Genomic DNA, 56,259 nt, shown 5'->3' with positions numbered 1-56,259 from the left:
CCGTCTGTCCCTGATCGACTCGAGACTCACCTCCATGCCGAACAAGAAAAAAACCCCGTTCCCGACCCTGTGGAACAACACCCGCGCCGCCTTTGCCTTTCTTGCGCCGGCCACCGTTGCTTTAGCGCTGATCGGCATCTTTCCGACGGTGTTCGCGCTGGTCAACTCGTTCCGCCAGTACAACCTCGCCCGGCCAAAAGACGCGACGCCTTTCATCGGCTTCGACAACTACCTCAACGTGCTCAATGACGCTTCGTTCTGGGCCGCGCTGGGGCGAACCGGGCTGTTTCTCATCACGGTGGTGCCGATCCAGCTGGCGCTGGGGCTGATCATCGCGTTGATGCTGCACAAGCCCGGTCTGTCCGGTTTCAAGCTGCTGGCGCGCATGAGCCTGGTCATCCCGCTGGCCACCGCGCCCGCCGTGGCCGGGCTGATTGGCCGGCTGATCTTCAATCGCGATTTCGGTGTGGCCAACGCCCTGCTCTCACTGGTCAATGCCGGGCCGGTCGAATGGCTGGGCGACACCACCAACGCGTTTATTGCCGTGGCGCTGATGGACATCTGGCAATGGACGCCCTTCTGCGCGCTGGTGCTGCTGGCCGGGCTGACCATGGTGCCCAATGAAATCGAAGAGGCCGCGCGCCTCGAAACCCGCAGCCGCTGGCAGATCGTGCGTTACGTGCAGCTGCCGTTTCTGCTGCCCAGCGCGACGGTGATTTTGATTCTGCGCACCGCTGACATCCTCAAGATGTTCGACACCGTGTTCACCATGACCCGCGGCGGGCCGGGTGCGGCGACCGAACTGGTCAGCGTGTACATCCAGCGCATCGGCTTTCGTGTGTTCGATCAGGGCGTCGCGTCGGCGCAGGCGATCCTCATGCTGATCCTGACCATCGTGCTGGCCCGGCTGTACATCAAATTCGTTTATCGGGAGATCTGACATGGCCATCGTTGCAGCTGCACAAAACCCGGCCACCCCCGCCCTCGTTGGCCCGCGGGCGAGAGTCAATGGCTGGCATCTGGTCGGCCTGCTGGCGATCTTCCTGTTCGCGGTGTTTCCGTTCTACTGGATGGTCGCCACCAGCCTCAAGACCCAGGCCGAAGCCCTCGCCTCGCCGCCGATCTGGGCGTTCACGCCGCACCTGGATAACTACGTAAAAGTGCTGTTCGAGCGCGACGTGCTGCACAGCCTCGGCAACTCGCTGATCGTCGCGGTCTGCACCACCGTGCTCGCGGTTGGCCTCGGCACACCGGCGGCTTATGCGCTGGCGCGGTTTGAATTCAAGGGCAAGGAGGACCTGTGGTTCTGGTTCATCACCAACCGCATGCTCAGCCCGATCGTCGTGGCGCTGCCGATCTTTCTGATGGCGCGCAACATGGGCCTGATCGACACCCATCTGGTGCTGATCCTGATCTACCTGACCTTCAACCTGCCCATCGTGGTGTGGATCTGCACCGACCAGTTTCGCGGCGTGCCGAAGGACCTGGACGAAGCCGCGCGGCTGTCGGGCGCGTCCCGTTTCACCATCTTCTGGCGCATCGCCTTGCCGCTGGCGATGCCGGGGGTGGCGGTGTCGGCGATCTTTTCGTTCATCTTTTCCTGGAACGAGCTGCTCTATGCGCTGGTGCTGACGCGCAACATCGCCCGCACCGCGCCCGTGACCGCCACCAGTTTCATGAGCGGCTACGACTTGCCCTGGGGCGAGATCATGGCCACCGGCACACTGATCGTGTTCCCGGTGATTATCTTCGCGTTGATGGTTTCCAAGCATCTGGTACAAGGGCTGACCATGGGCGCCGTGAAATAGACGCCCCGCTTTACCGGCCACAGTAAGGACACCGCCGTGCAAAACCTTTACCCGGAAACCCCCGTCAACACCGAACCGGTGAACGCCGAGGACCAGCTCAATATTCGCATCGCCTGGTCCTATTACGTCAACAACATGACCCAGCAGCAGATTGCCGACCGATTGGGCATCACCCGTGTGCGGGTCAACAAGGCCCTGGCGACGTGCCGCGAAACCGGCGTGGTGCAGATTCGCATCACTTCGCCGCTGGCCGCCTGCATCGAACTGGAAGACCGCCTGCAAACGCGTTTCGGCCTGCGTCGCGTGACCGTCGTGCCCTCGCCGGATGACCCGTCGAGCATCTTTCGTGTGCTCGGCGTCGGCATCGCGCCGAGCATCGAGCAATACCTCGTCGACGGCAGCATCGTCGCCGTGGGCTGGGGCCGCACGCTGCGCCAGGCGGTGCGCGAACTTTCCGCGCGGGCGCTGCCGAACCTGACCGTGCTGTCGCTGCTCGGTGGTCTGCATTACGGCTCGGCCAACAACACGGTGGAGATCGCCTCAAGCTTCGCCGGGCTGTTCGGCGGCTCCTGGTACTACCTCGCCGCGCCGGTGTTCGCGCCGTCGGAGCGCTACCGCGACATGTACCTCGAAGAGGCCTCGGTGCAGGCCGTGCTCGGTAAGGCGCGGCAGGCCGACCTTGCATTGCTCACCGTCGGTGATTTGAGCGAGCGCTCACTCATGCTGGAACTGGGGCTGGTCAATGATGAGGACGCGTCCTCGCTGCGTGCCGCCGGTGCCGTGGGCGATCTCCTCGGCCGCTGGCTGGACCGTAACGGCATCGAAGTCGATCACCCGCTGAACCGGCGCGCCGTCTCGCTGGACCTCGAAGACCTGCAGCGGATCAAGAAGGTCGTGCTGGTCTCCGGCGGGCCGTACAAGGCGGACATCATTCGCGCGGTGCTGCTGCGCAATTTCGTCCATGAGCTGGTCATCGACGAAAGCGCGGCCCGGCAACTCCTCGATGACAACTCATTATGACGACTGCCGCCTTCCCGGCTAAAGCCGGTCCTACCTTCCCTTCTGGAGCGATCGCGATGGCCCATCATGACTTTGGCGGCAAGCGGATTCTGGTCACCGGCGCGGGCAAGGGCATTGGCCGGGAAACCGTGCAGTGGCTGGAGCAGTGCGGCGCCGAGGTCATCGCCATGGGACGCAATCCGGAGGATCTGGCGTATTGCGCGCAAACGCTGGTGGCGGACCTGGCCGACGTCGACGCCACCCGCACGGCCGTGAGGTCGGTGCTGCCCATCGATCTGTTGGTCAACTGTGCGGGAGTGGTCGAGCTGGAGTCGTTTCTCGACACCTCGATCGAGACCTTCGATCACTTGATGGCGGTGAACACCCGGGCACCGATGGTCGTGGCGCAAATCGTCGCCCGCGACCTGATCGCTCGCGGTGTGCCGGGCGCCATCGTCAACGTCTCAAGCCTGGCTGCAGCGGTCGGCACCCGGGATCATCTGGCCTACTGTGCGTCGAAAGCCGCGCTGGATGCGATGACCCGGGTGATGGCCGTCGAGCTTGGCCCCCATGGCATTCGCGTCAACAGCGTCAACCCGGTGGTGACGTTGACGCCGATGGCAGACAAGGCCTGGAGCGACCCGGTCAAGGCCGGCGCGATGCTGTCGCGGATTCCCCTGGGCCGTTTCGTACAGCCCAGGGAAATCGCCGCGACCATCGCCTTCTTGCTCAGCGACGACGCCGGGATGATCAACGGCGTGACGCTGACCGTGGACGGCGGTTTCAGCGCGGGTTGAGCCGCACGACTCAGCCCTCGCTCAGCCCCACAAGGTGCGGCCGAAGAAGGTCAGCGTGCGGTCCATGGCCAGTTGCGCCCAGACCGGGTCGTATTGCGTGCCCGGGATCCGGCCAGGGCCGACGGCGGTTTCGTTGGCAAAGGCGTGGTGCGCCAGGTAGCGGTGGAATTCCACGTCGACGCCGCCTTCGCTGAGTTTGGCTTCGAGCTGATCGACGCCATCCGCCGGGAAGAATTCATCCTGCGTGCCCCAGTGCGCCAGCACCGGCACCTTGATCGCCGCAGGGTCGAGGAATTCCAGCGGCGGCATGCCGTAGAACACCACGCCGGCGGACAGCTCGGGGATGAAGTTGAGTGCCAGCAGGGTCAGCGCGCCGCCCATGCAAAAGCCGGTGACACCGACTTTCTGGCTGTGGCCCTTGAGGTACTGCACGGCGCCGCGAATGTCCTGGGTGGCGGCATCGGCGAAGTCGAGTTTGTCCATCAGGTGATGGGCTTCTTCTTCCTCAACCGTCATTTCGCCACGGTAAAGATCGGGCACCAAGGCCAGATAACCGGAGGCTGCAAGCCGGTCGGCCACGCCACGGATCTGGTCGTTGAGGCCCCACCATTCCTGAATCACCACCACGGCGGGTGCGCCTTCGGTCTTGGCCGGGCTGGCCAGATAGCCACTCAATTCTTTGCCGTCCGGGCGTTTGAACGTGATGGTCTTGCCCGTTGCCTGTGTCGATGCTTGAGTCATGGGATTCTCCGGATAGGAAATTCGGTTTGATTAACAGCGTGAGACGACTGACCGTCAGTTCTACGACAGCAACGCTACGCTGAACAGCGTGACGCACATGAAATTAATGACAGGTTCGGCGTGGAATCCGTTCAGCCGTTCTGCAGATCCGTGCCCATGGCCGTGCCACTGAGGTCCCGGCAGGGGTCCCCGCTGTAGCCGGACCGATGATCGCGCAGCTGATTTTTCAGGGTGGCCGCCGAGGGCGCATAAAGGAAGCCGAACGACACGCTGTTGTGACGACCTTTCACCGCGTGGTGCATCAAATGCCCGTGATAGAGGCGTTTGAGGTAGCGACTGCGCGGCCGTGGTCGCGCAGGCCAGTGGCGATGGACCATCCCGTCGTGAACAAACACGTAGATCAGGCCGAACGCCGCAACGCCGGCGCCCACCCATTGCAGCGGGTCATGGCCGCTGTTGCCCGCGACGATCAGCGCGATCGCCACCAGGCCCAGCGCCAGCAGATAAACGTCATTGGTTTCGAACGCGCCGAGCTGTTCTTCGTGGTGGGACTTGTGCAGGAACCAGCCCCAGCCGTGCATGAGGTACTTGTGGGCGAGAAAGCCGACCCCTTCCATGGCGACAAGGGTGAGGAGAAAAATCGTGAAGTTGAAGATCATAGCGTCGGGAAGGCCGATGGGTCTGGGCGTCGACGTGCAGCATACCGGGGTCAGGGGAAATTTCCAGATTCGCGCTCACAACGTTTGCTTTCCTGACCAACCGATGTAAAAAATGGCCCCATGGGTGAGCGTCTCGGACGTTCACTGTATTCGTGCCCTGCCCCCTCGCGGCGCCCGGCACCGCTTTCAAGGAATCAAGCATGGCTCCAAGACACGTCATCAACGCTTCGGTCAGCCCAAAGGGCAGCCTGGAAACACTGTCGCAACGTGAAGTCCAACAGCTCAGCGCCGCAGGCTCTGGCAGCATTTACACCCTGTTCCGCCAGTGCGCCCTGGCCATCCTCAACACCGGCGCCCATGTTGATAACGCCAAAACCATCCTCGAGGCCTACCAGGACTTCGAAGTGCGCATCCATCAGCAAGACCGTGGCGTGCGCCTTGAATTGGTCAACGCTCCGGCCGACGCCTTCGTCGACGGCGAGATGATTGCCAGCACCCGGGAAATGCTCTTCAGCGCCCTGCGCGACATCGTCTACACCGAGAGCGAGCTCGACAGCCAGCGCATCGACCTGAGCAGCTCCCAGGGCATCACCGATTACGTTTTCCACCTGCTGCGCAACGCCCGCACCCTGCGCCCCGGCGTCGAACCGAAGATGGTGGTGTGCTGGGGCGGCCACTCGATCAACACCGAAGAATACAAATACACCAAGAAAGTCGGCCATGAACTGGGCCTGCGCAAGCTGGACATCTGCACCGGTTGCGGCCCTGGCGTGATGAAGGGCCCAATGAAGGGCGCAACCATTGCCCACGCCAAGCAGCGCATCACGGGCGGCCGTTACCTGGGCCTGACCGAGCCGGGCATCATCGCGGCCGAAGCGCCGAACCCGATCGTCAACGAACTGGTGATCCTGCCGGACATCGAAAAGCGTCTGGAAGCCTTCGTGCGCGTCGGCCACGGCATCATCATTTTCCCGGGTGGCGCGGGCACGGCGGAGGAGTTCCTCTACCTGCTCGGTATCCTCATGCACCCGGACAACCAGGAGCTGCCGTTCCCGGTCATTCTCACGGGTCCGAAAAGCACCGCGCCGTATCTGGAGCAATTGCACGCGTTCGTCAGCACGACCCTGGGCGAAGAAGCGCACAAGCATTACCAGATCATCATCGACAACCCGTCGGAAGTGGCGCGGCAGATGACCCTGGGCCTTGCTTCGGTGCGCCAGTTCCGCCGCGACCGCGCCGACGCATTCCACTTCAACTGGCTGCTGAAGATCGAAGAGAGCTTCCAGCGTCCGTTCGACCCGACCCACGCCAACATGGCCAGCCTGCAACTGCGCCGCGACCTGCCGCCCCACGAACTGGCGGCCAACCTGCGCCGGGCGTTTTCCGGGATTGTGGCGGGCAACGTCAAGGACAAGGGTATTCGCCTGATCGAGGAACATGGCCCGTATGAAATCCACGGTGACGCCGAAGTGATGAAGCCGCTGGACAAGCTGTTGCAGGCCTTCGTCGAGCAGCACCGGATGAAGCTGCCGGGTGGCGCGGCGTATGTGCCGTGTTATCGGGTGGTGTCCTGACTGACCTGATGTAGCGCTACCTGACATCCGGCGGCTTCCCACGCTGTCCGGAATAAACGCAGTTCCTGTAGGAGCCGGCTCGCAGCAAGCCGGTTCCTACTGGTGATGTTCGCCACTCCATGGAATGCCCATGATCCACATCCGCCCCATGACCGCCGACGACTTTACGGTCTTCTGGCCCACCTTTCAGGCCGTGGTTCTGGCGCAGGAAACCTATGCCTACGCCCCCGACCTGACCCATGAAAACGCCCGGCACCTGTGGCTGGAATACCCACTGCACACGCTGATCGCCGAAGAAGACGGCGTGCTGCTCGGCAGCTATTACCTCAAGGCCAACGCTGCCGGCCCTGGCAGTCATGTCAGCAACTGCGGCTACATGGTCACCCCGGCCGCGCGGGGTCGCGGCGTCGCGCGCCTGATGTGCGAGCACTCCCAGCAACTGGCGCTGGACAGCGGCTTCTCGGCCATGCAGTTCAACTCCGTGGTGGCCACCAACGAAGTCGCCGTCGCGCTCTGGCAGAAACTCGGTTTTGAGGTCGTCGGCCGTCTGCCTCGCGCTTACCGCCACGCCCGGCTCGGGCTGGTGGATTGCCTTGTCATGTACAAATGGCTGGCCGATATGCCGGCCTCGCGCAAAGCCAAAAGCCCGCTGCTGATCGGCCGCAAGAATATCGAGTCGGTGATCTCCCGCCCCCGGCGCAAGCCCTCTGCCGGACCTGCCTGATCTTTTCAGAAAATCGGGAACCACCCGCCGCCTGACGCCACTCACCTGCAAAGCACTCACTTGCATGGACGGCGTCAGCATGGCTTTACCTCCAGTCTTACGTGGCCAGACCACAAATGTCGGCACCACCCACCTGAACTCTGGCGCGGCAACCGGGCCCGGACCCGCGCAGCGCAAAAATGTGCTGTCGCGCATGGCCACTGCCAGCCGTTCAACGCTGCAGAAAAGCCGTAACTTCGCAGGCGGTCTGTTCAAGGCCCGGCCAGGCGACGCCTCGTCCATCCCTCGCGCCTCTGGGGCTGGGAACACCACGCACACTGCGCTGGCACCCAATGCCGCAACTGCTTCCGCCACGGCACAGGGACACGCGCCTGTGCCGCCAACCGGTCCCGCACCCACCGGCCCGACGACAGGCCAGCACCCAGCCGTCCCGCTGACACCCCGGCTGAGCATGGCGCTGCACAATCAAAAACTGGCCTTTGGCGCCCCTGGCCAGACCAATCGCACCGAGCGCCTGCTCGAAGGCATTCTGAGCAAACACGACCAGCGCTATCAGGGCCTGGCGGAGCTCAATCAGAGCGCAGAAAAAACCGAATACCTGCTGGTCGATACGCAGCACCGGTTGCTGCACGCCCATGCCAGTGATGCGGCCATTTCCCTGTTCAAAAGCAGTGAAAACCGGCCCTACAATGCCTCTCATGTGGCGATGCCTACCGACGCCCATCGCGCGCAGATCACCGGCGTGCACAAAGACGCCGGCAACACAGCCTGGCGGATTCACGAAAATAAGCTGTACGCGTTGCAAGGGGGTCAATGGCAGGAGAACACCCAGGGCGCAACCCTAAAGAGCCTGCACAACGGGGGTGCCGGCGACCTGTTCGGGCTCAACGACCAGGGCAAGGTGTACTCGCTGAATGACCTGACGACGCCGCTGAGTTTCGAGCACAAGGTCACGGCGCTGGGACGCTCGCCGGACGGTGAGCTGATGGCGCTCAGCGAAGATCCCCAGGCCCGGCAGTTGCTCGAACAACGCAACAGATTTGGCCCGGACGATCATGACGTGCATCACCTGATCACGCCCACCGGTACGGACAACGACGAGGCCATGAAACCCAAGTCGGTGGCCATCGCGGGGCAGCGTCTGCTGGCGACGACGGCATCGGGCAAACTGCTGCAGGCGACGATGCCGACCGTCGACGAGCGGCAGCAAACGAGGTTCGTCGCAGGCGAACTCACGCTGCAGGAGGCGCCACCCTCGCGCGCCCTGCAGGCGGCCTTCGGCAACCATACCGTCAGCGACTTCTTTCACGATGAAGCAAATGTCCTGCACGCCCGGGTCAAGGATCAGCAAGGCCTGGAGCACAGCGCTGCATGGGATGACAAAAGACAGGACTTCGTCCCCGGCTGGTCCATGGCGCCACTGGTCATGGATCGCCAGCGCGGCTTGCCCGTCCTGAACCCTGGCGCCGCCACACAGATCCAGCTGCCCCGCGGCAAAATCGCCAGCCATGACAACACGCTTCTGGTGCAAGACCCGCGCACCGAGGAATGGAAGAAGACCACCGAAAAGGACATCAAAGCGCTGCAGGCAGGCCAGGACGGGTTCGCTTACATCATCGACAAGGACGGCAAGCTCAAGCAGTTGAAAGTGGCCCCCCAGGCCGCCGCCCACGACATGGGTCGCGGCGCCGACCTGGCCCTGCAAGGTCGCGGGACCGAAGCCAAAGGCACTGCCCTGCGCGGGGCCGAGCATCTGGTGGCCGACAAACTGGCGGTGCAGAACGACCAGAATTTCATGACCCTGAGCGACGGTGAGCTGCGCCTGCACGACCAGAACGGCGAGCGCGCGCTGCTGCCAAAGCCGCCCGGCGATGGCGATATCCAGGCGATCAGCACGGGGGGCAAGCACTGGTTTGCCCTGCGAGATGGCACCCTGTTTCAACTGACCGGCGATGACGCCAATGCTCGAAAACTGAATCCTCAACGCACCTGGCACGCGGTTCTGGGCCCGGACACCCCACTGGACGCCACGCTTGAGGACCTGCGCCCGAATCACGACGGACGCCTGCTGGCCACCACCAGCGCCGGTGAATTCGTCAAAACCGCCACCGGATGGGAAGCCGCAGCACCGGCACCGGCAGCCCCGCGCAATGATCACGCGGCGTTCAACCGGCTCGCCGCAGCCGAGCCGGAGACCCTGCGCAGAGGCACGGCCAAGGTCACTGTCAACGTGATGGGCAGCAACAATGTCGAGAGCATGAAGGTGAAGCAATATGCCCCCGCCACCCTCAGGCAGAACTATCTGACTGCTCATCTTTCGCTGACCGGTGCCGCAAAAGTGCCGGCCGACAGCATTCAGCATGCCTGGAAAGGCCGTGAAGGCCTGAGGCCGATCTACACCGAAGAAACCGCGCTGCTGCGCGAACTGGACACGCGTGCCACCGCCGCGACTGGCGCTCCAGCGCGACCCATGGCCGAGCGCATCAATGACCTGGCGCCCCGCTTGACCTCACCTGAATCGGGCGAGCTGGCTGACCTGTTCAACTGGTTTCAGACCAGCGTCACCGAGGACCTGCAGAAAACCCTCCGCGAACTGGCCCAGGACGAGGGCGCCCTGCTGAAGAATGGTGCGCTCAACCCGGCCTTTCATGGCAAGCCTCAGGCTAATGACATGCTGCCGCAAGTGGCCAGCGTCCTGCGCCACAGCGGCCTCGACAACGCCCATGAGCTGGGACAGATGCTCACCTCGCTGCAGAATGCGCATTTTACGCTGGAGCGTCGCAACACTCAGAATCCGCTGGATGGTTCTCGCACCCAAGGCGATAACCAGGCGCTGCTGCGCGCCCGCCTGGCGCTGGACGTCAAGGTGCTCAACGACATCAGCGCCGCCCTCGACGGGTTTGCCGATGAAGTGAACAAGCCGGGCGCCAAGGATTTCGGCACGATCGCCACCGCGTTGGCGACCTTGCACAACGAGGCCTACGAAGGCAGCCCGGTCAAGCGCTACACCGACGCGGGCTTCCGTGACCACGCCTCCCTCGAAGCCAGTTACGACGCCACCAAGAACCTGCTCAAGCACTTGCGCAAGGACAATCACCCGCTCAAGCGCAACGTGCTGCAGGGGCTGCAAACCCCTGCCGGCCCAAATAACGCCGACGTCACGCGCAGCCTGACCCAGGCGCTTCGCGATCTCGAACCCCGGGAAAGCGTCAAGCTCAACCGCAATTACGGCGGCGGCATCGTCGGCGGTATTGCAGGCCCGGCGGAACCCGCGTTCCTCGGCTTTCGCGGCAATATCGATCCGGAGCGCAACTACGGCCTCACCTTCACCCGCTTCGACCGCGGACTCAAAGTATCCATGAGCCGCGAAGGCGCCATCAGCGGCACGGGAAGCTTCGGTTTTGGCGGCGGGAAAAGCGACACTAAAACGACGCCGGGAGACAGTCACGCCAACCTCCAGACCAACGGAGGCTGGTTCGGCGGCAGCCTGGACGCCAAGTACAAATACGCCAACAGTACGGCGCTGAGCTTTTTTATCCGTGACGACGAAATCGATGATTTCATGGCCGACCTGATGCAGACACCGCTGGCCAGCAGCAAGCGCCCGACCCAGGCTGGCCTCAAACCCATGGAGCTGATGGATCGCGGCGTCGAGAAGGAAGTGCGCACCACCGGCAAGCACTCGTTCGACCTGGATGCGGGGGTCAACCTGGAGTCCCGTACCAACAAAGGCCAGACCGATGCTGAGCCCGTGGCCGCCTTCATGCGCTTCGGCGCCGGCCTGCTGGGCAGCCTGTCACTGCTGAGCGCCGAACGGGAACGTACCGAGGGCCACGGCAGCGACGGCCTGCACACCGATATCTACAGCAGCAACCGCGCGCGCTTCCTCGAAAAAGGCTCGGTGACCGGCTACGCACGGATGTTCAGCACCGTCTTTACCTCACGCCCCAGCAACCTGTTCGTGGCCGGCGCCGCCCCCTTGGGGGTCAGCGCAACGCTGGCGTTTGACAACAAAACCGGCAAGACCTACGACGTACGCTTCAAGAACGCGCTCCCGCTGCAACATGCCGACGTCAAAGCCCTGAGCGAAAGCCTAGAGAAGGCCTTCCCCGGCATGAGCAAGAATCCGCCGCTCGATGGCAAGAACCCTGAACAGGTGCTGCAGGACCTCAAGCGCAAATACCAGACAAATCAGCCTGACGACAACGACGCGCAATACGCCGCGCGCCAGAGCCTGCGGCAGCTCGACCGGCAGAATACCGCTGCCGGCCAGGGCTCGAGCCTGATGTCGCTGATGGACATGGTAGTCAAGCACAACAACGTCAACCGCCTGGATCAGGCCGCGCCCTCCAAGCGGCAGATCGACCGCGTCAAACAGATGCTCGGCCGCGACTGCAACGAAGGCAACGCCCAGCGCATCCACGACATGATGAGCGCCGACCCGCAGTTCAAAGGCCTGCTCGATGCGATGAAGGACACCAAGGGCACCACTCGCGCGGAAATCAAGCTTGAGGTCCGCGACGACATCAAGCAGCGCATCGAAGACGGCGCATTGAGCGGACGGCTGACCGACGAAATGCTCAAGGACATGCTCAGCGACAAGAACAATCTGCGCATCAAGAGCATCGCGGTCTTCAAGACCGCAGCAAAAGAAGACTCGTTTGGCACTCCGCTCCCATTCGTTAGCTACAAGAGCGGCAGCGCCCTGAGCATCGAACGCCTCATGGGCGAAGTCACCTTCGAGTACGGCATGGACCAGACGAAGCCGAAAAAGGCCTCCGCAGACGGTGACATTGCCGACCGTGGCGACTCGCAGCCCGCACAAGAACTGGGCCAGGCCAACAACGGCGCCTTCCGGCCGCGCTAGGCAGCCGCCCTTGACCCTCCCTTGATCGAATTGAAACCCCGGACAGGACACCGCAGATGATGAACACGACGACACAAGCAGACGCCTGCATTCAGGCACTGGGCAAACAACTGGGCACCGCGTTGCAACTCGAAAACGGCGTGTGTGCGCTGTTCGACGAGGGCCGCGAAGTGGTCATCATCGAGATTCCAGCGGCGGGCGACGTCGCGATCCTGCATTGCAAACTGCCGCTGCGCCCCGACCCGAGCCTGTATGAGCGGCTGATGAGGCTCAACTTCGACAGCGGCGCCATGAGCGGCTGCTGGCTGGCGCTGGATGAGCAGCACTCGGTGCGCCTGTGCACACAACTGCCGCTCACGGCCCTCGATGAGCTGACGTTCGTGGATTGGGTGCAAGGATTCGTCCTGCAGACCCGCGACGTTGCGGGCCTGCTGCAACAGCGTGCCGCACCGCCGGCAAAGGCACCGATTCATGCTCAGGCACAGGGTGGCCTGTCGCGGCGGATCGGCTGACCTGGCGCCGGCGCACCGAGGCTGCAACGCGAAATCGGGTCGGTGACGCTTTCAGGGCTGGGCATGGCGCTTTCAAACTTGCCGGAATGCCATCTCTCGACGATTCTCTATGCACGGCCGGATTGGCCGTGCTCACAAGAAACGCGCCGGAGAGGCCAGCATGACGACCGTAGCCGAACTACTGAAGTTGAAAGACCCGCATCACGCTGACGTCCACACCGTCGGGCCCGGGGAGATGGTCATCGAGGCGATCAAGTTGATGGCCGAGAAAAACATCGGTGCCGTGCCGGTGGTGCGCGACGGCAAGGTGGTAGGCATCGTCAGCGAGCGGGATTACGCCCGCAAGATGGAGCTCAAGGGCCGCGCCTCGGCCGGCACCCCGGTCAGCGACATCATGACCCACGACGTACAGACCGTGGGTTCTCAGCACACGGTCGATCACTGCATGAACATCATGACCGACCGCCGATTGCGCCATTTACCGGTGGTGGATGAAGGCCAACTGGTCGGCTTGTTGTCCATCGGCGACCTGGTCAAGGAGGCTATTGCGGAACAGGCCAGGCTGATCGAAAAAATGCAGGAGTACATTCGCGGCGAAAGCTACTGAGCCCACAAACGTAAAAGCCGGAGCTTCAAGGGCTCCGGCTTTGCTTTGCACGAGTGAATGGATTGCCGGTTAGCGAACCTTGAAGCGATCGATCATCGCCACCAGCCGCTCGTTGGACGCCATCAGCGCGTCAACGCTGGTGTCGGTCTGGTGACCACAGCCCACCAGTTCACCGACCATGTGCCGGATGGCGATCATGTTCTGGTTGATCTCCTCGCTCACCGCGCTCTGCTCCTCTGCCGCCGTCGCAATGTGCGCGCTCAGGTCATGAATGCGCAGCACCGAACCTGCCATGCCATCCAGGCCTTCGTTGACCCGCGACGTTCGGTCGGCAGTCGACTGGCAACTGACCTTGGTTTTTTCCATCGCGCCCACCGCGGTGCTCACGCCCTGCTCCAGCCGCGCGAGCATCTCGTTGATCTCCGACGTGCTCTGTTGGGTGCGACCGGCCAGCGCCCGCACCTCATCGGCCACCACCGCAAAGCCACGACCCTGCTCGCCTGCCCGCGCCGCTTCGATGGCCGCGTTCAGGGCCAACAGGTTGGTTTGCTGGGCAATGCCGCCGATGACCCCGAGCACATCAGTGATGCGCTTGGCGTCGACCTGCATTTCCTGCACGTACCTGGTCGCGTCTTCAACTTCTGCCACCAACGCCCGCACGCTGACCGACGCTTCGTCGACGACGTCCCGGGAACGCTGCGCGGCATCGTTCGCCGATTGGGTAAAGCTCGCCGTCTGCGTAGCGCTCTCGGCGACGCTGTCGGCGGTGGCGCTCATCTCGTTGATCGCGGTCACGGCCTGATCGGTTTCCGAGGCGTGACGGTTGAGGATCTGGTTGATGTTGCGCGACTGATCCTGCAACTGCACCAGTCCGGCAGAGATCTGCTCGGTGCCGCTGCGCACCTCGACAATCATGGCCTGCTGGAAGGCGATGAACTTGTTCACCGAATGGCCGACAGCGTCCAGTTCGTCCTGGCCGTTGATCGGAATACGGCGCGTCAGGTCGGCTTCACCCGAAGACAGCGCGTCGATGTTGGTACGCAGAACGGTCAGGCGTGCAAGAAGACGGTGGAAGGCAAAGCCCAGCACCACCAGCAACAGAATGACCAGTGGAATCTGCAACCAGCCCAGGGTCTTCAGCACTTCGGTACTGCTGGCGGTGAGCATGGCCGTCGGCAGCGACGTGGCAATCATCCACGGCGTGCCCACGACAGGACGCAGGAAGAAGGTCAGGTCACCCAGCTGGGGGTCGATGTATTCCTGGGAATACACAGCGTCGCCAGAGACTTTGCCCAGACCGTCCTGAACGGCCTTGGCGAACATCGACTGGCCGCTGAAGCCTGCGATGTTCTTGAGGATGATTTCGCCGGGGATGCGGCTCTGATTGGTGAGGATCTTGCCGTCGCGCTCGACGATCATCACCTGACCCTGAATTTCTTTTTCCTTTTCCTGGATCAGCCCGTTGAAGAAGCCCAGGGTGACGTCGATGGTCGAAACGCCGTAAAGCGCGCCATCCTTGTAGATGCCCATTGCGCAGTTGGTGCGCGGCTGCGGGCTGGCTTCGTCCTGATAGGCCGCGGCCCAGGCGCATTTGCCTTTGGGTGCGTTCTGCCCGGCACGGTGCCACGGCTGTTCCCAGTAGTTGGGCGCAGGGTCGGAGTTCCAGAACGTGCTCACCACCAGCTGGCCACTGCCGTCACGGTGGAAAAACGAGCTGTGTTTGTTGCGCCCCGGGGTGCGTTTGTCCGGCATCGGCCAGACGCCGCCGCCGAAGACTTTCTGATCGCCGTACTGATCGACCAGGCCTGGCAGCACTTTGTCGATGCCATCGCTGTCCAGCAGCGGCACCGCCTGGGTGATCGCCCGGGACTGGGCTTCTACGCGCGCCAAGTCCGACAGAATACGCGTGCCGATCTGATCAACCTGGCTCAGCACCACCTGCTCCTGCGTCGCGCGGACCTTGGGCGTGACCAAGTGAACGATGCCCTGTTGGGTGATCACGGCGATCACCACCATCAAGGCCACAAATATGACCGTATATCGCGCCTGCACTGTTTTAAACATCGTCGACCCCATGCCATGAATTTTGTAGTTGTTTTGCGCAACGCCAAATTAGCTATCGACCGAAAGTCGACAAGGATGAGGAGTAAAAAAGGTTTTTCCCGGCGTAGCGGGGCGTCATTGCACCGGCAGGAAGTTCAAGAACAGCAAACTCCGGGCGTAATTCAAACCGATCCGTCTATACCGCTCGTCGAGCATCTGGTTGAGCAGGTCAAGGCGTGCCACGTCGGCTTTCATGCAAATGATTCCCTCATCCATTTGACGCGGCCCTCGGCTTTCACCAAGCTAGCCGCCTTCGCATGATTTTCAGGAAACACCCCGCGTGATGACCACAAGCCTGCACTGGCGCCGTTTCGTATTCTGCCTCGCTCCACTGATCGCCCTGCTCGCTGCCTGTGACGGCGGCGCGCCGAAGACCAAGCCCACCGAAGCGACGACCTACGTCAGCGTCGAATGGGACAAACTGCCGGCGGTGAACGACACCGACCTGATGGCGGGTTACAACAGCTGGTTCTCGGCGTGCAAGCGTCTGGCCAAGGAACCGGTCTGGGGCGGCACGTGCGCCCTCGCCGCGCAGGTGCCGCAAAACCCAGCGGCGGTGCGCGACTTTCTCAAGAATCAGCTGCAGGTCTACAGCCTGCGTTCCTCCGAGCACGGCGCCAACGGGCTGATCACCGGCTATTACGAACCGATCTATAAAGGTAGCGAGCAGCGCAACGACGCGCACCCGGTGGCGGTGTATGGTGTGCCCGATGACCTGATCATCGTCAACCTCGACAGCATCTATCCGGAGCTCAAGGGCAAGCGCCTGCGCGGGCGGCTTGACGGGCGGGTGCTGCGTCCCTACGACGATGCCGCGACCATCGGCAACAAAGGCGCCAATGCCCCCGTGCTGGCCTGGCTGGAAAACCCCATCGACCTGCAGTTCCTGCAAATCCAGGGATCGGGTCGGGTTCAGCTGGAGAACGGCCGTCAGCTGCGCATCGCCTACGCCGATCAGAACGGCTACCCGTACAAGCCGATCGGCCGCTGGCTGGTGGAGCAAGGGCAATTGACCAAGGACGAAGTGTCCATGGGCCGCATCCGCGACTGGGCGATTGCGCACCCTGAACGCGTGAATGAACTGCTGGGCAGCAACCCGAGCTACGTGTTCTTCACCCTGCGCCCGGACAGCACCGAAGGCCCGCGCGGTTCGCTGAACGTGCCGCTGACTGCCGGTTACAGCGTCGCCATCGACCGCAAGGTGATCCCACTCGGTAGCCTGTTGTGGCTGTCGTCGACCCGTCCCGACGGCACGCCGCTGGTGCGCCCGGTGGCTGCGCAGGACACCGGCGGCGCCATCGCCGGCGAAGTGCGCGCTGACATGTTCTGGGGCACCGGCGACGCGGCCGGCGAGCTGGCCGGGAACATGAAGCAACAAGGCCAGATCTGGATGCTGTGGCCCAAGGGCGCCGCCCTGCCCGATGCCAAACCCAAGGACTGATTACCCATGAGCCCAGCCACCTTCCCCAGCGAGCACGTGACCTTGACCGGCGAACGTGTCGAACTCGTGCCCCTCGAAACGCATCATGCGCCCCTGCTGGTGCGCGCGGCCGAGGACGGTGAGCTGTGGAACATGAAAGTGACAGTGATTCCGGGGCCGTCCACAGTGCAGCACTATGTGGACACCGCATTGGCCGGTCGAGCCGCCGGCACCGTCATGCCTTTCGCGATTGTGCAGCGCAGTTCAGGCGAGGTCGTCGGCAGCACGCGTTTCTGGAAGATCGACCGCCATAACCGCAAGCTGGAAATTGGCCATACCTGGCTCGGGCAATCAGTGCAGCGCTCGGGGCTGAATACCGAGATGAAATACCTGCTGCTGCGTTACGCCTTCGAGGTGATGCAATGCGTCCGGGTGCAGTTCACTACCGACGAGCTGAACGAGCATTCCCGCGCCGCGATTCTGCGCATCGGCGCGCGTCAGGAAGGCATCGTGCGCCACGAGCGGATCATGCCCGACGGTCGCAAACGCAACTCCGTACGCTTCAGCATCATCGATGACGAATGGCCCGAGGTGAAGACGATGCTGACAGCGCGCATGGCGCGGGTAATCTGATGCAATGCGTTAAAGAACACGTTTAACCCTGGCTGCCGAATGCAGGTTGATCTGAAACCGGTTTCAGGTATAACAGCATGTTTCTCATCGGAACCCTGTCTCAATCCCCATGAATACCTCCGACACCCCGCATGATTTCAACATGGGCTGGCTGCTGTTCGCCCTTGCCATGGGCGCGTTCGCCATCGGCACTACTGAATTCGCGTCAATGACGTTGCTGCCGTTCATTGCCAGTGACTTCCATGTCACCCAGCCGCTGGCCGGGCATGCCATCAGTGCCTACGCGTTGGGCGTGGTGGTGGGTTCGCCCGTCATCATGGTGCTCGGCGTTCGTCTGCCGCGACGGGCCTTGCTGGTGGCACTGGCCGCTTTCATCGGGATCGCCAATGGGCTGAGCGCCGTCGCCCCTTCGCTGCCATGGTTGGTGTTTTTCCGCTTTCTCAGCGGTTTCCCCCATGGCGCGTACTTCGGTGTGGCGATGCTGCTGGCCGCTTCGCTGGTGCCGAAGAATCGCCGTGCCCAAGCGGTTTCCCGGGTGTTCATGGGGCTGACCATCGCCACCATCATCGGCGTGCCGTTCGCCACCTGGATCGGCCAGACCATCGGCTGGCGCTGGGGCATGGCCATCGTTGCCGGGCTGGCTGCCATCACAGCGCTGTTGATCCGCTGCCTCGCGCCCGCGTCCCCGGCGGATACCGACGCCAGCCCGTTGCGCGAGCTCAACGCCCTGCGCTCGCGGCAGGTCTGGCTGACCCTTGGCATCGCCGGCATTGGCTTCGGCGGAATTTTCTGCGTGTACACCTATCTGGCCGCCACGCTGATCGACGTCACCCATGCATCGAGTTCCATGATCCCGGTGGTGATGGCCGTGTTTGGCTTGGGCACCACGGCGGGCAACCTGGTTTGTGGCTGGGCCGCCGACCGCGCCACGATGCTCGCCGCTGGCGTCTCGCTGGGGTTCACCGCGCTGGTGCTGGCGCTGTACCCCTCGGCCACCGACAACCTCTGGCTGCTCATTCCGCTGGTGTTTTTCATCGGTTGCGGCGTGGGCCTGGCGGCGATCCTGCAAACCCGCCTGATGGACGTCGCGCCCCATGCGCAATCTCTCGCGGGTGCGCTGGTGCAAAGCGCGTTTAATCTGGCCAACGCCATTGGTCCGCTGGCGGGTGGCGCGGTGATTGCGGCAGGCTACGGTCTGCCGGCCACGGGCTATGTTGCAGCGGCATTGACGCTTGGCGGGCTGGGCATGTGGTATTGGGCGCTGATGGATGCGCGGCAGGCTGATCTTCGGTTGGCCCGGCAGGCTTGCGGGTCAGTCTGAAGCGGGGCGCTGTTTGATTGCGACGTTGATCCGAGCGTCGCCCTGACACTGCGCCTGGGCGAGCTCTAGACCTGTCACACGTCGGTGTCTGCCTCATCGGGCGACGGGAATAACGTATCGACTTTGTGCTTGCTTGAAGTGCGGACCGGCGCCATGGCAGCGGACTCCGCCAGGCGTGTCGCCATTTCCCAGTGACGGGACTCCTGCCCTTCAGGCTTGCCTTCGGTCTCCCAGATCAACTGGGCCAACTGACGAACAGTGTCTTCGTCGACATTCATGCGTATCCCCCATTTATGCTTGCGCAAGACATTGGCCGGCGCCAGAGCGGTACCGAATCCATCGTCCGCTACGGTACCCGCCATGAACAGTACCAGCCGGTAACGAGGGTAAATGACGGGCGTGCAAAGACCGGCGAACGCAAGCCGGCCGCTGGTCGGGCTTAACGGATCCACCGGAGATCGACGGCGAACCACGATAGCCTCCTCAATCCCTGGTGCGTTTGAGCAGCAGGCTGGCCACCAGGCCCAGGCCCGCCGCAACACCGACGGCCGCCCACGGATGGGTGGTGACGTAGGATTTCGCATTGCCCACTGCACGGGTCAGCGCAGGCTGCGCATCCAGTTCGACCTCAGTGACCGCGCTGGTGCCTCGGGCCAGAAAATCCTTGAGCCGCTCATGGGCCTGGGTGGTGCGATCCTCGTTCAAGGCATCCCCTGCCGCCAGCAAGGCATTGGTCTCATCGAGAAAAGTGTTCAGCTCGGAACGGGTTTTCTGATAAAGATCGTCACGCAGTTTTTCTGTGATATCGCTTGCCATGATAATTCTGCCTCCTGGGTGTGAGAAAGGTTGACTGAAGCGCCAATCGATTCGTTCCAGTGACTTTGAAAAAACCCCTTTTTGCTGCGCTGCACGCGATCAAGCAACGCTCGCCGTGCAGGCTGAATCGGGACTCAATCGCCGTATGACGTGTTCAAAAGGGACTCCATGAAAGTCGTGCCGATCCTCGAGCTGCCCGCTGACCAGCAAGCCCTCGTCCGGCAACTGCGCAACCAGCCAGACGTGCGCAAGTTTATGTACACGGACCATGAAATCAGCGAAACCGAGCACCTGGCCTGGCTTGAGGGGCTGCGCTCCGGTTCCCGGCAGCGGGTCTTCGTCATCGTGATTGAAGCTGCGCCTGTCGGCGTGGTGTCCCTGAGTGCCATCAACACCACCCACGGCACGGCTGACTGGGCCTTCTACCTCGACACCACGCTGCAGGGCAAAGGCCTCGGCAGTCAGGTGGAGTTATGGATGCTCGACTACGCGTTCGGCGCCGCAGGACTGGAGAAACTCAACTGCGAAGTGCTTGAGATCAATCCGGCGGTGATCAAGATGCACCAGAAATTCGGCTTCATGATTGAGGGCGTACGGCGGGAGCACATCGTGCGTGATGGCAGGCGTATCAACGCGGTAATGCTGGGCATTACCAAAGGCGAATGGCAGGCGCAGCGGCCCAAGGTGCTATCTGCCGTGGAGCGGATTGCCGGGCGTCGGTAGATCGTTGCGCGGGCTTCCGTGCTCCGCGAGAGCAGGATCCGGCGGCAACAACGCACGCTTCACGCGATGTTCATCAACCGTACAGCGGGACGTTCATCTGCCTTGCAATACAAATAGTCGCGCCATTTTCTGAAGGCGCTCTGCTGCCTGACAAACGCTTCCTCCCACTGCACGCCCCCTATGTGGTCAACGGGGATAGACATCATTTGCTCGGTCGCCTGATCCAGCTCGCTGATCAGGTCGAGTGCGTTAGGGAGATCGATAGTCTGAGGTCGCATAATCGGTCCATTTTTTTTGGCTATTGAATTGAGTAGCCAACGCGTTGATAGTGCGCGCGTTCCGACGAGTGGCTCATTTGTGTAACACATCAGTCGTGTTGTAAGAAAAACCCCACGCGGGGTGAGGTTTGGTGTGAGGCGCTGTGTCTAGCTGTTGCCCGGAGATGGCTCCTCGTCTTCGTCCACGGGGGGATTGTCTGCAATCTCCATTTCGTCCAGGCCCTTGTTTCGGGCCGCAGAGGCTGCGTCGGTATCCTCATCCGCGCCTTCGGCCGAGTCTGAGCTTGCGTCCGGATAGACCTCTTTTTCACTACCCGGCTCGGCAGGGCCTGGATACGCGCTCTCTGGTCCGTTGTCTTCGATACCCATGATGACCTCCAGTACGAGTCGCAGGAAATCTGCGCATATAGGACAGAGCTGAGTTGAGGGGGATTAGTGCCGGATGATGGATGAGCGGTTTGTCGGCTGTGGTTCGCCGGTGCCTCGACCATTACGAGACGTGCGCATGAGCTGGCTAGGGTCGAAGGACGGTCACCGCACTACACAGTGGGTGTGGTGACCGATATCCCGCGCAGTCAGCAACCGAGGCCATCAGCCGCCGGCAGACGCGTGGCGGCATGCTCGGCCTCAAGCGGCGAGCTTTTTGACCGGTTCTGAAAGACAGGGTCTTTTCTAATGAAAAGCAGCCACGCGGCAAATGCAGCTTGCTGACGACGATGTGCCATTTGCCATGGCTCACGCCCGAAAGCGGCACTGTCGATGGACATGAGCTCTGCCGTAGCTCGGTTGAGCTCATCCAGCAGGCGCCCGCTGTCTTCGGCGTTCATATCTGAAGCAAGCATATTTTTGCTCATAACGAAGGGATAACTCTGACCCCGTAATCGACGGTTCATTGCAAATCGTCATAAAGGCCGGACCGGCGGTAGCCATTTGCTGTCATTCGAGGGCGTGGCCGGCGGATTGACTCGAATACTCGACCCCAAACAAACCACGTTTGAGGCTATTCGTAAGCTATTGATTCAATTGAACCTTTACCGGCGCACGCTGCAAACTATGCCGTACCGATCCGCACCGAATACAGCCAACCCCCGAAAATCCCCACCCTGCCCCTCCAGTGGTGACAGTCACAACGATGACTGCTTAACCTGATTTCGAGACCGGTAGTGAACATCAAGCGCCCTGTCCCTTTAGAGGCGATTGTCGTTCCCATACTTTTTTATAAACCACCGGCTACATACCGCATTCTGCAAGGGGTGCGGTTGAACTTTCGGATCTGATTTCGTCCGTCTAAAAGCGTGCGGCCCACCCCGGTTAGACGTTCGCTCTCGCGTTTTCGAACGACATCGCAGCCTCGGCTACAACCGGAGCATAGATAGCCTGGATCGTTGCGGCATCTTCCAGTCGGGCCGTTCGGACTTCAATTTCAGTAGTCATCAGGACCTCAAATCGAGCGCTGATTGACGCGAGCCATGAGCTGTTCCGCGGTTTCCTTGCGTTCAGAGTAGCGATCCACCAGATAAGCCTGGCGGTCACGCAAAAGCACGGTGAACTTGACCAGCTCTTCCATCACGTCAACCACCCGGTCGTAATACGCAGAAGGCTTCATCCGGCCGGCTTCATCGAACTCCATGTAGGCCTTCGGCACCGAGGACTGATTGGGGATGGTGAACATCCGCATCCAGCGACCCAGCACGCGCAGCTGATTTACCACATTGAAGGACTGCGAGCCGCCACACACCTGCATGACCGCCAGGGTTTTGGCCTGCGTAGGGCGTACGGCTCCGAGTTCGAGCGGTATCCAGTCGATCTGCGCCTTGAACACAGCCGACATCGCACCGTGCCGTTCTGGTGAACACCAGACCTGGCCCTCAGACCACAGCACCAGCTCGCGCAGTTCCTGAACCTTGGGATGATCCACCGGAGCGTCATCCGGCAGAGGCAATCCAGAGGGATTGAACAGGCGCGTCTCTGCACCGAAATACTCCAGCAGACGCGCCGCTTCCTCGGTTAACAGACGGCTGAACGAGCGCTCGCGGGTCGACCCGTAGAGCAGGAGGATGCGCGGTTTGTCACCACTTAGCCCGGGCGAAGCCTGCATGCCGTCGAAGAGTGAAAGGTCGAGATTAGGGAGTTCCTCTTGCATATGTCCTCCTGTCAAAGACCGCCGATTCGATCAAGCTCGCGCTTGAGCTCGTCCCGACTGAGGGTGCTGAAAGGGAGCGCGATAAACGCTCTGCAGCGTTCCTCGATCCGTGTGAGCGTTGCGCGGAAAGCTGCGTCAACTGTCGCTTCATCACCCTTCACGACGGATGGATCTTCCAGGCCCCAATGGGATTTGAGCGCCGGGCCAAAATACACCGGGCAGCTCTCGTTCGCCGCTTTATCGCATACAGTAATGACGATATCTGGCAGGTTGCCCTCGAAGGCTTCGTTACCCTTGCTGCTCAAACCGTCTGTGGCAATACCGGCTTGCTGAAGCGTGGTGAGGCTACGCGGCAACACCTGTCCTTTGGGAAAGCTTCCGGAGCTCACTGCCTCAAACCCTTGCGGCGCAAGGTGATTGAACATGGCTTCCGAAAGGATGCTACGGCAGCTATTGGCCGTGCACATGAATAGGACTCGCATTGACTGCTCCTTTTGCGTTCGCGATGTAGATAGTTGAAACGTACTGCCCGAACACCGTAGGTGAGCGGCGAAACGTCAGCAACACGAAACTTCCCGCAAGGGCCGCCCCTCCATGTTCAGCAGGCGGTGCGCGTTGTGTTGCAGCCACTCGGCGTTGGCGTTCAGCGTTATCTGCAACATCTCTCCAACCCACGCGGGAAGGTGCGGATTCAGGCGGTAATAAACCCACTGCCCTTGGCGGCGGTCCAGCAACACACCGCTGGTGCGCAGTTGGGCGAGGTGACGGCTGATCTTCGGCTGGCTGTCTTCGAGAGCAAACATCAGTTCGCAAACACAGAGTTCGCCTTGGCTGGCGATCAGCAATGTGGCGCGGGCGCGAGTCTCATCGGCCAGACTTTTAAATACTTCAGGTGGAGTGAGCATGGGAGATACTGCTGCATATGGATAACCGAATATACGGATTTCCATATACTTAACGCAAGTCTGCCGTTGCGACTTAATTCCGAAGGCGTTGGTAGAAGGGCCGATGTACGTCGCTGCTCTGGCGGAAGGGCGCCTTAGCCTGGAGCCCCTGCAAGAAAAGCACTACCAGCCAAAACCCGAGTATTCATAGATTTTCTCCTAGAGCATTTTCAAGAAAACATCGGTGATCAATTGAGCGCTAACAGCAAATTGAACACGTGATCGCCACCCCTCCCTCCAGCACCTAACGGGTTCCCTCTGGCGCAAGCCGGTCTTCTGCATTTCCCTTCAAGCGAAACTTTTTGCGGGCAAGCTTCCGCCCCTTGACACCCCGCATACACATATTCCTAAAGCGCTTGATGGATCTTATCCACTGTTGCTCGCCTCCCTCCTCCCCTTCCTCGGCGCTATTTCTACCAATGGCTGAGGATTGGGAGTCATCCGAAGCATTTTCTAATACTCCCTCATGACGAATGACATACCTCGGTATTAGTCGACGGCACTCACGCACTAAACAATGCGGACTTACGTAGAAGTGCAGATTTATGCCAAACATTGCACTCTAGATCCAAGGCAGCAATCAAGATGACTGGGTAGCGATCTGGGCCATAACTAGCAAGAGCTACTTCCGTGTGCCCCCCTACGTAGAAACCGTTAACGAGCAGGACGGCCATAAACGCAAGATTAAAAATTGCATCAACTAACGAACAACACTTTATCGGCCCACGGTGATAAGAATGACCCGATACGATCTTCGCAAAGTCGACTTTAGCCTTTTAATCATTTTCGAAACATTGATGCAAGAGCACAACCTCACTCTCGCTGGCGAGAAACTGTTTATGTGTCAATCAGCGATAGGTGTTGCCGTTAGCCGACTGCGTCAACTTTTCGATGATCCACTCTTTGTTCGATTGGGCAAGACCTTGGAGCCTACAATCAAAGCAACAGAAATACTGCAAAACCTGACGCCAGTGATAGACACCATGGCGGCAGTATTGCGCAACGCCGGCGACTTTGACCCAGAGACCCGTTCACCTTTTTTTAAAACTGGCTTTTCAGGTAACTTGGCTAACGCTGCCTTCGACTCAAGTCACCCATCATTTTATGTGAAATAAGAACACCTCGGCGGACGACACCTTAAACGCAAGGCTCTGAACCCTTCAAACACATCTATAGGAAGGGCTAATGCACAGCATTGCCTATCGGTCTTGGACGCTATCAAGCAAACGGCCGAAGATCGCCACACACAAAACGCAACACCCGCCAGCCACTCAAACCTCGTAATCCGATAGGAGAAACACCATGACACAGTCCCACGCTTACAAAGACACCAGCCTCGAACTGACCGCCAAAATCCTGGACGCTAAAGCTCGCAAAAAGCTGTCTTTTGAGGACATGGCAGAAGGCACCGGCCTAGGCTTGGCATACGTCACCGCAGCTCTGCTCGGTCAGCACTCGCTACCTGAAGCCGCCGCCAAAGTGATCGGCGAAAAACTGGACCTGGATGCCGACGCGGTAGCTCGTCTGCAAATCATCCCACTGCGCGGCAGTCTGAATGGCGTTCCGACGGATCCAACGGTTTATCGCTTCTACGAAATGATTCAGATCTACGGCACCACACTCAAAGCTCTGGTTCACGAACAATTCGGCGACGGCATCATCAGCGCGATCAACTTCAAGCTGAACATGAAGAAAGTTGAAGACCCAGAAGGGGGTCATCGTGCTGTCATCACGCTCGACGGCAAGTTCCTGCCACTGCGCCCTTTCTAAGGATGCAAATGAAATCGTAATTGGGCCCGCAGCCTTGCGGGCCTGCTTCAAACTTTTTAGTCAGCGTCTACTCCTCACCAAAGATTGGAGGATTCACCATGAAAAATATTCTGCTTCTCGCATTATCGCTGACAGCCTCTTTTTCGGCATTTGCACAAGATGTCGCCACCACGACAGACGTCGTTCATTATAAATATGGCATGCATTTGGATATCGCCAAAGTAATCCACATTACCGAAGCGGCACCTGTATGCGCCCCGACACCCGTACAAATGACGTACCAAGATTCTCAAGGGCAAACGCATGCATTGGAATACAGCATCATTGGTGGCGGCTGCACCAATTAATCATCACCTTTAATTCACCCACTTTGGCAGGAGCAACTCATGAAGGCACTAATTGAAGGTTTTTTGAAATTTCAAAATGAAGTGTTTCCAGAACGAACTGACCTGTTCAAGCACCTGGCCACTACACAGCATCCAGGCACTTTGTTCATCAGTTGCTCTGACAGCCGTGTCGTACCCGAATTGCTGATGCAGCAAGAGCCCGGTGAGCTGTTCGTCATTCGCAACGCAGGCAACATTGTGCCCTCCTACAGCCCGCAATCTGGTGGGGTATCAGCCACGATCGAGTACGCCGTTGCTGTGTTGGGTGTAACCGACATCGTGATCTGCGGACACTCGGATTGCGGCGCCATGACAGCCGTTGCCAGCTGCAAATGCATGGACCATCTGCCTGCCGTCGCTGGCTGGCTGCAGCATGCCGAGTCGGCGAGAGTCATCAACGAATCTCGGCCTCACGCCAGTGAAGCGGCCAAGGTCAGTTCGATGGTTCGTGAGAACGTCATTGCCCAACTGGCCAACATCCAGACCCACCCAAGTGTGCGTTTGGCTCAGGAAAAAGGCCTGCTGAATTTGCATGGCTGGGTATACGACATCGAAGCCGGATCGATAGACGCTCTGGATGCCGACAACCGCACCTTCACATCTTTGGTAAAGCACCCTACTACCTGTGCTGTGCCTGCGCGCGCCCAAGCCACGGCATAAACTATTCTCAAATTTGAGGCACACACCCAGGTACCAAACTTAGATATCGGAGCCAGCATGTCCAGAGAAACAACATTGGGTGCGGAAAGTGTCCTCGCTACCGCCGATGGGTTGCCTGAAAACGCCCGCCGTCTTGCCGTATTTTCTCTCGCCATTGGTGTTGCCATGGCATCCCTTGACACGGCGATAGCCAACGTAGCTTTGCCAGCTATTGCAGAGCAATTGAACACAACACCCGCGTCATCAGTCTGGATCATCAACGTCTACCAACTGGCGATGGTAGCGACGCTATTACCGTTCGCTGCCCTTGGTGAAATCATTCGCTATCGCAGAGTTCTTCTTTTTGGACTGCTTTTATTCACGATTGCTTCCTTAGGCTGCGCACTTGCTTGGTCATTGCCATCACTGGTCACCGCTCGTCTTCTCCAGGGGGTCGGAGCGAGTGCTGTTATGGGCGTGAATACCGCCATGCTGAAAGCCATCTATCCAACAAAAATGTTGGGGCGAGGCTACGGCACCAACGCTCTCGTGGTCGCTGTCGCTTTTGCGATAGGGCCGACCATGTCATCCCTTATTTTGTCAGTCGCCAGTTGGCCATGGCTCTTCGCAATTAACGTTCCGCTTGGCCTCGTTGCATTTTTCCTCGGTCGTAAAGTACTGCCTGCCACTCACCGTGCAACGCACAAATTCGATGGCTTGACCGCCCTATACAACGTAGTGGCATTCAGTCTGTTGATATTGCTTTTCGGGGACGCGGCCCATCAAGCCAACGTGACAACGCTGCTGCTGGAGTTGGTCGGCGCAGCATTGTTTTTCGCGTTGCTCCTGCATCGGCAGGCAGACCATAAAGCGCCAATGCTGCCAATCGACTTGCTACGCCGGCCCATGTTCACGCTTTCAGTCGTAACGTCCGTATGCACCTTTGCGGCTCAGGGGCTGGCATTTGTTGCCCTGCCTTTTTACTTCTTTTCCACACTTGGTCGATCACCCGTTGAAACAGGATTTCTGATGACTCCTTGGGCAGTGATGGTCGCAATCATGGCCCCTATTGCTGGCAGATTGAGCGATCACTATTCACCTGGTGCTTTAGGAGGAATCGGCCTTGCGATATTAGCAGCTGGACTACTCGCGTTGGTGCTGATGCCTGATGCCCCGTCCACAATCAATATCAGTTGGCGCATGGCTATGTGCGGGGTTGGATTTGGGTTTTTCCAAGCGCCTAACCTCAAAGGTTTTATGGGTAGCGCTCCACCTCAGCGTGCTGGTAGCGCTAGTGGAATGGTTGCTACTTCTCGGCTCATCGGACAATCCACCGGGGCGGCTTTGGTTGCCTACTGCTTCATGTTGTCGAGCGAACACGGAGCAATATTCGCACTGTGGGCTGCTGCTGCATTTGCGGGAGCTGCAAGCGTCGCAAGTTTCGGGCGGGTGGTCGCGGTACGAACTTGATCAACGATCGCCGTCGTCGCACGATGAGCCCCATGGACAGGTCTGACGGGGGGCAATAATTTTACGCCCCATAGGTAGAACGCAGTCTGTGTTCTCGGAGAATCCAAATGCTCAACCTGGCATTAATCCAATGGCTGGACACGCACGCGGAGGGACTTGACTCGGGATCCAGTGATCCACAAGAGGTTTTGTCACAACTGGCGAGAGCTAACGTTTTACGTGTTGGAATAAGTCCTTTTTTGGGCGGCAGCGGTAAAAACCTGGCGGACTCGGCGGAAATTTTAGCCGCTGTTGCCAGCCATTCACTGACGGCAGCTTTTGTCATTTAGGGTCAGCGCACATTTATCGAATGTGTGCTGCAAAGCTCAAATTTTGCATTGCGCGAAAGGTTATACGGATATCCTTTGCTGAGGCAGCGGCTAACGCTGTGCAATTGGAACTGCAAGCGAGCGGTGACAAAGCCTATCTGGATGAACATGGGATCTGATTCGCCCGTCGTTGGCGTGAATTAGCGTTTATGCCAGTTGTTACCCCGACGCTGGTTCAGCTTCGCGCTCAGCTGCAACGGTAGTAACAGTGAATTGTTCCTCAATCGTCGCGTCTTCTGATAAATCAGCAACGGATGTGCTGATATGCCGTGATTGAAGCTTGGGTGCTTCATCAACCTTGATACGTCAGACAGCGCTTCGGATCCACACCAAAATCTCACTCATGCCATACCGAAGTATTAGACCCGTATATTTTCTGACTACCTGGATAAGCCCTATGTACGAATGTGTTTCCGGCCCCTGGAAGATATTCTTTTTCCTAAGGTTTCGGAGGATTTCGTCATGAACATGCTGATTAGGAACATCGCCAAAAGGTTGTCATCGCTTCGGTCGCTTACGATCTTTAGATCTGCTCTCGTTGACGTGAGCCTTGTGTCTTGCTTGAACAGTCAACACATTGGAACCGAATTGCGTATTGGCATGTCCGGTAACGGTTGCTCGCAAAACAACGCAAGCACTGATGCCCGCTTTAGGTTGATTGGTCAAGACATCGAATGGATACCAGCAGGATCCCACCTGGTCAGTCCACGCAAATTCTATGTCCATCACGGCATCTATCTTGGAAACGGTAAAGTTGCACACTATTCAGGATTAAGCGGGTCACTGAGAGCCGGTCCTATCGAAGTCACCGACTTGAAACGTTTTGCCAATGGCAGGTCCACTTGGTTCTATCAAGAACAAGCGGCTTTTACAAACGATGAAATCGTCGTGCGTGCACGCTCCAGAATTGGCGAGTCCCAGTACAAAGTTTTCTCCAACAATTGTGAGCACTTTTGTAGTTGGTGCATTACGGGCACCAGTCACAGTGCTCAAGTCGTTGAGTTCCTGCACTTCCCTTTTCGGCTAATAGGTCAGGTTTTCGCCCGGGAATCGGGTCTGGTCGCATAGTGAAAGAATCGAACTCCACGTCAAACTGGGGACTCTTTCGCTCCACTGAATTATCACGGTCAAAACGCCTATTTTATTGCGCTTTGACTCGGCTTTACGCCGGCGAACGGTTTTGCCTGCCCCAGTTTTACCGACTAATATTGGGTTTATTGTAGGTATCGAATTGCAGACCTGGTAGGCCAATTGATCCATGAAAATCATTACGGAACCCAAGCAAATTACTGGAACGTACCCCCGCACCCTTCTTTCTTCTTTGCAGCTTCAACGCTTAGGCGCAATAGCGCTTTCAAGCACCATTTTCCTCGTCGACCTCGCCAGTTCATTCCATGTCGCCATAGCGGTGCTCTACGTGGCGGTGATTCTGATTTCCGTCAATATATTCCCCAAAAAAGGCGTTATCCTCGTTTCTCTGTTTTGTATCGGATTGACGCTGATTGCATTTGTCTCACAACATGGTCTTGATTTTTATGACGATAGTTTTGCGCGACTATTGGTCAGCCTTTCAGCGATTGGCATCACGACTCTTCTAGCGCTCAAAAACGAAGCCTTCAGTGATGAATTGCAGGAACAGGTGCGATTGCTTGCGCAAACGCATGACGCGATCATCGTACGCGACATGAACCACATCATCTCTACGTGGAGTGCCGGCGCCGAAGCCCTGTACGGCTGGTCTAGAGAGCAAGCCATAGGTCAAGATTTCCGCGCCCTCTTGGCGCCCCAGATAACGACATCCTGGGACGAGGTGATGACCTCGCTTTTAGAAACGGGTCACTGGGAGGGAGAGGTAATCGAACACTGTCGAGATGGGGCATGCGTGACCGTTGTAAGCCGATGTTCGTTATCGCGCGGGGAGAATGACGAGCCCATAGCAATTCTTGCGACCCATAACGATATATCCGCGCGAAAGCAGGCAATAGACGCTCTGAAACGCAGCGAAGCGTTCCTTGCAGGAGCACAGTGGCTCAGTCGAACAGGAAGCATTGGTCTCAAAATCCCAAGCGGTGAAATGTACTGGTCGGATGAAGCACGGCGCATATTTGAATTCGATATCGACGAGCAACCCATGCTGACCAGCGTCTTGAGTCGAACCCATCCAGATGACCTCCATCTGGTTAAAGACGCGATCAAGCATGCCTACCAGAAAGAATCTCGGATAAACGCAGAGTATCGACTTTTGATGGCCGACGGACGCGTCAAGCATCTGCAGATGCTAGCGCAGTTAATGGAAGATGGACCGGACGATTTCGAATATATCGGTGCGCTGATGGACGTTACTGACGCCAAAACGTCGGAGGAAGCACTGCATCGATCACAAGCCGAATTGGCTCACGTCACTCGGGTTGCCACCCTTGGAGAGCTTGCTGCATCCATCGCCCATGAGGTCAATCAGCCGTTGGCCGCCGTCACGACCAATGGTACCGCCGGGTTGCGGTGGTTGAATCGAGACGTGCCTGACATAGGCGAGGTGCGCGGCGCGATTGAACGCATGGTGAGTGAAACTAATAGGGCAAGCGAAGTCATACGACGTATCCGAGCAATGTCCCGAAAAGCACAGCCACAAAACGTTACGCTCAATTTTATTGAAATCATTGATGAGTCCATAGCCCTGGTCGAGAGAGAACTCAAACGGAACAAAATTGTGCTAGACCTTAGCCATCTCAACGAGGCTGCCGAGGTCGACGGCGACCGAGTACAGTTACAGCAGGTCATCATCAATTTACTGATGAATGCCATGCAGGCAATGATCAACGCCAAAACAAAAAATCGAACGTTACGGTTGAGCCTAAAAAACTCAGCAATGGGCGAGGTGCTCGTTGCGATTACGGACAATGGCCCGGGAATTACGTCGGATCAGATGTAGAAATTGTTCGAAGCCTTCTACACCACCAAGGCCGAAGGTATGGGAATGGGACTCTCGATTTGCAAATCAATTATCGAAGCCCATGGTGGGCGCATATGGGCCACGTCTGATCAGGGAGAAGGCGCCACGTTCTATTTGTCCTTACCAGTCACCCAGAAGGAGCAAGTGTGAGCCAAGATACTGCGTCCGAAACGACAACCGACAATGGGCCCATCGTTTTCGTGGTTGATGACGAAGAGGCCGTACGCATCGCACTGAGCAGCCTTTTTCGCTCAACGGACGTTAGAGTGGAAACCTTCGCCACCGCGGCGGAGTTCCTGCTGCGACCAGATCCGCAAGCTCCATGTTGCCTGGTGCTTGATGTACGCCTTCAGGGATCCAGTGGCTTGGATTTCCAACGGCAATTGCTTGATGCGAACAATAATGTGCCCATCATCTTCATCACAGGACATGGCGACATCGCCATGACCGTCAAAGCGATGAAGGCCGGCGCGGTGGATTTTCTTGTCAAACCCTTCCGCGATCAGGATCTCCTAGACGCGGTGTCAGCAGCCCTAAGAACCGATGCTAAACGTAGGGAAAACGACAAACAGGATTCCGAGATGAATGCGTGCTACAGGTCTTTGACCCCCCGTGAGCGAGAGGTAATGGCCTACGCAGTCAGGGGGTTAATGAACAAGCAAATCGCGAGCGAGATTTGTTTGAGTGAAGTGACCGTGAAAATTCATCGTGGTCACGCGATGAAAAAGATGCAGGCGAAATCCTTTGCAGACCTGGTTCGGATGGCGGAAGCACTGGGAATTGGCGTGAAACGCTGAGCTTAGTAATACCTGTGTGTTATTTCCTTAAATGGAATACGTCCCTAAAGTGGTAGCAGACGACGAGTGCGGTTCCCACTCAATTTTGCTACCGGCCGGATTTAGGGCGATACCCAGTGAATAAAACCCCCATCATTTCCATTGTCGACGACGACGAATCGGGTCGCATAGCGTTGAGTAGTCTTGTGCGCTCGATGGGCTATGAGTCATGTCTTTTCTCATGTGCCGAAGATTTTCTTGCCTCCGCAGAGCGCAGCGAGACTGACTGCCTGATCACTGATTTTCAGATGCCTGGAATGACCGGTCTGGATCTCCAGGGCCAGCTGGCCAGCGATGGACAGACTATTCCGATCATCTTCATCACTGCTTACCCGGAAGAGTCCGTGCGCAATCGTGCGACCGCGGCTGGAGCGGTCTCTTTCCTTAGCAAGCCATTCGATGGCCAAGTGATCATTGACTGCATCGAGCAAATTTTCACCAGAGGCTGAACCTACCTGACATTGCGCCAGTCCTCTCCCTGTCACCCCTGTTGACGCTATTCCTTTCAGCTCCTTCCTACCCCTCTTTACCCCTAAAACCTAACGTTGCCAGTGAACCACTTCCCAAGCTCATGACATTTCCACCACCTTCATACACATACTTCTGTATTAGCGACTACCACTCAGGCGCTAAAAATGTCGATCTTATGTAGAAGTGTTTATAAACACCGGAAGCCCTATTCTAAAATCAAGCCATCGAACAAAGCGCTTCAGACTCAAACTAGGCATTCAGAAACTTCGGTTTGAGTTCGGGCCTACTTACTGCTCAATGACTCAACAACGTTGAGTGCCAGTTGTCAGTATGCAAAGGCTCAGCTTGTATTAATTTTTCGCATGTTGCGGCTCATAGCCCAAACGGTGATGATGATGAACAGGAATGATCTTCGAAAAATCGACTTCAGCCTTCTGATCGTATTCGAAACGTTGATGCACGAACGCAACCTAACCCGCGCCGGTGAAAAACTGTTTCTCGGGCAGCCTTCCATCAGTGCTTCTTTGAATCGACTTCGTCAATACTTCAATGACCCGCTCTTTATCCGCATGGGCAGGTCGATGGAGCCGACGAGCCGAGCGTTTAAAATTCTTCAAAGCCTCACTCCTGCCTTGGACAACATGGTGGTAGCGCTCAGCAACGTCAGCGAGTTTGATCCTCTGACCAGCAATGCCGTGTTCCGGATTGGCCTTTCGGATGATGTTGAATATTCGTTGCTGCCAGGGATGCTGCGTCAACTGCGCATGGAGGCTCCAGGCGTAAGTTTTGTGGTGCGCCGTACCGATCACTCGATGATGTCCGATCAACTTTCCACTGGAGAAGTATCGCTTGGTGTCTGTCACAGCCGCGAGCTTCCAGCCAACGCAAAACGCAAGTTTCTTCGCAGTATCTACCCGACCGTACTGAGTTCCCGTTCGATCTCTGGAGCCTTCGACTTGGACGAGTACTGCAATCGCCCCCATGTTTCTGTCTCTCTCAATGGCGAATTAACCGACACCATAGACCGGACATTGAACACTATGGGGCGGCAGCGCCAAGTCGTGTTGGCTGTTCCCCAATACAGTGCCCTCAAAACACTTCTTGAAGACACGGACATGATTGCAGTCGTACCGGAGTACGTTGCATCAGCCATGACAAAACAGGGCGGGTTACGGATGGATCCCGTTCCAATGAGTATTCCCGCCCTTGAGCTGTCGCTGGCCTGGAGTGGAACCCTGGACAACGACCCGGGAGAGCGCTGGCTCCGTTCCCGAGTCTGCCATCATCTGTCTGATAGGAGTGGCTCCATCAGCGAAATAAGCCCTAGAAAAGTAGCTGCATAATAACCAAACGTCTTACAACAAATAACGCCTATACATTTTAATTATAAATAGAGACCTGATGCACGCCCATAGGCAAAACCAATACTACGGATTGCATACCGATCCTGGATCGTTATCGACACACTGGATATTGATTGGTAATTACCTGAGCGATGCTGATTAACGATACTGATCGAGAGACTTTATTGGAGTTAACGTAATGAAACAATCTCGCGTTTACAACGAAGTTAGCATCGCTCTGATTACTGAAATCCTCCACGCCAAAACCAGCAAAAGGCTGTCTTGGCAAGATTTAGCGGAAGGCACCGGGCTGGGTTTGGCCGACGTGACCGCAGCATTGCTCGGTCAGCAACCCCTCCCCGAAAAGGCGGCCAAGTTGATTGGCGAGAAATTAGAGTTGCATGCAGAGATGGTGGCGCTCCTGCAAGTCATACCTTTGAGCGGCCGCCTTGGTGGAGTACCCCGCGAGCCATACATCAACCGTCTAGACGTAACGATCCAGATTTGCCGCTGCACGCTGAAAGCGCTCGCTGACGAGCATGTCGCGGGATAATTAAATCGGTTAACTTTAACGTTAATACGAAACATGCAGCAGGCATTCTACAGAGTCTGCATACACCTGACTGTGAGCCGTCGCTTAACAGTCCATCTTTGAAACTGTAATTGTTTATGCGATTCGCCTGTGTTTTATCCGTGGGGCTACCTTAAATTCTTATAAAAGGCATTAACGACCCCCTATCACTGGAGATTATTCCCATGAAAAGGATTCTGTTCCCCGCCATGTTTTTTATCGCTTCGCTGTCGGCTTGCGCACAACAAGCCGCTGCATCACCTGCTGTTGTTTTTTACAGTGATGGACTGTACCTGGACATCTCCAAGGGGGTGGACATTTACCCGATAGCGGATGATTGGGGGCCTACCCTGGCAGAAATAACCTGCAAAGGCGCTGAGGGCAAAATTCATATTCCTGGGCGCATCGTAATGCTGATCGGCTGCTCCAACTAAATACCAATTATCACTACCAGGCATTGTCATCCCGTCGTGGGCCATCAATGCCGACGCTGTATAAATCGCAGTTCAATTCACACACTACCGGAGTTAAAAATATGCTTACTGTCACCCTGTACGCCACCGCCACCTGCCCCTACTGCCAAGCCGCAAGACGCTTGCTTGCCAAAAAAGGAATCCAATTTAACGAGATCGAAGTGACGTCAGTAGAAAAGCGAGTCGAGATGATCAATCGCAGCGGGCGCCGGACTGTACCGCAGATTTTCTTCGGTAACTGGCACGTCGGTGGATACGACGATCTGGCTCAATTAGAGGAGGAAAGCGGACTGAAAGAGGCGCTCAACTCGCGCGTGGCGTACTGAGGACCTCAATATCCAATCGTTTGAATTCAATCTAACACTACCTCTCACCAAAGGATTTTAGCCATGAGTTACCCGTCCTCTCTACAATCCGCGCTTCAGAAAGCCAGCAAGCTTGATAGCTTGGGTGTTCACCTGATTAGGATCGCTGTTGCCATCATATTCATTTGGATTGGGGCGTTGAAATTTGCCCCGTACGAAGCGGATAGCATCACCCCATTTGTGGCTAACAGTCCGGTTATGTCGTTCTTCTATGAACATCCAACCGAATACGAAGAACACCTTACTCACGAAGGTCAACTCGACCCTGCGAAACGCGCATGGCAAACGCAGAACCATACCTACGCGTTTTCAGACGGCCTCGGTACTGTTGAAATTCTAATCGGCCTGATGGTCCTCACCTACGCCTTCTCACGCCGGTTGGGCATGGTGGGTGCAATACTCGCCCTCCTGACACCTCTTGTAACGCTGTCGTTTTTGATCACAACTCCCGAAGCTTGGGTGTCGAATATTGGTGATGCCCAATACGGTTTTCCTTACCTATCCGGTGGAGGGAGGCTGGTGCTCAAAGATGTATTGATGCTTGCAGGAGCGGTAGTAATGATCGCGGACTCGGCCCGCAAGCTCTTGAGCCCGACGACGAAGGTCAGCAGATGCCCTGCGTCAAAAGAGCCAACGCAACAATGGATCGGCTTGCCATAACAAGGCGTCCTGGCCAACCCCAGGCACTTCGATGGTAGATAGATGACCCATCGTGCCTGTTGTGCAGATCGGCGGGGCCGCAGGTTCCTGCCCCCGCGTGATTGTTTCATTCAACTGAATGGAGCCATCAGATTTTTGCTCCTTCGCTAACCCTTTTAGAACGGGAAACTGAAGCGATGTACTCATTCGAGGCCTTGTTCAGAGTTCACCGTTCTAGGAGTTCCGAAATGTTCGACAACACGATCTGTTTGTTATAGGTGCAGGCTCGGGCGGCGAGCGGGCGGCGCGGTTTTCCGGGGATTTTGGAGCCAAAGTGGCGGTTGCTGAAAGCCGCTACCTAGGTAGCACGTGTGTAAATGTGGGTTGCGTACCGAAAAAAAAAATGCTTATGTACGGTGCCCACTTTTCAGACGAGTTTGAACAGATCAAAGGCTTTGATTGGAGTACATGAGAACGTAGTTCGATTGGAAAACTCTAAGTGCTAACAAAAATCGTGAGATCGGAAGACTCAACGGCATCTATCGCAAGCTGCTGAGTAACAGAGGTGTCACTCTGGTCGAAGCTCACGCGCGGCTTACCGATGCCCATCATCTGCAAATCATCGGTAAGCGCTATAGCGCTAAGAAACCTTGATTGCGACCGGTGGCTGGCCGCAGGTGGCCGACATCCAGGGCGGGAGCACGCGATCGCGTCCAATGAGGCGTTATTTCTTAAGCAGCTACCTAGGCGGGTACTGGTGGTTGATGAAGGTTATATCGACGTCGAGTTTCTTGCGATGATCGTGCCATCTGGAAATGGGAGAGTCCCTTCCCTGTAAGCCTTCATAGCTATGTCATTTCCCAATGATAACGCGGATGTCGGGCTTCTCACCTTCTTCATGAGCAATGCTGACAAACTGCCAATCGCGATAGCCTTCTGGAAGGGGACGCCAAACACAGGCGATGCTCCCGCGTCTGCACCAGGAGTGGATTCCGCGTGAGCAACAATCGATAGGCCCAATAGCACACTGATGATGCCGGCGGGCGCAGGTATAACGACAATATTCCAAGTCATCACACACGCTCCGAGTGGGGCGCTACACGAGTTTCTTCCTGAAATAAATAGCGCCGATATTAATTTCAAAGCGATCAAATTATTGAATGCAGGCCTCACAGCGGAGGAAGGCCATTGAGCTTTCTCCTCTCCTCTTCGGCTTGGGACGATGGGCGAATATCTTCCCCTTTTTCGTAAGCCCGAATAACCGCAGGTCGCTCCCCTACTTTATTCATCCAGGCCACAATATGAGGGTAATCCGAAAGGGTTATCCCCTGTTTACCGTGGATAAAGACCCAGGGATAAATCGCCATATCGGCGATCGAGTACTCACCCGCAACGTACGGTCGTTCGGATAGTTGCTTCTCAAGCACCCTGTATAAGCGCTCGGTTTCCTTACTAAATCGGGCTTCCGCCAGCGGTGACCTCTCTAACGCATAGTGTAGGAAAAAAACCGTCTGGCCCAATATCGGGCCTAGGCTTGCGGCCTGCCAAAACAACCACTGAAGGACTTCAGCTGCGCCTTTTACCTCTTGTGGTAGAAATTGGCGGCGGCGCTGAGCCAGATACAGCAAAATTGCACCAGACTCAAAGACCGATACACCTGCTTCGCTGTCCACCAGTGCAGGTATGCGCTGGTCTGGCGAAATGCGCGTGTACTCGGCTGTAAATTGCTCTCCCTTGGTAATATTGATGGGGTGGATTGTATAGGGACGACCTGATTCCTCCAGAAAAATAGCAACCTTCTGACCATTCGCAGTCGGCCAGTAATAATAATCCACGGCGCTGGGATCTTTGGTCATTGCCTTGCCCTCTGGATGAAATGACGCAAAACTGAATCGGATAGCCGAGAAATTTCTGCGATGTATTCGAGGCGCTTGAGGAGTGTCGCACCACTCAGGCCCAGGCGAAGCGAAGCGGATTTTCTGCCGGGTAATGTGGCGTTCTCAGCACTCGTTAATTGCTTTAACAATTGAAAGGCGACCTCGGTAGCTGTCCCAAGTCCACTCGATGTGATGATTCGACAGCAAGCAGCATAAGTACGCTTTTCATCCGGGGGAGCCTCCGCGGCTTCGCGTGATTTTCTATAGGCGCTTGAGACTATATTCCGCTTTAAAAACAGCGGAGCGAACACCCAAAAAACGGAATCCAATATTTCACCCGTCGAAACGGCGGACTGCGCTTTGGATCCATTGGTGATTGCCTAGGCTTCAATATGCAGTCCCTTTGCCGACGCCTCTGCTATCTCGATTTATTGTAGGTTGTGGGAGCAATCAGCCATGAACGCTTCCCCCGCTCTGGTCAACACAACCCCCTGCGCACTTCGCTGCAACAATGACTCGCCTGGACGAGCCTCCAGTCGCCCAACCGCTCGAACAGCAGCAGGGCCAGAAACGTTGAAACGGCGGGCCGCCACCGCGAGACTGGGTCTACCGGAACGACGGTTATATAGACCCCTCGGCTGAGGGTGTGGATTTTTCGATACGTTATGGGACGTTGACAGACAGTACACTGCACGCGAGATCTATTGGTGAAAACCGAAGAGTTGTTTGCGCGTCACCGGACTATTGGCAGTGAATGGGCTACCCCTCAACCCTGAAGACTTAACGCGACATGAGTGTTTGGTGATGCGCTTCGGGAAAAACATATCGCGCGAGTGGTCATTTGCCAAAAACGGCACAGAACACCGTGTGGTCGTTCACGGGCGGCGAGTTGCCAACGATGGAGGTCTGGTAAGGCAGTGGTGTCTGGCAGGGTACGGGATCTGCCTGAAATCCATATGGGATGTGTGAGCAGATCTGGATGCCGGTCGTTTGATTGAGCTATTACCGGAATATACAGCCGGTACAACCGCACTCCATATCGTGTATCCGCATACTCAGATGTTGCCAAGAAGGGTTCGGTTGCTGATGGATCTTATTGTCGCAGAATTGGCTCCTGTGAAATAATGACATAGCCCGCCCAGCACCTGATAAAAACACCTCGCTGGCTCAGCGACGGATGATCAAATGCCCAAGATCTTTCTCTGACCTCCGACATGAATCCTGCTTTAAACGCGGAGTGAATAATCGAATAAAAACCAGCACTGGTTTTTTTCACGAGCCAACACCTTAAATGACTTATCCATCTCGCACCTTTAAAGCAAGGCCCCGATCCTCTCGACAGATAAATTCAGTTAAGACGTCATTCTCAATTTCGTCGAGAGGCATAAATCTATTCACTCAGCGGACATGGCTAGCAACTTTCAGCTGAATAATTTTTCAGAGTTGTCTATCTAGCTCAAAAACACTAGCCACTAGATGAGCCACTTCATCTCGACGCACGGTCGTACCCTCAGGCGGGTTGAGTATTAATGTCGTGTTTCGCCCTTGAGCAATCAAAACCTTGCCAGCTTCAGCCCACTCTGCGCTGCTGACCGGTCTGCTCGCCTGAAACTCTGGTCCGCTTTTCATCCATCCGTTAGAGACGACAATTTCGGCTTGATTCAGTAACGGTGAGTCCGCTGGCAGATCAATAAACACAGGACGCTTGTCGACCTTCATCTCGCCAGCCAATGCCATCTGCGACGTGTTGGCCAACTCACCCCGGGTGATGGCACGGTCAGGCTCGAAGGCATTGGACTCGTTGCAAGTCATCAGCCCACGAAAAACAACAGCGCGTACCGCAGCGAATTCCGGACTTTCAAGGACGTCAATGGGCACATTTTTTTGAGCAGGCTTCAACCAGGCATCAACAGGAGTTACGTCAAGCCGGACGCCCTGAGCCGAGTAATTGGTCAATGAGTCATAGCTTTTACTGTGCGCGACAAAGTCCGGGGTTTTAGAAAATTCGAACCGGTAGCCGTAGTGGTAGCCGTTGAGAGGATTGTACCTAGTCATCAAACCCACCTGGCGAGTCGCCGTGTTGTCCGCCAGGCCATAAAGCACTGCCCGACGCATCGCAGCCACTGCTGACAAGTCAGTGATCAACTGGTTACCTATCAAGTACTGATCGCCAGCTTTAATGATTTCTTTGCCTTCTGCCGGCGATATAGCATCGGTAGAAAGATCGTACCGGTCACCATCGCCCAACATCGCGAGACGTACATTATGCAACTCAGTGCCATATACCCCGAACTGTTTGGTCGCATGACTGGCATCCATTATCGTCAGGTAACCCTCGCCTATGACCTCAATCTGGCCACCAGGCTTCACCCACATGGCAGTATTGGTGTCGAGTCCGAAGCCTTTCATCCTCTGCCCGCCGATAAGATAACTCGCCATGCGCGCCGTGCGCCCGGTGCTGGTTTCTTCCAGCTGATCCAAGTGCTGATCAATTATTCCGGCAGTGAACAAGCCCGATCCTTTGAGTAACGCCACGCCACGCTGCCCAGCGGACTTCGCAACACCAAAATCCAGAGTATCCATGACAACCCCATACGCGGTGGGCATTTGCGCGCCGAGAATGCTGGCGCCAGCGCTGGTGCCACCAATGACTCCACCTTGTTCATACACTTTGCGAACCGCTTGCATCGCCAGCGAGTCGCTACCATCAGCGTTAATCAAAGCCTTGGCGATTCGTGCCTGATCGCCTCCTACAAACCATACGGCACTTGCCTGCGTGATAGGGCTGACCGCGTCAGCATCGTTCATGGTCTGCGTATAATTTTTGCTGTCAATCGAGGCAATGGTGACGTGAGAAGCCGGTAAACCTAAAGCCAGAAGCTCAGCTTGAAAACGTTTGCTGGAACTTAAGCTGCCACTCGCCGTGGGCATGATCACGATTTTTGCCGCAGCAGGGCCACCCCCAAGATCAACAAACTTGTGATACACGGGCAAGTTGCTCGCCCTCAGCATCCCTCCCACCGCGAGCAAATGCCCCTCGGCCATAACTGAGGTCGTTGTTGAAGCAATCATCATTGCGACCAGCGTGTTTTTTCTCATTATTTTGCTCATCCGCATTGCTCTTTTTGTTGGGAAGAACATCGACGACCTCTACGCCCTCATGTCGCCAGCTTGAAAACTTATTTTCATCTTTTGCATTAGTGAAATCTTATACGCCGCAAAAGTACACGACTCAAGATCCACCAACGCGAAAAAAAGACCGTTTGCGTGCGGTGATATTGTTTTTTTGTCTTTATTATCAATCGCTTAACAAGTTAACTCTAAATTCCCACCAGGGCCTCAATGAGTTTATAATTTTCCTGCTTTACTTTTTATGGAAATATTCGTTTCATTTACTGGTGGCGCGTCGACTGGCTAAACCGTCGTCGGTGCCAAAACGTCACCCACCTGATACCCGATGCAAGGAGTACCACCATGAAAAAAACCACTCTCCTCAGCGCCATTGCGTTAACCGGCCTGAGCGCATTCGCGATGGCGGAAGAACAGACACTTCGCATCGGTATCGAAGCCGCCTACCCCCCCTTTGCGTCCAAGACAGCAGAGGGGGCGATCACCGGTTTCGACTACGACATCGGGAATGCGCTGTGCGAGAAAATGGCGGTCAAATGTGTATGGACTGAGCAGCAGTTCGACGGACTGATTCCATCGCTGAAGGTTCGAAAGATCGACGCCGTCCTCTCCTCCATGTCGATCACACCCGATCGGCTTAAATCGGTCGATTTCAGCAAAAAGTACTATCACACGCCTGGCAAACTGGCGATGAAGGCCGGCACCGTCGTCAACGACCCGCTGGTAGACCTCAAAGGAAAACGAGTGGGCGTTCAGCGAGCGTCAACCTATGATCGCTATGCCAGTGATAAATTCGCCGCAGCGGGTATTGAAGTCGTGCGCTACGGCTCCCAGAGTGAAGCGTTCCTGGACCTGGCGTCAGGACGCCTGGACGCCACCCTTGCCGACATTGTCAACATTGATGAAGGCTTCATCAAAACCGACGCAGGCAAGGGTTTCGCATTAGTAGGACCGGACTTCACCGACGGCAAATATTTCGGCAACGGCGCGGGTATCGCGGTACGCAAAGGCGACTCTGCAACCGCTGAAAAGCTCAACGCGGCTATCGATGCCGTTCGCGCAGACGGTACCTACCAGAAAATCCAGAGCAAGTACTTCAGCTATGACATTTACGGCGGCTGATCACGTCCGCGGGAGGCGCTAGACGGCGACTCCCGCTAGTCCTTTTCAGGAATTCTGTATGGAACATATCGAGCACTTGCTGCCTTGGGGCAGCCCAGGTATCGAGCGAAGGCTGTCGGTTTTTCGTTTTGGTAGCGGCCCGAGAAAAGCCTACATTCAGGCATCGCTGCACGCGGATGAACTACCAGGCATGCGCGTCGCGGTCGACCTGAAAAAACGCTTGCGCGAGCTGGAGAAGGAAGGTCGCTTGAACGCGACTATCGAACTGGTTCCAGTGGCTAATCCGATTGGACTGTCACAGATGTTTCAAGCCACCCACCAAGGTCGATTCGACTTTTCCAGTGGCAAGAATTTCAATCGCGATTTCCCGTCACTCGCTGAAAAGGTCGCGACAAAAGTCACTGGTCGCCTGCACGCAACGGCCAACGATAATGTGCGGATTATCAGAGCAGCCATGCATGAGGTGCTGGCTGAGCTGCCGCAGGCGGCGTCAGCCCTTGAGGGACTGCAACGCCTCTTACTCACTCACGCCTGTGACGCCGACGTAGTGCTCGATCTGCACTGCGATTTTGAATCTGTTTTATTGCTTTACAGCCTGCCACAGCTCTGGGATGCACTGACGCCACTGGCGACTCGCCTTGGTGCAAGCGTGGCCTTGCTGGCTGAAGCCGCTGGCGGCGATTCCTTTGACGAAGCGTGCTCGATGCTATGGCTCCAACTGGCCAAACAATTTTCTGCGGCCGCCATTCCGATGGCGTGTATGGCCACAACAATCGAACTGGGCGGTATGGCGGACACCGGCCAGGTCGAGGCCGAAGCTCACGCCGAAGCCATCCTGGCGTACCTGAGCGAGCTGGAAATGATCAGCGGCGAGTGGCCAGCTGCCCCCTTGCCATGCTGTGAAGCAACGCCCTTCGCAGGCGCGCAGTATGCCTATGCGCCACACACGGGCGTTGTATCGTTCCTCAAGCCACTGGGCGCGCGAGTCAATAAAGGCGACCCGCTCTTTGACGTCTTCGATCCGATCAGCGACAGACACACACAAGTGTGCGCCACCACGAACGGCATTCTTTATGCCCGCGAGCGATTGCGTTTTGCTCAACCAGGCCTCTGGCTGGCCAAGGTCACGGGCAGCGAGCCCATCCGCCATGGAAGACTACTGACCGATTGAGGCAACATCCCCGTGAATCCGCTCGCTTCAGATACACTGGGGCCATCGATCGACAGGCTGGCCTGACCTATGCTCCAACCCTCTCGCAATGCCACTGTTTATACCGCCCCCATCATGCGCACCCTCGCGCAGGCCTCACCGGATCTGCAACCCTCGTTGCGCAAGGTCGCTGACTTCATTTTGCGTCACCCTTTAAAGGCAGCAACCCTGAACATCGAGGAACTGGCCCTGCAGTCACTGACGTCACCGGCGGCGGTCAATCGGCTGTCCCGAGCCTTGGGTTTGAAGGGTTACACGCAACTGAAGGCGGAGTTGGTCTCGACCTTGCAAGACATGGTGTCGCCGGTCGACAAGTTGCGCGATGAAATGGCCCTGCGTCCCTCGGGGGAATTTGGCTTGACCGAACAACTTCAACTGGCGGCCAGCAACCTGAGTACCACAAACACCAACAATCCTTCGCAGGTGTTCGAAGCGTTTGTCGCGGCGCTGATTCGGGCGCGCAAAATCTATATTCTCGGATTCGGAAACAGTGCTTATATGGCTGGACTCGCCGCGTCCAACCTGATCCCCTTCATCGCGGACGCTCAGGCAATCAGCATGGAGGGAGGCAACGAAAACGCAGCCTATCGGCTGGCCTCAATCACCCCAGATGACGTATTGCTTGCAATCTCGCTGCCGCGTTACTCACAGGACACGCTGCAATTGGCACGATTCGCCAACGAGCGCGGGGCAGCGGTGCTCGCCATTACGGATTCACCCGCGTCACCTTTGGCCAACATCGCCGATTACACACTGTTCGCGGCAGCAAATCATCCGGTTCTGATCAGTTCAAATTCGGCGGTATTGGCGTTGATAGAGGGTTTGGTCGCTGCCGTGATGACGCGAAACAAGGAGGCTGTGCGCCTGTCTGCGGAGCTGACTGAAAGTGTACTTTCTTACTTGCATGTGTCGGCTAACAAGCCTGGTACCAAGAAAAGACCACTCGCCCGTTAAGACCGCCGCCCGCTTCCTTGGCCTAACTCAAGGTGGCAACTCCCAGCTGTATAGGCAAGCGCTCGGCGAGAAAATCCAACAGTTTGCGCAACCCTGCTCGCTCACGTTGGTCTTCATGGATCGCCAGCCATATCTCCAAATCGAAGCCAAATAACTCAGGTTCCAATGCAACCAACTCGAACTCCCGAGGGGCCAGCGTTATGTGGCATAGGCCAATCCCGAGACCTGCACGGAGTGCTGCCAATCGCGCCATGGCGCAATCAGAGCGGAATGCCAGCTGTTCGATGGGCATCGGGAGCCCCTTCGCCTGCCAATGCGCATGCAACCCGATGCGACGGTCGTAACCGGCTAATCGGTGCTCCATAAGTTGCTCGCGATTTCGCGGCGCACCTTCCCGCACCAGATAGTCGCGATGGGCGTAGGGACAAACTCTACTGTGATCCAGGCTTCGAGCGATCAATGCGCCCTGTTGCGGTCCAAGCATGCGCACGGCGAGGTCGGCGTCACGGCGCAACAGATCCTCTGTATGTTCAGCGATGGACAACTCAAGCCGGGCGCCCGGATTGCCAATTTGAAATTCAGCCAGCAATGGCGTCAACGTGGGTTTTCTTCAAGCTCGGAGCAGGCATTTACCTGGGCGTTTCATCCGCGTGCACGACCTGCTGCTCGACCATTAAGTCACGTAGCGCATCGACCAGGGGATACAACTGCAAGCCCGTAACCCGCCCTTTTTAGCCAAAGTCGAGCGTGGAATCACCAAGCCGGCGCGACCAAAAATCGATTCCTGACGGTAACACCTAATCGATCCACTGAGAGTGGATACTGAGCTTAAGAACTGCTTTACTGTCCGTTACCCCTTCCCCATACCTGTGAGTTAGCAGCGGATTTGGCAACGACCAGGACCTTGCAAGAGATTCCGAGCTGACCGCTAGAAGCCGCGGCCAACGGATCTTTTGAGGGTTGAGCGGCACTCAATCGGTGCCAGCTACCTGCAAAATGGTTTGTCACCAAAACAGCATGAAGTCGGGTCAATTTGCGGCCTGTTTGGCACTGCGGTTTGGGCCCAAAAACGTCGAATTTGGAGGTATGAGTCAGGCTCTCGGATGCGATGTTTTGATTCAAAATCGGCCCCTGGGCCTTGTGATCAAAGGACTCGGGCGGCGACTAGAGACCTTTCACAGAGCTGGCGATTGCTCAACCACCCTCCCCGCCCCCCCCGCGCTCTGTTCCGTTTCCCTAGCGCACCATCGGAAGTCCGGCTTTCGCTGCTTCCGTTTGTCTTCAAAGGCAAGGCCCGCGTGACATACAGCCGGTTTCGCTGATTTGGCATGGTGATCTTTAAGAACGAAGAATCGGAACTGAGCTTCCAGGGGTTAGTGGCACGTAGCGGATGAGGAAAAACGCCCTGATGGCTCGGAAACAGGGCGTTTACCAAGTTTATCTGACATGCGAAAAAGCTGAGAAAGGAAGAGAAATATCAGACAGAATTGGTGCCAAAGGCCGCGCGAAAAAGGGCCAAAAGCGGCGTGAACTCACAGTGACATCACAGCATCACGACCCATTGAGTTATTGCAATCAGCTCTCCGATTGCAGTAGAGGATCACCGATGGCCGCACACACGTTTCCATTTGCCCGATATGTGCCCTCCTATTGAAAATGGAAAGCACAAAAAAGCCGATCTTTGAAGATCGGCTAAAGCGTCTGATTTTCATCAAAAAATATGGTCGGGACGGAGTGATTCGAACACTCGACCCCTAGCACCCCATGCTAGTGCGCTACCGGACTGCGCTACGCCCCGACTAGGCGTTAATGTGTTGCGGGTTCTTGCGAAAGCGTCGAGGAATATACCCTAAGCTTCTGAATGATGGAAGTATTTAGGCTAGCCGCGCGATGTCACTTACGCAGCACGACCAAGACATCTTCCAGCTCGGCAATCATCTGTTTGATCAGCTGCTTGTACTGCAGCGAATCATCCTTGACCTCATCGCTGGACATGCGCAAACGCGCACCGCCAATGGTGAAGCCCTGATCGTAGAGCAACGCGCGGATCTGGCGGATCATCAGCACGTCCTGTCGCTGATAATACCGGCGGTTTCCGCGGCGCTTGACCGGGTTGAGTTGAGGAAACTCCTGCTCCCAATAACGCAGAACGTGCGGTTTGACCGCGCAGAGCTCGCTGACTTCACCAATGGTGAAGTAGCGTTTGCCAGGGATAGGCGGTAGCTCGTCGTTATGACTTGGTTCCAGCATAAGCCTCAACTCGGGCCTTCAGTTTCTGCCCTGGGCGAAAGGTGACCACACGGCGAGCGGTAATGGGGATTTCTTCCCCTGTCTTGGGATTCCGGCCCGGTCGCTGGCGCTTGTCGCGCAGATCAAAATTTCCGAATCCGGACAATTTGACCTGCTCGTTATCTTCCAGAGCGTGCCTGATTTCCTCAAAGAACAGCTCGACCAGTTCCTTGGCTTCTCGTTTGTTCAGGCCTAGCTCTTCGTACAGACGTTCGGCCATCTCAGCTTTCGTCAGAGCCCCCATACGCTACTTCCTTAACGTGGCGTTTAACCTTTCCTCTAGCGAGGTGAGAATTTGCTGCGTCGAAGCGTTTACCTCATCGTCAGTAAGAGTGCGCGATGGATGTTGCCAGGTCAAGCCGACTGCAAGGCTTTTTCTAAGCGGATCAATGCCTTTACCCTGATAAACATCAAATAGCCTGAGGTCTGTGAGCCATTCCCCTGCATTCTCACGAATAACGTCCAGCACGGCGGTCGCCGAAACATCACGATCGGCCAGCAGCGCCAGGTCGCGACGCACTTCCGGGAAGCGTGAAAGCTCGTGGAATTTCGGCAGGCGGCCCACGGCAACTTCAGCCAGAACCAGCTCGAACACGAACACCGGACGATCAAGTCCCAGCGTTTTCGACAGCTCAGGGTGCAGCGCGCCGATGTAGCCGACTTCACGCCCTTCACGCTCGATACGGGCGGTCTGACCCGGGTGCAGCGCGGGATGGCTTCCGGGTACGAAACGGAAATCATCCTGCGCACCGGCGAAGCCCAGCACTGCTTCGACGTCAGCCTTGACGTCGAAGAAGTCGACGACATCGCGGCCTTGCGCCCAGCCTTCCGGCAGACGGCTGCCGCAGATCACACCCGCCAGCATCGGCTCTTGCTTCAAGCCTTCCAGTTGACCGACGAAACGCAACCCGCTCTCGAACAGGCGCACGCGATCCTGCTGGCGATTGAGGTTGTGTTGCAGCGACTTCACCAGACCCGGCCACAGGGACGAACGCATTGCCGACATGTCAGCCGAGATCGGATTGGCCAGCAACAGCGGCTCAACGCCCGGGCTGAACAGCTCAAACCATTTCTGATCGATGAAGCTGTAGGTGATTGCTTCCTGATAACCGCGCGCCACCAACAGCCGACGCAAGGCCGGCAGATCACTCTGAGCCTCGGCACGCGGCTGTGGTGCCAGACGCGCCTGCGGGTAACGAACCGGCAGACGGTTGTAACCGTGGAGACGCGCAAGCTCCTCGATCAAATCGACTTCGAGGGTGATATCAAAGCGATGACTTGGCACTTCGACGCGCCATTGCTCGCTGGCGTGAAGCGCGACGGTGAGGCCAAGCGCGGTCAGCAGACGCTCGATTTCCGCTGCGTCCATCTTCATGCCCAGCATCTGCTCGATACGCTCTGCACGCAGAATGATCGGCTCAACCGAAGGCAGATGCTGATCGCTGACGGTCTCGATGACCGGACCGGCTTCACCGCCGGTGATTTCCAGCAGCAGGCCGGTGGCGCGCTCCATGGCTTCGCGGGCCAGCTGCCAGTCGACGCCGCGCTCGTAGCGATGGGAGGCGTCGGTGTGCAGGCCATACGAACGTGCCTTGCCGGCAACGGCAATCTGATCGAAAAAGGCGCTTTCAAGGAAAATATTGCGGGTCGTCGCGGACACGCCGCTGTGCTCGCCACCCATGACACCGGCGATGGCCAGGGCACGCTGGTGGTCGGCAATGACCAGGGTATCAGCGCGCAAGCTGACTTCCTGACCATCCAGAAGCACGAGCTTCTCGCCCTCTTCCGCCATACGCACGCGAATACCGCCATTGATTTCGGCAAGGTCGAACGCGTGCAACGGCTGACCCAGTTCAAGCATCACGTAGTTGGTGATGTCGACCGCGGCGTCGATGCTGCGGACGTCCGAGCGACGGAGGCGCTCAACCATCCACAACGGCGTAGGACGCGACAGGTCGACATTGCGGATGACGCGACCCAGATAGCGAGGGCACGCCGCAGGCGCAAGCACTTCAACCGGACGCACTTCATCGTGAACGGCCGGAACCGCTGCAACCTGTGGGTGCGTGACGACTGCGTCATAGAGCGCACCCACTTCACGGGCCAGACCGGCCACCGACAGGCAGTCGCCACGGTTGGGCGTCAGGTCGACTTCAATACTTGCGTCGTCCAGCTCCAGATAAACGCGCACATCCTGACCAACCGGCGCGTCGCCCGCCAGCTCCATCAGGCCGTCATTGCCCTCGCCTACCTGCAACTCGGCCTGCGAACACAGCATGCCGTTGGATTCGACTCCACGCAGCTTGGCTTTCTTGATTTTGAAATCGCCCGGCAACTCTGCGCCGATCATGGCAAACGGGATCTTCAAACCGGGGCGCACGTTTGGCGCGCCACACACAACCTGAAAAGTCCCGGCGCCGTTGCTCACCTGGCAAACGCGCAGCTTGTCAGCGTCCGGGTGCTGCTCGGTGCTCAGCACCTCGCCCACCACAACACCGCTGAAAACGCCCGCTGCCGGGGTGACGCTGTCCACTTCAAGGCCGGCCATCGACAGACGAGCAACCAGCTCGTCGCGGGACACCTGCGGGCTAACCCAGCCACGCAGCCATTGTTCACTGAATTTCATCCTGCTCTCCTAAAGAATTCGTTACGGGCGACCTAGCGAAATTGCGCGAGGAACCGCAAGTCGTTGTCGAAGAACAGGCGCAAGTCGTTGACGCCATAGCGCAGCATCGCCAGACGCTCTACGCCCATGCCGAAGGCGAAGCCCTGGAATTCTTCCGGATCGATGCCCGACATGCGCAGCACGTTCGGGTGAACCATGCCGCAGCCCATGACTTCAAGCCAGCCGGTCTGTTTGCAGACGCGGCAGCCTTTGCCGCTGCACATCACGCATTCCATGTCGACTTCAGCCGAAGGCTCGGTGAACGGGAAATACGAGGGACGAAAACGCACTGCCAGCTCTTTTTCAAAGAACACGCGCAGGAATTCCTCGATGGTGCCTTTCAGGTCGGCGAAGTTGATATCGCGGTCGACCAGCAGGCCTTCGACTTGATGGAACATCGGGGAATGAGTGATATCGGAGTCACTGCGATACACACGGCCGGGGCAGACGATGCGGATCGGAGGCTTCTGCGATTCCATGGTGCGGACCTGAACCGGCGAGGTATGGGTGCGCAGCAGCATGTTCGCATTGAAATAGAAAGTGTCGTGCATCGACCGGGCCGGGTGATGGCCTGGGATGTTGAGCGCTTCGAAGTTGTGATAATCGTCTTCGACCTCAGGGCCTTCGGCAATACCGTAGCCGATATGGGTGAAGAACTGCTCGATTCGTTCCAGAGTGCGGGTAACCGGATGCAGACCGCCAGTGGTCTGGCCACGGCCAGGCAGGGTCACATCAATGGATTCGGCCGCGAGTTTGGCCGCAAGATCAGCCTCCTCGAACGACGCCTTGCGCCCATTGAGAACCTCTGTGACACGCTCCTTGGCTTCGTTGATCAGCGCGCCGACGTGCGGCCGCTCTTCAGCAGGCAGATTTCCCAGGGTCTTCATCACCTGAGTCAATTCGCCCTTCTTGCCAAGGTACAGAACCCGGATTTGCTCCAGGGCATTGATATCTTCGGCGCTTTGCACGGCCTCAAGTGCTTGAGAGACCAGCGCGTCCAGGTTTTCCATGTACAGACTCCAGATACAAAATAGGGGAAGAGCTTACAAGGCTCTTCCCCTATTTATGACGTTTAACACCGAACCCCGAGCGGGGTCCGGTGATTGCCGGGGACTTAGGCCAAAGTGGCTTTAGCTTTCTCGACAATCGCAGCAAACGCCGCTTTTTCGTTCACTGCCAGATCAGCCAGAACCTTGCGGTCGATCTCGATCGACGCTTTTTTCAGGCCAGCGATGAAACGGCTGTAGGACAGACCGTTGATACGCGCACCAGCGTTGATACGAGCGATCCACAGAGCGCGGAACTGACGTTTTTTCTGACGACGGTCACGGTAGGCGTATTGGCCAGCCTTGATTACCGCTTGCTTGGCAACACGGAATACGCGTGAACGCGCGCCGTAGTAGCCTTTAGCAAGTTTCAGAATTTTTTTGTGACGCTTACGGGCAATGACGCCACGCTTTACACGAGCCATGAGTTAATTCCTCTGTTCTTGATCAAAATTAGCAAAGGCGCAGCATGCGCTTGACTTTTGCCACGTCGGACGGATGCAGCAAGCTGCTTCCACGCAATTGACGCTTACGCTTTGTCGACATTTTGGTCAGGATGTGGCTCTTGAAAGCGTGCTTGTGCTTGATGCCATTCGCGGTTTTCAAAAACCGTTTAGCTGCACCACTTTTAGTCTTCATCTTTGGCATGTTCGGATACTCCGCATTCAGTTGATAAACATAACCGCAAGGCCTGCCGTGCCCTGGTGGTTATTTCTTCTTTTTCGGGGCGATGACCATGATCAGCTGGCGTCCTTCCATCTTAGGATGCTGTTCGACCGAGCCGTATTCGAGCAGGTCAGCTTCAACCCGCTTCAACAGCTCCATCCCCAGCTCCTGGTGGGCCATCTCACGACCGCGAAATCTCAAGGAAATCTTGGCCCTGTCCCCGTCACTCAGGAAACGTACCAGGTTGCGTAGTTTTACCTGGTAATCCCCTTCCTCCGTCCCTGGACGAAACTTGATTTCTTTAACCTGGATCTGCTTCTGATTCTTCTTGGCGGCAGCAACCTGTTTCTTCTTCTCGAAGATCGATTTGCCGTAGTCCATCAGTTTGCAAACAGGGGGTACTGCATCGGCGGAAATTTCCACCAGATCCAGCTTGGCCTCTTCAGCCTTAAGAAGCGCGTCTTCAATTGACACAATCCCAAGCTGCTCACCCTCAGCCCCAATTAAACGAACCTCACGTGCCGAGATATTCTCGTTGATCGGGGCTTTCGGTGCAGCTCGTTTATCTTGTCTCATTTCACGCTTAATAATAATTACTCCGAATCTTGGCGACCACGCCGGGAAACCGCTTGTGCAAGGAACTCCGAGAACTGGGCGACCGGCATCGAGCCAAGGTCTGCGCCTTCACGTGTACGCACAGCGACAGTTTGTGTTTCAACCTCCCGATCTCCAATCACGAGGAGATACGGAATTTTGAGCAACGTATGCTCGCGGATTTTAAAGCCGATCTTTTCATTTCTCAAGTCGGACTTGGCACGGAATCCGCTTTGCGCCAATGTTTTTTCCACCTCAAGGGCAAAATCAGCCTGTTTATCAGTGATATTCATGATCACTGCTTGAGTTGGAGCAAGCCACGCAGGGAAGGCGCCTTCGTAATGCTCGATCAGGATTCCGATGAAGCGCTCGAAGGAGCCAAGGATTGCGCGGTGCAACATGACCGGGTGCTTGCGACCGTTGTCTTCCGACACGAATTCGGCACCCAGACGGATCGGCAGGTTGAAATCGAGCTGCAGAGTACCGCATTGCCAGACGCGACCCAAGCAATCCTTGAGAGAAAATTCGATCTTCGGACCGTAGAACGCACCCTCGCCCGGTTGCAGATCGTACGGCAGACCAGCGCTGTCAAGGGCTGCAGCCAGTGCGGACTCGGCGCGATCCCACAATTCATCGGAACCGACACGCTTCTCCGGACGGGTCGACAGCTTCATTTCGATGTCTTTGAAACCGAAATCGGCGTAGACCGCCATGGTCAGCTTGATAAACGCCGCAGATTCAGCCTGCATCTGTTCTTCGGTGCAGAAAATGTGCGCGTCGTCCTGGGTGAACGCCCGCACGCGCATGATGCCGTGCAGCGCACCCGAAGGTTCGTTGCGGTGACAAGCGCCGAATTCGGCCAGACGCAGCGGCAACTCGCGGTAGCTTTTCAGACCCTGATTGAACACCTGTACGTGGCACGGGCAGTTCATCGGCTTGATGGCGTAGTCGCGGTTTTCCGACTCGGTGGTGAACATGTTCTCGGCGTAGTTCGCCCAGTGCCCGGACTTCTCCCACAGGGAGCGGTCGACAACCTGAGGCGTCTTGATCTCGAGGTAGCCGTTTTCGCGCTGGGTCTTGCGCATGTACTGTTCGAGAACCTGGTAAAGCGTCCAGCCGTTCGGGTGCCAGAACACCATGCCCGGCGCTTCTTCCTGGGTATGGAACAGGCCCAGGCGCTTTCCGATCTTGCGGTGATCGCGTTTTTCGGCTTCTTCGATTCGCTGGATGTAAGCAGCCAGCTGCTTCTTGTCAGCCCACGCCGTGCCATAAACGCGCTGCAGTTGCTCGTTCTTGGCATCGCCGCGCCAATAGGCGCCGGACAACTTGGTCAGCTTGAACGACTTCAGAAAACGAGTATTCGGCACGTGCGGACCGCGGCACATGTCGACGTATTCTTCGTGGTAATACAGGCCCATGGCCTGCTCGTTCGGCATGTCTTCGACCAGCCGGAGCTTGTAATCTTCGCCACGGGCCGTGAACACTTCGATCACTTCCGCGCGCGGCGTGACCTTCTTGATGACGTCGTAATCCTTTTCGATGAGCTGCTGCATGCGCTGCTCGATCGCCGCCATGTCGTCCGGGGTAAAAGGACGCTCGTATGCGATGTCGTAATAGAAGCCGTCATCGATGACCGGGCCGATCACCATCTTTGCAGTCGGATAGAGCTGCTTGACGGCATGGCCAACCAGGTGCGCGCAGGAGTGACGAATGATCTCCAGGCCTTCCTGATCCTTGGGGGTAATGATTTGCAGGCTCGCATCGGTATCGATGATGTCGCTGGCATCAACCAGTTGACCGTTGACCTTGCCGGCCACGGTGGCTTTGGCCAGGCCTGCACCAATGGATGCTGCGACCTCGGCAACGGATACCGGGTGATCGAAAGAACGTTGACTGCCGTCGGGAAGAGTAATAGTTGGCATGGCGCCTCCTCTCCTAGTGGTGACCCCTACCAAAGGTCACGTGGGTGGGATAGAGCCAGTACGCGATTCGGTGGTATGCCTGCCTCACAGTGGCAGGAGCCCGAAGGCCAACCTGAAGACCGAACCAGAGTGACTGGAACTTACGAAATCGACAGAACTTGCAGCAGGGCAACGGGGCCCCGCGAAACGCGCGCTAATCTGCAGGCGCGCATGCTATCACAGCGTTACGGCAGGGTCAGCTAAACGGTGGTTGGCGGCTTACGACAGGCAGCAGCCTGGCCGCGCGTTGTCAGGTCCACGGAACTGGTGCGCGTCGAAGACCTCAGATTATCGGTACCACACGTTCTGGCCTGACGTCTCGTCGGCACAGCGACAAAATCGACAAAAAGGAATCCACCATGAAGCTTCTACGCGTTGCCGCCCTTCTCGCCCCGCTGGCCCTGACCCTGCCCCTCAGCGCTCATGCCGCGATGGATGCGAAAACCAAGACCAGCTACATGAACGAATGCACCACCGCAGCCACCCAGAGCAATCCATCGATGGACGCCAGCACAGTCAAAGCGCACTGCGAGTGCGGCGCTCAGCAGATCAACCAGAACTTCTCGGACAAGGAGATCGCGTCGCTGAATGACAAAACGACGCCTCCCAGTACCGATATGACCTCTCGCCTGCAGGCTGCAGTGAGCAAAAACTGCCTGAATGGCAAAAAATAAAAAATTTACATTTCCTTGATATCCCGGACCGGGGTGTAAAGAAATGAGTATCGACTAACACCCTGAAGCCCGCGAATTCAGCGGGTTTCAGGGCTGATGAACGGGTTCGCCGCCAAACGCGCCAGTGAGGCTGAACAGGCCTGAAGAGCCCATTTGGAGCGTTATATCGAAGATGCTGACGCAAAGTTCTAATCGAAAAAGTCCAGCATTCACACAATTCGACTATGATAGCGCTCGTGTGCCCAGTTGGCCTGAGCAACACAGCACTACTGAAAATTATGTTCCTGGAGATACACCATGTCTAATCGCCAATCCGGCACCGTAAAATGGTTCAACGATGAAAAAGGCTTCGGCTTCATCACCCCACAGGGTGGCGGCGACGACCTTTTTGTACATTTCAAAGCCATTGAATCCGACGGTTTCAAAAGCTTGAAAGAAGGCCAGACTGTTTCCTTCGTGGCTGAGAAAGGCCAAAAGGGCATGCAAGCTGCTCAGGTTCGCGCGGAGTAATCCCAGCGATCTGAAAAAACCCCGTCACTGACGGGGTTTTTTTATGCCTGCGATTTCAGTTTGCGGTGACGCTATCCGCAATTGACGCGGTTCACCGTGCCCGAATCATCGGTGTTGAGGTTCAGACGATCCGAGCGGTATTCCAGCGTCACGATGTCGTAGGGCCCGAGCACTCTGGCTGTCTGCGCGCCGGCCTTGGCCTTCGCCTGATCCAGCAATGCCGCTGACGCCGGCTTGCCGACGGCGAACTGCACCGCTGCCGCATCACAACGAGCATAACCACCAGCGGAACTGGCCGGGGAACTGGCAACGCTCTCCTCAGGCTGACTCGTAGACTCCGACGTGCTGCTGCAACCGGCCAGCAGCGCTGCGGCGAGCACCAGACCCGATGATGCGTATTTCCAGGGCATACAACCTCCTAACATTTATCTAAAGCAGAACCTCTGCGACAGCGGTCCAGCGGCTTCGTTTCGCCGTGTCCGGGCCAGGGCATGGACACGCGGGCTGTTGAAGACAGCGCAGGAGTCTGCCCCAGACGTCGCCTGCCCGGCGCATTCAAATCGTGACAAAACGTTAAAGCCGCGCCCGCAGGACGCGCCGAACAGGCGGGCGCGACTCAATAGACGTCGACGTAATCGGTCGTGGGGCTGGCCCAGTTGTCGCGAAGGGCGTTGTAGATCTGCGTGACCCACACGGCATCGCTGGCCGCCACCGGGCCGACGCACCCCGACCCGGCAGCCCAGGTTTCCAGGCGAAACAGCAGTCCGCCGATGTCCACGCCGCCCACCGCGTCGCTGGAGATCCACGCACGGCCGTCGCGTCCGACGCGCAGCTGGTTGTGCGCACCGTCCCGTGCAGCCGCGATCATTTGCCGGACAGCGTCGTGGGTGAAGGAATCGGGATTATTGAGATCGATAGACACGGTTTTCATTCTCGCTGCTTTGCACTGCGCAGCGGGAGGCCACGCAGCGCAGCACTGTTGTTACTTCAAAAGACCCAGGCGCTGAGTCAACAGGTCAAAAAAGCCCTGAGCATCGCCGTTTTCGACCCAGAACACATTTTTGTCCTGAGCGAGGGTGTCGTACCAGTCGGCAATGGTCTGGCCGTGAGTAACACCTTCTCGGTTGTCGATCACCAGATTGACCTGCCTGCCGCTGAACAGCTCCGGCTTGATCAGCCAGGCAATTACGCTCGCATCATGTACCGGCCCGCCGGGCAGGCCGTAATGGACCATGTCAGCCTTGACGTACTCGTTGAGGATGCCGCTGACCAACTTGCCGGCCTGATTGTTCAGGCCATCAATCTGCTTGAGGCGCGCTTCGCTGGTGAGGATTTTGTGGGTAACGTCCAGCGGCACGTAGGTGAGCTTCACACCGCTGGCCAGCACTACCTTCGCGGCGTCGGGGTCGGCGTAAATGTTGAACTCGGCCACCGGGGTGATGTTGCCGCCGTTGAAGTGGGCACCGCCCATGACCACGACTTCCTTGATGCCCTGCGTGATGTTCGGCGCCTCAATCAGCGCGAGCGCCAGGTTGGTCTGCGGCCCGAGCATGGCGATGGTGACGCTGTGGGGCGCGGCCTTCTGCAAGGTGTCAACCAGGTATTGCACGGC

At 57.3% G+C, this 56,259-nt stretch carries 57 protein-coding genes, 1 tRNA gene and 7 pseudogenes (1 of these 65 cut by a window edge); 36 read left to right on the top strand and 29 right to left on the bottom strand.

Annotated features, from left to right (window positions below):
- The first annotated feature begins 34 nt into the window (after positions 1–34).
- The 4 genes from L4G42_RS18405 to L4G42_RS18390 are packed head-to-tail and all read left to right on the top strand — an operon-like array spanning position 35 to position 3,604.
- Positions 35–940, top strand: a complete 906-nt coding sequence (locus L4G42_RS18405) for a carbohydrate ABC transporter permease (protein WP_237250895.1) — start codon at positions 35–37, stop codon at positions 938–940.
- A 1-nt stretch (position 941) separates the two neighbouring features.
- Complete coding sequence (locus L4G42_RS18400) at positions 942–1,808, top strand: carbohydrate ABC transporter permease (RefSeq protein ID WP_237250894.1); 867 nt, start codon at positions 942–944, stop codon at positions 1,806–1,808.
- 36 nt (positions 1,809–1,844) lie between these two features.
- Positions 1,845–2,828, top strand: coding sequence for a sugar-binding transcriptional regulator (locus tag L4G42_RS18395; RefSeq protein WP_237250893.1), 984 nt, complete (start codon positions 1,845–1,847; stop codon positions 2,826–2,828).
- A 56-nt stretch (positions 2,829–2,884) separates the two neighbouring features.
- Positions 2,885–3,604 carry an SDR family oxidoreductase gene (locus L4G42_RS18390; RefSeq protein ID WP_237259454.1) on the top strand — a complete coding sequence of 240 codons (720 nt, stop codon included), beginning with the start codon at positions 2,885–2,887 and terminating at the stop codon, positions 3,602–3,604.
- Between the two features lie 21 nt (positions 3,605–3,625).
- Here L4G42_RS18390 and L4G42_RS18385 read toward each other — a convergent pair whose 3' ends face one another.
- Entirely contained in the window at positions 3,626–4,345 is a 720-nt protein-coding gene (locus L4G42_RS18385; RefSeq protein ID WP_237250891.1) for a dienelactone hydrolase family protein, read from the bottom strand.
- 131 nt (positions 4,346–4,476) lie between these two features.
- Positions 4,477–5,004, bottom strand: a complete 528-nt coding sequence (locus L4G42_RS18380) for a sterol desaturase family protein (protein ID WP_237250890.1) — start codon at positions 5,002–5,004, stop codon at positions 4,477–4,479.
- A 200-nt stretch (positions 5,005–5,204) separates the two neighbouring features.
- On the opposite strand from L4G42_RS18380, the gene ppnN reads away from it, so the two are divergent.
- The 5 genes from ppnN to L4G42_RS18355 all read left to right on the top strand — a co-directional run bounded on the left by ppnN (position 5,205) and on the right by L4G42_RS18355 (position 13,288).
- Positions 5,205–6,578, top strand: a complete 1,374-nt coding sequence (gene ppnN, locus L4G42_RS18375) for a nucleotide 5'-monophosphate nucleosidase PpnN (protein ID WP_237250889.1) — start codon at positions 5,205–5,207, stop codon at positions 6,576–6,578.
- A 130-nt stretch (positions 6,579–6,708) separates the two neighbouring features.
- Entirely contained in the window at positions 6,709–7,302 is a 594-nt protein-coding gene (locus L4G42_RS18370; RefSeq protein ID WP_237250888.1) for a GNAT family N-acetyltransferase, read from the top strand.
- Positions 7,303–7,381: 79 nt separating this feature from the next.
- Entirely contained in the window at positions 7,382–12,169 is a 4,788-nt protein-coding gene (locus tag L4G42_RS18365; RefSeq protein ID WP_237260997.1) for an AvrE-family type 3 secretion system effector, read from the top strand.
- A gap of 56 nt (positions 12,170–12,225) precedes the next feature.
- Positions 12,226–12,681: a type III secretion system chaperone gene (locus L4G42_RS18360; protein WP_237260995.1), complete on the top strand. Its 456-nt coding sequence runs from the start codon at positions 12,226–12,228 to the stop codon at positions 12,679–12,681.
- A 160-nt stretch (positions 12,682–12,841) separates the two neighbouring features.
- Positions 12,842–13,288, top strand: coding sequence for a CBS domain-containing protein (locus L4G42_RS18355; RefSeq protein ID WP_237250885.1), 447 nt, complete (start codon positions 12,842–12,844; stop codon positions 13,286–13,288).
- A 69-nt stretch (positions 13,289–13,357) separates the two neighbouring features.
- On the opposite strand, the gene L4G42_RS18350 is transcribed toward L4G42_RS18355, so the two are convergent.
- Entirely contained in the window at positions 13,358–15,352 is a 1,995-nt protein-coding gene (locus tag L4G42_RS18350) for a methyl-accepting chemotaxis protein (RefSeq protein WP_237250884.1), read from the bottom strand.
- A gap of 114 nt (positions 15,353–15,466) precedes the next feature.
- Positions 15,467–15,574: pseudogene (locus L4G42_RS26415) on the bottom strand (hypothetical protein); the annotation flags it as partial.
- Positions 15,575–15,674: 100 nt separating this feature from the next.
- Between L4G42_RS26415 and mltA the strand changes: the two are divergent.
- From mltA to L4G42_RS18335, 3 genes are all read left to right on the top strand, one after another.
- Positions 15,675–16,832, top strand: coding sequence for a murein transglycosylase A (gene mltA, locus L4G42_RS18345; protein ID WP_237251037.1), 1,158 nt, complete (start codon positions 15,675–15,677; stop codon positions 16,830–16,832).
- Between the two features lie 6 nt (positions 16,833–16,838).
- Positions 16,839–17,444: a GNAT family N-acetyltransferase gene (locus L4G42_RS18340; RefSeq protein ID WP_237250883.1), complete on the top strand. Its 606-nt coding sequence runs from the start codon at positions 16,839–16,841 to the stop codon at positions 17,442–17,444.
- A gap of 109 nt (positions 17,445–17,553) precedes the next feature.
- Complete coding sequence (locus L4G42_RS18335) at positions 17,554–18,765, top strand: MFS transporter (RefSeq protein WP_237260993.1); 1,212 nt, start codon at positions 17,554–17,556, stop codon at positions 18,763–18,765.
- Between the two features lie 146 nt (positions 18,766–18,911).
- On the opposite strand, the pseudogene L4G42_RS26410 reads toward L4G42_RS18335, so the two are convergent.
- Positions 18,912–19,043: pseudogene (locus tag L4G42_RS26410) on the bottom strand (DUF2934 domain-containing protein); the annotation flags it as partial.
- Positions 19,044–19,248: 205 nt separating this feature from the next.
- Positions 19,249–19,581, bottom strand: coding sequence for an ElaB/YgaM/YqjD family protein (locus L4G42_RS18325; protein WP_237250880.1), 333 nt, complete (start codon positions 19,579–19,581; stop codon positions 19,249–19,251).
- Between the two features lie 168 nt (positions 19,582–19,749).
- On the opposite strand from L4G42_RS18325, the gene pseH reads away from it, so the two are divergent.
- Positions 19,750–20,304: a UDP-4-amino-4,6-dideoxy-N-acetyl-beta-L-altrosamine N-acetyltransferase gene (gene pseH, locus L4G42_RS18320; protein ID WP_237250879.1), complete on the top strand. Its 555-nt coding sequence runs from the start codon at positions 19,750–19,752 to the stop codon at positions 20,302–20,304.
- Between the two features lie 59 nt (positions 20,305–20,363).
- On the opposite strand, the gene L4G42_RS18315 is transcribed toward pseH, so the two are convergent.
- The 6 genes from L4G42_RS18315 to L4G42_RS18290 all read right to left on the bottom strand — a co-directional run bounded on the left by L4G42_RS18315 (position 20,364) and on the right by L4G42_RS18290 (position 23,630).
- A complete protein-coding gene (locus L4G42_RS18315; RefSeq protein WP_237250878.1) occupies positions 20,364–20,582 on the bottom strand; it encodes a hypothetical protein in 219 nt (72 codons plus the stop codon).
- A gap of 147 nt (positions 20,583–20,729) precedes the next feature.
- Positions 20,730–20,951, bottom strand: coding sequence for a hypothetical protein (locus L4G42_RS18310; RefSeq protein WP_237259457.1), 222 nt, complete (start codon positions 20,949–20,951; stop codon positions 20,730–20,732).
- A 206-nt stretch (positions 20,952–21,157) separates the two neighbouring features.
- Positions 21,158–21,475, bottom strand: a complete 318-nt coding sequence (locus tag L4G42_RS18305; protein ID WP_237250876.1) for a hypothetical protein — start codon at positions 21,473–21,475, stop codon at positions 21,158–21,160.
- Between the two features lie 548 nt (positions 21,476–22,023).
- Positions 22,024–22,725 (bottom strand): arsenical resistance protein ArsH, encoded by a 702-nt coding sequence (gene arsH, locus L4G42_RS18300; protein ID WP_237250875.1) that lies wholly within the window; start codon positions 22,723–22,725, stop codon positions 22,024–22,026.
- Positions 22,726–22,736: 11 nt separating this feature from the next.
- On the bottom strand, positions 22,737–23,207 hold the full coding sequence (locus L4G42_RS18295) for an arsenate reductase ArsC (RefSeq protein WP_237250874.1): 471 nt from the start codon (positions 23,205–23,207) through the stop codon (positions 22,737–22,739).
- 75 nt (positions 23,208–23,282) lie between these two features.
- On the bottom strand, positions 23,283–23,630 hold the full coding sequence (locus L4G42_RS18290) for a metalloregulator ArsR/SmtB family transcription factor (protein ID WP_237250873.1): 348 nt from the start codon (positions 23,628–23,630) through the stop codon (positions 23,283–23,285).
- A 776-nt stretch (positions 23,631–24,406) separates the two neighbouring features.
- On the opposite strand from L4G42_RS18290, the gene L4G42_RS18285 reads away from it, so the two are divergent.
- From L4G42_RS18285 to L4G42_RS18210, 17 genes and pseudogenes are all read left to right on the top strand, one after another.
- On the top strand, positions 24,407–24,784 hold the full coding sequence (locus L4G42_RS18285; RefSeq protein ID WP_237259458.1) for a LysR family transcriptional regulator: 378 nt from the start codon (positions 24,407–24,409) through the stop codon (positions 24,782–24,784).
- A 187-nt stretch (positions 24,785–24,971) separates the two neighbouring features.
- A complete protein-coding gene (gene cynS, locus L4G42_RS18280) occupies positions 24,972–25,439 on the top strand; it encodes a cyanase (protein ID WP_237250871.1) in 468 nt (155 codons plus the stop codon).
- Between the two features lie 98 nt (positions 25,440–25,537).
- Positions 25,538–25,786 carry a DUF2790 domain-containing protein gene (locus tag L4G42_RS18275; protein WP_237250870.1) on the top strand — a complete coding sequence of 83 codons (249 nt, stop codon included), beginning with the start codon at positions 25,538–25,540 and terminating at the stop codon, positions 25,784–25,786.
- A gap of 39 nt (positions 25,787–25,825) precedes the next feature.
- The gene (locus L4G42_RS18270) at positions 25,826–26,485 is read left to right on the top strand and encodes a carbonic anhydrase (protein ID WP_237250869.1); all 660 of its coding nucleotides are present in this window, start codon (positions 25,826–25,828) and stop codon (positions 26,483–26,485) included.
- Between the two features lie 57 nt (positions 26,486–26,542).
- Positions 26,543–27,934, top strand: a complete 1,392-nt coding sequence (locus L4G42_RS18265) for an MFS transporter (protein WP_237250868.1) — start codon at positions 26,543–26,545, stop codon at positions 27,932–27,934.
- Positions 27,935–28,041: 107 nt separating this feature from the next.
- On the top strand, positions 28,042–28,263 hold the full coding sequence (locus L4G42_RS26405; RefSeq protein WP_419789383.1) for a hypothetical protein: 222 nt from the start codon (positions 28,042–28,044) through the stop codon (positions 28,261–28,263).
- 62 nt (positions 28,264–28,325) lie between these two features.
- Positions 28,326–28,505: pseudogene (locus L4G42_RS26400) on the top strand (acyl-CoA dehydrogenase family protein); the annotation flags it as partial.
- Between the two features lie 259 nt (positions 28,506–28,764).
- A complete protein-coding gene (locus L4G42_RS18255; RefSeq protein WP_237250867.1) occupies positions 28,765–29,370 on the top strand; it encodes a lecithin retinol acyltransferase family protein in 606 nt (201 codons plus the stop codon).
- 190 nt (positions 29,371–29,560) lie between these two features.
- Positions 29,561–31,402 (top strand): annotated as a pseudogene (locus tag L4G42_RS18250) (PAS domain-containing sensor histidine kinase).
- Entirely contained in the window at positions 31,399–32,049 is a 651-nt protein-coding gene (locus L4G42_RS18245; protein ID WP_237250865.1) for a response regulator transcription factor, read from the top strand. The pseudogene L4G42_RS18250 and the gene L4G42_RS18245 overlap by 4 nt, the downstream one beginning before the upstream one ends.
- A gap of 116 nt (positions 32,050–32,165) precedes the next feature.
- Positions 32,166–32,537, top strand: coding sequence for a response regulator transcription factor (locus L4G42_RS18240; RefSeq protein WP_237250864.1), 372 nt, complete (start codon positions 32,166–32,168; stop codon positions 32,535–32,537).
- A gap of 417 nt (positions 32,538–32,954) precedes the next feature.
- Complete coding sequence (locus L4G42_RS18235; protein ID WP_237251036.1) at positions 32,955–33,902, top strand: LysR family transcriptional regulator; 948 nt, start codon at positions 32,955–32,957, stop codon at positions 33,900–33,902.
- A 199-nt stretch (positions 33,903–34,101) separates the two neighbouring features.
- A complete protein-coding gene (locus L4G42_RS18230; protein ID WP_237250863.1) occupies positions 34,102–34,455 on the top strand; it encodes a cyanate hydratase in 354 nt (117 codons plus the stop codon).
- Between the two features lie 203 nt (positions 34,456–34,658).
- Positions 34,659–34,907 carry a DUF2790 domain-containing protein gene (locus L4G42_RS18225; protein WP_237250862.1) on the top strand — a complete coding sequence of 83 codons (249 nt, stop codon included), beginning with the start codon at positions 34,659–34,661 and terminating at the stop codon, positions 34,905–34,907.
- Positions 34,908–35,008: 101 nt separating this feature from the next.
- On the top strand, positions 35,009–35,272 hold the full coding sequence (grxC, locus tag L4G42_RS18220) for a glutaredoxin 3 (RefSeq protein WP_237250861.1): 264 nt from the start codon (positions 35,009–35,011) through the stop codon (positions 35,270–35,272).
- 63 nt (positions 35,273–35,335) lie between these two features.
- On the top strand, positions 35,336–35,971 hold the full coding sequence (gene rclC / locus L4G42_RS18215) for a reactive chlorine resistance membrane protein RclC (protein WP_237260991.1): 636 nt from the start codon (positions 35,336–35,338) through the stop codon (positions 35,969–35,971).
- A 244-nt stretch (positions 35,972–36,215) separates the two neighbouring features.
- Positions 36,216–36,740: pseudogene (locus L4G42_RS18210) on the top strand (FAD-dependent oxidoreductase); the annotation flags it as partial.
- Positions 36,741–37,119: 379 nt separating this feature from the next.
- On the opposite strand, the gene L4G42_RS18205 reads toward L4G42_RS18210, so the two are convergent.
- Both L4G42_RS18205 and L4G42_RS18200 read right to left on the bottom strand, forming a co-directional pair.
- Entirely contained in the window at positions 37,120–37,806 is a 687-nt protein-coding gene (locus L4G42_RS18205) for a glutathione S-transferase family protein (protein ID WP_237250859.1), read from the bottom strand.
- 452 nt (positions 37,807–38,258) lie between these two features.
- Positions 38,259–38,420 (bottom strand): annotated as a pseudogene (locus L4G42_RS18200) (helix-turn-helix domain-containing protein); the annotation flags it as partial.
- A gap of 211 nt (positions 38,421–38,631) precedes the next feature.
- Here L4G42_RS18200 and L4G42_RS26135 point away from each other — a divergent pair.
- The gene (locus L4G42_RS26135; RefSeq protein WP_336885867.1) at positions 38,632–38,796 is read left to right on the top strand and encodes a type 2 periplasmic-binding domain-containing protein; all 165 of its coding nucleotides are present in this window, start codon (positions 38,632–38,634) and stop codon (positions 38,794–38,796) included.
- A 468-nt stretch (positions 38,797–39,264) separates the two neighbouring features.
- On the opposite strand, the gene L4G42_RS18190 is transcribed toward L4G42_RS26135, so the two are convergent.
- Positions 39,265–40,938 (bottom strand): cyanophycinase, encoded by a 1,674-nt coding sequence (locus L4G42_RS18190; protein ID WP_237250856.1) that lies wholly within the window; start codon positions 40,936–40,938, stop codon positions 39,265–39,267.
- 363 nt (positions 40,939–41,301) lie between these two features.
- Between L4G42_RS18190 and L4G42_RS18185 the strand changes: the two genes are divergently transcribed.
- The 3 genes from L4G42_RS18185 to L4G42_RS18175 all read left to right on the top strand — a co-directional run bounded on the left by L4G42_RS18185 (position 41,302) and on the right by L4G42_RS18175 (position 44,242).
- Entirely contained in the window at positions 41,302–42,078 is a 777-nt protein-coding gene (locus L4G42_RS18185) for an ABC transporter substrate-binding protein (RefSeq protein ID WP_237250855.1), read from the top strand.
- Positions 42,079–42,136: 58 nt separating this feature from the next.
- Positions 42,137–43,249: a succinylglutamate desuccinylase/aspartoacylase family protein gene (locus L4G42_RS18180; protein ID WP_237259461.1), complete on the top strand. Its 1,113-nt coding sequence runs from the start codon at positions 42,137–42,139 to the stop codon at positions 43,247–43,249.
- A gap of 69 nt (positions 43,250–43,318) precedes the next feature.
- Positions 43,319–44,242: a MurR/RpiR family transcriptional regulator gene (locus L4G42_RS18175; protein WP_237250853.1), complete on the top strand. Its 924-nt coding sequence runs from the start codon at positions 43,319–43,321 to the stop codon at positions 44,240–44,242.
- A gap of 22 nt (positions 44,243–44,264) precedes the next feature.
- Here L4G42_RS18175 and L4G42_RS18170 read toward each other — a convergent pair whose 3' ends face one another.
- The 11 genes and pseudogenes from L4G42_RS18170 to thrS form a co-directional block, all read right to left on the bottom strand.
- A complete protein-coding gene (locus tag L4G42_RS18170; protein ID WP_237250852.1) occupies positions 44,265–44,840 on the bottom strand; it encodes a substrate-binding domain-containing protein in 576 nt (191 codons plus the stop codon).
- A gap of 34 nt (positions 44,841–44,874) precedes the next feature.
- Positions 44,875–45,038: pseudogene (locus L4G42_RS18165) on the bottom strand (IS66 family transposase); the annotation flags it as partial.
- A 925-nt stretch (positions 45,039–45,963) separates the two neighbouring features.
- Positions 45,964–46,040 (bottom strand) — tRNA-Pro (locus tag L4G42_RS18160).
- Between the two features lie 95 nt (positions 46,041–46,135).
- Positions 46,136–46,492 (bottom strand): MerR family transcriptional regulator, encoded by a 357-nt coding sequence (locus L4G42_RS18155; protein ID WP_081566855.1) that lies wholly within the window; start codon positions 46,490–46,492, stop codon positions 46,136–46,138.
- Positions 46,473–46,775, bottom strand: coding sequence for an integration host factor subunit alpha (gene ihfA, locus L4G42_RS18150; RefSeq protein ID WP_002553164.1), 303 nt, complete (start codon positions 46,773–46,775; stop codon positions 46,473–46,475). The genes L4G42_RS18155 and ihfA overlap by 20 nt, the downstream gene beginning before the upstream one ends.
- A gap of 3 nt (positions 46,776–46,778) precedes the next feature.
- Positions 46,779–49,157: a phenylalanine--tRNA ligase subunit beta gene (gene pheT, locus L4G42_RS18145; RefSeq protein WP_237250851.1), complete on the bottom strand. Its 2,379-nt coding sequence runs from the start codon at positions 49,155–49,157 to the stop codon at positions 46,779–46,781.
- Positions 49,158–49,189: 32 nt separating this feature from the next.
- On the bottom strand, positions 49,190–50,206 hold the full coding sequence (pheS, locus tag L4G42_RS18140) for a phenylalanine--tRNA ligase subunit alpha (protein WP_237250850.1): 1,017 nt from the start codon (positions 50,204–50,206) through the stop codon (positions 49,190–49,192).
- Between the two features lie 104 nt (positions 50,207–50,310).
- A complete protein-coding gene (gene rplT / locus L4G42_RS18135; RefSeq protein ID WP_007905879.1) occupies positions 50,311–50,667 on the bottom strand; it encodes a 50S ribosomal protein L20 in 357 nt (118 codons plus the stop codon).
- A gap of 28 nt (positions 50,668–50,695) precedes the next feature.
- Positions 50,696–50,890: a 50S ribosomal protein L35 gene (gene rpmI, locus L4G42_RS18130; RefSeq protein WP_003442181.1), complete on the bottom strand. Its 195-nt coding sequence runs from the start codon at positions 50,888–50,890 to the stop codon at positions 50,696–50,698.
- 60 nt (positions 50,891–50,950) lie between these two features.
- Positions 50,951–51,502 carry a translation initiation factor IF-3 gene (gene infC, locus L4G42_RS18125; protein WP_172613086.1) on the bottom strand — a complete coding sequence of 184 codons (552 nt, stop codon included), beginning with the start codon at positions 51,500–51,502 and terminating at the stop codon, positions 50,951–50,953.
- Positions 51,502–53,424 (bottom strand): threonine--tRNA ligase, encoded by a 1,923-nt coding sequence (gene thrS, locus L4G42_RS18120; protein WP_133771115.1) that lies wholly within the window; start codon positions 53,422–53,424, stop codon positions 51,502–51,504. The genes infC and thrS overlap by 1 nt, the downstream gene beginning before the upstream one ends.
- A gap of 398 nt (positions 53,425–53,822) precedes the next feature.
- Between thrS and L4G42_RS18115 the strand changes: the two genes are divergently transcribed.
- Positions 53,823–54,137, top strand: a complete 315-nt coding sequence (locus L4G42_RS18115) for a hypothetical protein (RefSeq protein ID WP_237250849.1) — start codon at positions 53,823–53,825, stop codon at positions 54,135–54,137.
- 297 nt (positions 54,138–54,434) lie between these two features.
- The gene (locus tag L4G42_RS18110; protein ID WP_065991529.1) at positions 54,435–54,647 is read left to right on the top strand and encodes a cold-shock protein; all 213 of its coding nucleotides are present in this window, start codon (positions 54,435–54,437) and stop codon (positions 54,645–54,647) included.
- A gap of 71 nt (positions 54,648–54,718) precedes the next feature.
- Here L4G42_RS18110 and L4G42_RS18105 read toward each other — a convergent pair whose 3' ends face one another.
- From L4G42_RS18105 to L4G42_RS18095, 3 genes are all read right to left on the bottom strand, one after another.
- Positions 54,719–55,057 carry an I78 family peptidase inhibitor gene (locus tag L4G42_RS18105; RefSeq protein WP_237250848.1) on the bottom strand — a complete coding sequence of 113 codons (339 nt, stop codon included), beginning with the start codon at positions 55,055–55,057 and terminating at the stop codon, positions 54,719–54,721.
- 206 nt (positions 55,058–55,263) lie between these two features.
- Positions 55,264–55,569: a hypothetical protein gene (locus tag L4G42_RS18100; RefSeq protein WP_237251035.1), complete on the bottom strand. Its 306-nt coding sequence runs from the start codon at positions 55,567–55,569 to the stop codon at positions 55,264–55,266.
- A gap of 60 nt (positions 55,570–55,629) precedes the next feature.
- On the bottom strand, positions 55,630–56,259 hold the 3' portion of the coding sequence (locus L4G42_RS18095) for a nucleoside hydrolase (RefSeq protein ID WP_237250847.1). It continues 399 nt past the right edge of the window; only the last 630 of its 1,029 coding nucleotides appear in the window; its start codon lies beyond the right edge, outside the window; the stop codon is at positions 55,630–55,632.

It is taken from the genome of Pseudomonas petrae, from assembly GCF_021728295.1.
GTDB lineage: Bacteria > Pseudomonadota > Gammaproteobacteria > Pseudomonadales > Pseudomonadaceae > Aquipseudomonas > Aquipseudomonas petrae.
This window is presented reverse-complemented; position numbering and strand designations above follow the sequence as displayed.

Excerpts from the sequence above, each read along its gene's own strand:
- L4G42_RS18405 (WP_237250895.1), top strand. The coding sequence starts at position 35 with ATGCCGAACAAGAAAAAAACCCCGTTCCCGACCCTGTGGAACAACACC.
- L4G42_RS18400 (WP_237250894.1), top strand. The coding sequence starts at position 942 with ATGGCCATCGTTGCAGCTGCACAAAACCCGGCCACCCCCGCCCTCGTT.
- L4G42_RS18390 (WP_237259454.1), top strand. The coding sequence starts at position 2,885 with ATGGCCCATCATGACTTTGGCGGCAAGCGGATTCTGGTCACCGGCGCG.
- L4G42_RS18385 (WP_237250891.1), bottom strand. The coding sequence starts at position 4,345 with ATGACTCAAGCATCGACACAGGCAACGGGCAAGACCATCACGTTCAAA.
- L4G42_RS18380 (WP_237250890.1), bottom strand. The coding sequence starts at position 5,004 with ATGATCTTCAACTTCACGATTTTTCTCCTCACCCTTGTCGCCATGGAA.
- ppnN (WP_237250889.1), top strand. The coding sequence starts at position 5,205 with ATGGCTCCAAGACACGTCATCAACGCTTCGGTCAGCCCAAAGGGCAGC.
- L4G42_RS18370 (WP_237250888.1), top strand. The coding sequence starts at position 6,709 with ATGATCCACATCCGCCCCATGACCGCCGACGACTTTACGGTCTTCTGG.
- L4G42_RS18365 (WP_237260997.1), top strand. The coding sequence starts at position 7,382 with ATGGCTTTACCTCCAGTCTTACGTGGCCAGACCACAAATGTCGGCACC.
- L4G42_RS18360 (WP_237260995.1), top strand. The coding sequence starts at position 12,226 with ATGATGAACACGACGACACAAGCAGACGCCTGCATTCAGGCACTGGGC.
- L4G42_RS18355 (WP_237250885.1), top strand. The coding sequence starts at position 12,842 with ATGACGACCGTAGCCGAACTACTGAAGTTGAAAGACCCGCATCACGCT.
- L4G42_RS18350 (WP_237250884.1), bottom strand. The coding sequence starts at position 15,352 with ATGTTTAAAACAGTGCAGGCGCGATATACGGTCATATTTGTGGCCTTG.
- mltA (WP_237251037.1), top strand. The coding sequence starts at position 15,675 with ATGACCACAAGCCTGCACTGGCGCCGTTTCGTATTCTGCCTCGCTCCA.
- L4G42_RS18340 (WP_237250883.1), top strand. The coding sequence starts at position 16,839 with ATGAGCCCAGCCACCTTCCCCAGCGAGCACGTGACCTTGACCGGCGAA.
- L4G42_RS18335 (WP_237260993.1), top strand. The coding sequence starts at position 17,554 with ATGAATACCTCCGACACCCCGCATGATTTCAACATGGGCTGGCTGCTG.
- L4G42_RS18325 (WP_237250880.1), bottom strand. The coding sequence starts at position 19,581 with ATGGCAAGCGATATCACAGAAAAACTGCGTGACGATCTTTATCAGAAA.
- pseH (WP_237250879.1), top strand. The coding sequence starts at position 19,750 with ATGAAAGTCGTGCCGATCCTCGAGCTGCCCGCTGACCAGCAAGCCCTC.
- L4G42_RS18315 (WP_237250878.1), bottom strand. The coding sequence starts at position 20,582 with ATGCGACCTCAGACTATCGATCTCCCTAACGCACTCGACCTGATCAGC.
- L4G42_RS18310 (WP_237259457.1), bottom strand. The coding sequence starts at position 20,951 with ATGGGTATCGAAGACAACGGACCAGAGAGCGCGTATCCAGGCCCTGCC.
- L4G42_RS18305 (WP_237250876.1), bottom strand. The coding sequence starts at position 21,475 with ATGAACCGTCGATTACGGGGTCAGAGTTATCCCTTCGTTATGAGCAAA.
- arsH (WP_237250875.1), bottom strand. The coding sequence starts at position 22,725 with ATGCAAGAGGAACTCCCTAATCTCGACCTTTCACTCTTCGACGGCATG.
- L4G42_RS18295 (WP_237250874.1), bottom strand. The coding sequence starts at position 23,207 with ATGCGAGTCCTATTCATGTGCACGGCCAATAGCTGCCGTAGCATCCTT.
- L4G42_RS18290 (WP_237250873.1), bottom strand. The coding sequence starts at position 23,630 with ATGCTCACTCCACCTGAAGTATTTAAAAGTCTGGCCGATGAGACTCGC.
- L4G42_RS18285 (WP_237259458.1), top strand. The coding sequence starts at position 24,407 with ATGACCCGATACGATCTTCGCAAAGTCGACTTTAGCCTTTTAATCATT.
- cynS (WP_237250871.1), top strand. The coding sequence starts at position 24,972 with ATGACACAGTCCCACGCTTACAAAGACACCAGCCTCGAACTGACCGCC.
- L4G42_RS18275 (WP_237250870.1), top strand. The coding sequence starts at position 25,538 with ATGAAAAATATTCTGCTTCTCGCATTATCGCTGACAGCCTCTTTTTCG.
- L4G42_RS18270 (WP_237250869.1), top strand. The coding sequence starts at position 25,826 with ATGAAGGCACTAATTGAAGGTTTTTTGAAATTTCAAAATGAAGTGTTT.
- L4G42_RS18265 (WP_237250868.1), top strand. The coding sequence starts at position 26,543 with ATGTCCAGAGAAACAACATTGGGTGCGGAAAGTGTCCTCGCTACCGCC.
- L4G42_RS26405 (WP_419789383.1), top strand. The coding sequence starts at position 28,042 with ATGCTCAACCTGGCATTAATCCAATGGCTGGACACGCACGCGGAGGGA.
- L4G42_RS18255 (WP_237250867.1), top strand. The coding sequence starts at position 28,765 with ATGAACATGCTGATTAGGAACATCGCCAAAAGGTTGTCATCGCTTCGG.
- L4G42_RS18235 (WP_237251036.1), top strand. The coding sequence starts at position 32,955 with ATGAACAGGAATGATCTTCGAAAAATCGACTTCAGCCTTCTGATCGTA.
- L4G42_RS18230 (WP_237250863.1), top strand. The coding sequence starts at position 34,102 with ATGAAACAATCTCGCGTTTACAACGAAGTTAGCATCGCTCTGATTACT.
- L4G42_RS18225 (WP_237250862.1), top strand. The coding sequence starts at position 34,659 with ATGAAAAGGATTCTGTTCCCCGCCATGTTTTTTATCGCTTCGCTGTCG.
- grxC (WP_237250861.1), top strand. The coding sequence starts at position 35,009 with ATGCTTACTGTCACCCTGTACGCCACCGCCACCTGCCCCTACTGCCAA.
- rclC (WP_237260991.1), top strand. The coding sequence starts at position 35,336 with ATGAGTTACCCGTCCTCTCTACAATCCGCGCTTCAGAAAGCCAGCAAG.
- L4G42_RS18205 (WP_237250859.1), bottom strand. The coding sequence starts at position 37,806 with ATGACCAAAGATCCCAGCGCCGTGGATTATTATTACTGGCCGACTGCG.
- L4G42_RS26135 (WP_336885867.1), top strand. The coding sequence starts at position 38,632 with ATGCGCTTCGGGAAAAACATATCGCGCGAGTGGTCATTTGCCAAAAAC.
- L4G42_RS18190 (WP_237250856.1), bottom strand. The coding sequence starts at position 40,938 with ATGAGCAAAATAATGAGAAAAAACACGCTGGTCGCAATGATGATTGCT.
- L4G42_RS18185 (WP_237250855.1), top strand. The coding sequence starts at position 41,302 with ATGAAAAAAACCACTCTCCTCAGCGCCATTGCGTTAACCGGCCTGAGC.
- L4G42_RS18180 (WP_237259461.1), top strand. The coding sequence starts at position 42,137 with ATGGAACATATCGAGCACTTGCTGCCTTGGGGCAGCCCAGGTATCGAG.
- L4G42_RS18175 (WP_237250853.1), top strand. The coding sequence starts at position 43,319 with ATGCTCCAACCCTCTCGCAATGCCACTGTTTATACCGCCCCCATCATG.
- L4G42_RS18155 (WP_081566855.1), bottom strand. The coding sequence starts at position 46,492 with ATGCTGGAACCAAGTCATAACGACGAGCTACCGCCTATCCCTGGCAAA.
- ihfA (WP_002553164.1), bottom strand. The coding sequence starts at position 46,775 with ATGGGGGCTCTGACGAAAGCTGAGATGGCCGAACGTCTGTACGAAGAG.
- pheT (WP_237250851.1), bottom strand. The coding sequence starts at position 49,157 with ATGAAATTCAGTGAACAATGGCTGCGTGGCTGGGTTAGCCCGCAGGTG.
- pheS (WP_237250850.1), bottom strand. The coding sequence starts at position 50,206 with ATGGAAAACCTGGACGCGCTGGTCTCTCAAGCACTTGAGGCCGTGCAA.
- rplT (WP_007905879.1), bottom strand. The coding sequence starts at position 50,667 with ATGGCTCGTGTAAAGCGTGGCGTCATTGCCCGTAAGCGTCACAAAAAA.
- rpmI (WP_003442181.1), bottom strand. The coding sequence starts at position 50,890 with ATGCCAAAGATGAAGACTAAAAGTGGTGCAGCTAAACGGTTTTTGAAA.
- thrS (WP_133771115.1), bottom strand. The coding sequence starts at position 53,424 with ATGCCAACTATTACTCTTCCCGACGGCAGTCAACGTTCTTTCGATCAC.
- L4G42_RS18115 (WP_237250849.1), top strand. The coding sequence starts at position 53,823 with ATGAAGCTTCTACGCGTTGCCGCCCTTCTCGCCCCGCTGGCCCTGACC.
- L4G42_RS18110 (WP_065991529.1), top strand. The coding sequence starts at position 54,435 with ATGTCTAATCGCCAATCCGGCACCGTAAAATGGTTCAACGATGAAAAA.
- L4G42_RS18105 (WP_237250848.1), bottom strand. The coding sequence starts at position 55,057 with ATGCCCTGGAAATACGCATCATCGGGTCTGGTGCTCGCCGCAGCGCTG.